Source organism: Actinoplanes sp. NPDC026619, from assembly GCF_040638295.1.
Taxonomy (GTDB): domain Bacteria; phylum Actinomycetota; class Actinomycetes; order Mycobacteriales; family Micromonosporaceae; genus Actinoplanes.
Genome location: NZ_JBEZYA010000026.1, coordinates 1 through 57,671, shown reverse-complemented (window position 1 = coordinate 57,671; position 57,671 = coordinate 1). Strand labels below are relative to the sequence as shown.

Below are 57,671 nucleotides of genomic sequence, written 5' to 3'. Positions count from 1 at the left end.
TCCTGACCTGGATCGGCATTCGGCGGAACCGGCCCGCCGGGCCGTTGCTCTGGTACCTGCTTCTTGCCGGGATGGTGGCATCCGTCCTCGGCGACGCGATCTACGACTATCTGTGGACCTACCTTCGGGTGGACGCCTTCCCGAGCCTGGCCGACCCGTTCTACCTGCTGTCCTACCCGTTGACCGCGATCAGTCTGTTCCAGCTCGTCCGCGCCCGGGCGCACGGGAAGGACCGGGCCGGCCTGCTCGACGCGGCCGTGGTCTCCACCGCACTCGGGCTGCTGTCGTGGTCGTTCCTGGTGCGGCCGATCGCGGCCCAGTACCGGACCGGCGAACTCGACCAGTTGGTGGCGCTGGCCTACCCGGTCGGGGACGTCCTGCTGATCGCCATGATCGCCCGGTTGCTCGCCGCGGCGGGCGGCCGGTCCGTGCCGTTCTGGATGCTGGTGGTGGCACAGTTGACCCGGCTGGTGTCAGACATCAGCTTCAGTGTCTCCTCCGCGCTCGGAAGCGACGGCTGGTCGCTGTTCGACAGCGGGTGGCTGTTGACCTACATCCTCACCGCCGCCGCGGCCATGCACCCGTCGATGACGGTGCTCAGCACCCCGGCGACGCCCCCGAGTACCACCCTCACCACGCCCCGGCTGGCCCTGCTGACCGCGATGTCGTTGCTCGCGCCCGCGGTGTTGACCATCGAAGGTCTCATCGAGCCGACCACCATCGACTGGGCCGCGATCACGATCGGCAGCACCGCCCTGTTCCTTCTCGTCCTGGCCCGGATGCGCGGCCTGCTCGGCCAGATGCAGCGGCAGGCCGTGCAGCTCAACTCGCTGGCACACCTGGACGGTCTCACCGGGGTGCCCAACCGGCGCTCCTGGGATGACGCGCTCGAACGGGAGATCGCCGTGTCCCGCCGCACCGGGCGCTCACTCGTGATCGGGTTGATCGATCTCGACTTCTTCAAGAAATTCAACGACACCTACGGGCACCAGGCCGGCGACCAACTGCTGACGGACGCCGCGGCGAACTGGCGCGGTCAACTGCGCGAGGGCGACGTGCTGGCCAGGTACGGCGGTGAGGAGTTCGGGATAATCATCGCCGGGCTACCCGTCGACGAGGCCCAGGCGATCGTCGAACGGCTGCGCGGGAGCACACCCGGCGGCCAGACGTTCTCCGCCGGCCTGGCCCGCTGGCTCCCCCAGGAACGCGCCGACGAACTGGTACAACGCGCCGACCGTGCGCTCTATCTGGCCAAAGCGACCGGCCGCGACCGCATTGTCGCCGACACGCCGGACCCGGTTCTCGATCCCGTCGAGGTCAAGTAGCCATGCACGACGCGGCCATCGAACAGGCGTACCTCCTCATCGAGGCCGCGCAGGGGCAACACGACGCCGAGGCGGTGGAGAGCCTCGACCGGAGCGCCGCCGCGAACGGTTGGCACGACGTACGACTGCTGCTGCATTTCGCCCGCTCCCTCGCCTGCCGGGAAATGGCGGAGGACGACTCCGGGCACGTCGATGCGATGCTCAGCGCCGCCGTTCAACTGGCAGAACCCTCGCTGCTGGCGCTGTCGGGGGCGGTGAAAGCGGCCCGCAACGCCGACCGCAGGCGTTCGAGCATGGCCGGTGAGTCCGCGGCGAAGCTGCTGGTCGACGCCGTGGTGCTGCTCGACGAGATCAATCCCGCTCAGCCGGTGGTGCACCGGGTGGCGGCGCTGATCGAGGTCGCCAACGTGGCGCACGAACTCGGGTTCTGGGAACTGGCGCTCGAGTACCTCACCCTCGCCGAGCGGGCAACCACCGACGAGGTCACCGGCCGGTGGGCCGGCACCGCGGGCCGGCAACTGCTGGTCGTCACGGTCAACCGATGCGAGCTCATGCTGGACTGGTCCTCCGCGCTCGCCACGATCGGCGAATGGGAACAGGCCGCGGCTCTCGCCCGGTCAGCCCTGGCCGACAGCAGACCGGCCGGCTCCCACTGGCCACCGAGCTGGATCGCCCAATACCACGCCCAGCTGCACCTGATGGCCATTCTCGCGGGAATCGGTCCACCCGGACCGGCGCCCACCAACGTCGCCGCGCTGGGCGCCGCCATCCAGGCGGCACAGGCCGGCGAGGTCGCCCGCGCGGCCGCGCTGGCCGATGGCCCGACCGAACACGTCGAGGTGCACCTGCCGACCTGCACCCACCTTCTCGCCCTGAGCCTCGCCGCCCGGCGGCCCGGCACGACGCCCGCCGCGCTGCGCTACGGCGACCAACTGGCCGCCCTGAGATGGAACGACCGGCTGGACCGGATGGCCGGCATGCGGGACGCCATCGCCGTCGAACGCCGCCGCCGCGACCACGAACAACTGCGCCGAGCTCTCGTGATCGACGAACTGACCGGCTTGGCCAACAGGCGCGGCTACCACGCATATCTCGCCACCCTCGACGACCCGGACGGCCACGGGCAGAGCACCGACGCCGAATACGCCGCGATGATGATCGACGTCGACCACTTCAAAGGAGTCAACGACGGCTTCGGCCACGACGTCGGCGACCTGGTGCTCGCCCGCCTGGGCCAGATCCTCGCCGCCGAGGTGCGCCAGACCGACCTCGCCGCCCGCCTCGGCGGCGACGAGTTCGTGATCATCCTCGCCGACGTGGGCCCGGGCGTCCCCGAAGCCCGCGCCCAGCAGATCCTCCAGGCCGTACGGACGTATCCATGGGACGACCTGGCCGCCGGCCTGGCGGTATCGGTCAGCATCGGCGTGCATCACGGCGACCGCCGCCACCTGCCGGTCCTGCTGTCCGACGCCGACCGCAACCTCTATCAGGCCAAGAACCACGGCCGGGGCCGCGTCGCCGTCCACCATTGACCGCAACGCGGCCTAGAACGCGAGGTGGTCGGCGTCCGCGGTGAGGGCGATCAGGCGCTCCTCGTCGACCGACGGGATCGTGTACTGCCGCTCCCGGATGGTGGCGAGCAGTTCCGGCGGCAGGGTGACGTGATGACGCCGTACGTAATAGGACAGGTCCTGCCGCCACAGCCACTCGCCGTCGGTCAGGATCGACGACCCGCTGAGGATCTCCTGCGCGGGGTCGAGCACGTCCCGCTCGATGTCCATCATGTCGATCAGCAGATAGCCGTTGTCGAGGTATTGCGTCACCAGGTCGGCATCCTCGAGCGGCGCCCCGATGTGATCGGCGATGCGCTGCGGCGGCTCCGGGTGACGAGTCTGCCCGAGTTCGACGAACATTCCGGCGGTCCGCACGGTCAGCTCCCTGTGTTCCGGGGCCAGAAGGTGACCCACTTGCCCTCGGGAAGGTTGGGCTTGTTGGCGATCTTCGGCACGTACTTGCCGTCACCGTATATCGGCACGCCGACCGCCTGCGTCGGCGCCGTCACCGGCACGCCGAGCGAGTCGGCCACCTGCTGACCGGCCGGCACCATGCCGGGCAGATCGCCGTCCACCCGGCCGGTGTGGCAGGAGACCAGCCGGACCGGCTGCCCGGGCACGTAGTTCGGGTTGTCCCGCACGGCCTGCGCGATCTGCTCCGGGTTCGTGTAGTTGTGCGGGTACTTGCCGCCGTCCTCGCCGACCACGCCGGGCCGGAAGGTGCCGTTGGGTTCGCCGTGCACGACCACGTCGTGAACGCCCGGCTCCGGCTGGACGTGATCGAAGTTGCGCATCGTGCTGCTGTCGTACCCGACGGCCGTGGAGTTCGGCCCGTGATAGACCGGGTCACCGGTGGGCAGGTAACCGTCCGGCGGCCGGGTCGGCGTCTGCGGGCGGTCGCCCGGGTTCTTCCAGTCCGACCGCTTGCCCATGTCGGCGAGGTCGTCGCCCTTGGCGCCCTTGCGCAGCCCCCGGATCGCCTCGCCGAGCTCCTTCATCGCGTGTACTGCAGGAGCCCGCCGATCGGGTCGGACACGAACGCCAGCGCGTCGAGGGCGCCGCCGGCCACGCCGAGCGCGCCGTCCACCCACGATCCGCTCTGCACGGCCTGGTAGATCTGCTGGAAGTCCTCGATCGGGGCGATCCCGGTGAACGCGCCGGGCCCCGCGGTGGAGGGCGCCGCCACCAGCGGGTTGGTCACGGCAGCCGTCCGCTGCGGGTGATCGCGTCGGCGCTGTTCGCGTCGACGGACTCATATTCGTCGACGGTCGCGCGCAGCTTTCCCGCGGTGTCCTGCAGGTCGGCGGCGCTGTCCGCGATCCCCTGGATCAGCACGTCCTGCAACACCCCGAGCAAGGGCGGAAGAAAACTGCAGATCTGCCCGTACGCGTCACCACCGGCCCGCACCGTGCCACCCGCGTCGCCCGCTTCCTTGACCCCGTCCCCGATCGTGGCGACGGTTCGCGAGTGCGCGGCCAGGTCCTGCGTGATCACCGAGAACTGGTCGGTCACGCCGGCTCCTCCCCGGTCCGGTAACCCTTGAGGACGGCCTTGCCCGCCTCCGAGTCCGCGCCGAGCGTGTCGCCGACCGCCTCCTGCACCTTCCCGGCCAGCGCCACCCGGGCGGCCGCGATCGTGGCCAGGATGTCGCGTGCGGTCTGCGCCGCCGGCTGCCGCCGGGTGTCCTCGTCGAGCCGGAGATCGGTGAGCTCGCCGGACCGCCCGACGGTCACCTCGACGAGCCGGTCCTGGCTGCGTGCCGTCGCCGTGAGGCCGGCCATCCGGCCGGCGAGCTCGCGTGCCTGCGCCGCGCGCCGCTCGAAACCGGCCTGCCAGTCGTCGATGGTGCGTTCCGCGTCGTCCCAGTTCCCGTCGAACACAGCGCCTCCCGATCGATGACGATCATCGAGCATAGGGGAGGCGCTCAAGCGGCGACGAGGGCCTTGATGCTGACGGTGGCGGCGCCGCGCGCCCACTCCTCGAACGGCAGCGGGCGGATCGACAGCGGGCAGTCGGCGGCGGCGCCGAAGGCCTGGCGCTGGAACCCGGCCCGGATGTGCGGCTCGAACAGGTCGTAGGCGGACAGGCCCTCGCCGGAGACGACGATCCGGGCCGGGCCGACCAGGTTGGCGACCGCGGCGATGCCGGCGCCGATCGCGTCGCCGGCGCGGGCGAAGACGGCGCCGACCGGGGCATCTCCCCCGCGGGCCAGCGCCACCGCGTCGTCGAAGGTCAGGGTGGGGCGGCCGGCGACCTCCCGGGCCCGCCGGACGATGGCGTCGGCGCCGGCGACGGCCTCGACGCAGCCGCGGCTCCCGCAGTGGCAGGCGGGGCCGTTCGCGTCGAAGCTGACGTGGCCGATCTCGCCGGCCACGCCGTGCGCGCCGGAGACGAGCCGGCCGCCGACGATCAGGCCGCAGCCGATGCCCGCGCCGACGGTGACGAGCGCGAAGGAGTCGGCGCCCACGCCCTCGCCGAACCACTGCTCGGCGGTGGTCAGCGCCTTGACGTCGTTCTCCACCGTGACGGTCAGGCCGGTGATTTTCTCGGCCAGTTCCCGCAAAGGCACGTCACGCCACCGCAGGAACGGCGAATATCGCACCAGGCCGGTGGAGTGGTCGACGTCGCCGGAGACGGCCAGCCCGAGCCGGCGCGCGCGGGCCCGGTAGTCGCCGGGGCCGTCGAGCAGGTCGTCGACGAGCTCGCCGATCTGGGTGAGGACGTAGTCGACGTCGGCCGCGGCCAGCCGCCGGTGCGCTGCGGCCCGGACCTCGGCGCGGAGGTCACAGACCACGCCGATGAGCTCGTCGCCGGTAACCTTCACACCGACGAAGAACTCGCGGTCGGCGCGGATGGCCAGCGGGCTGGCCGGTCGCCCGGCGCCCGGCCCGGTGCGCTCGGTGGCGGCCAGTTCCTCGAGATAGCCCATCTCGATGAGCGGGCGGGCGGCCTTGGTGACGGCGGCGGAAGAGAGATCGAGCCGGCGGGCGAGGGCGACGCGGCTGATCGGCCCCTCGGTCAGGACGGCCGTGAAGACGGCCGTCACCGCGGGAGCCACGGACTCGCCGTCGGGAAACATGGCCGAAATCTATGCTCAATAATTTCCTTCGTCAAGTATTGATTTCGCTACGAAAACGGACCTACGCTCGCCACGCTCATCGGCTGCCCTCCCCTCTTCACCACGAGGATCCAGATGCCCGACCTGCTTTACCAGCCTGACCAGCGCCTCTGGCTGCTGCGCACCCCGTCCACGGCGTACGCCGTCCGGCTCGACGAGGACGACAACGTGCGGCACGTGCACTGGGGCGCGGCGCTGACCTTGGCACAGGCGACGGAGCTGGCCGCGCGGCCAACGGCGGCGGGCAGCAGCTTCGACTCGGCGGGCGGGGCCGAGGAGCTGACCGCCGAGGGCGGCGCGCGCTTCGGGGCGCCCGGTCTCCAGGTGCGCTTCGCCGACGGCGGCCGCGGCGTCGAGTGGCGCTACGCCGGGCACGACGCCGGCGAGGGTCACCTGCGCATCCACCTCGACGACCGGCACTACCCGCTGCGCGTCACCCTGCACTACCGGGTGCACGACGACAGCGACGTGATCGAGCGCTGGACGACCGTCGAGAACCGCGGCGACCGCGAACCGATCACGGTGCAGCGGTGCGACAGCGCGGCCTGGAGCCTGCCGCGCCGCGTCGACTACCGGATGAGCCACCTGGTCGGCGGCTGGAACAGCGAGTTCCAGCTGCGCCGCGCCCAGGTGCCGACGGCCGAGACCGTCTTCACCAGCCGCCGCGGCATGACCAGCCACCACGCCAACCCGTGGCTGGCCCTCGACGACGGCACCGCCGGCGAGGAGCACGGCGAGGTGTGGAGCACCGCGCTGGCCTGGAGCGGCAGCTGGCGGATCACCCTGCAGCGCGACCCGGTCGGCCGGACGAGCTGGACCGGCGGCCACGGCCACGAGGGGCTGACCTGGTCGCTCGCGCCCGGCGAGACCCTCGAGACGCCGGTGTTCGCCGGCCTGTTCACCACCGGCGGGTTCGGGGCGGCCTCCCGGGCCTGGCACGACCACGTCCGGCGGCACGTGCTCACGCATCCCGGCGAATCGCGGCCGGTGCTCTACAACTCGTGGGAGGCGACCGGGTTCGACGTCGACGAGGCCGGCCAGACGGCCCTCGCCGCGCGGGCGGCCCGGCTCGGCGTCGAGCTGTTCGTGGTCGACGACGGCTGGTTCGGCGGCCGGGTCAACGACCACGCCGGCCTCGGCGACTGGACGCCCAACCCGGACCGCTTCCCCGACGGCCTGCGGCCACTGTCGGCGCAGGTGCACCGGCTCGGCATGCGCTTCGGCCTGTGGGTCGAGCCGGAGATGGTCAACCCGGACAGCGACCTCTACCGGACCCATCCGGACTGGGTGCTGCACATGGCCCACCGCGGGCGGACCGAGATGCGGAACCAGCTCGTGCTCAACCTGGCCCGGCCGGACACCGCCGCCTGGGCGCACGCGTGGCTCGACCGCCTCGTCGCCGAGAACGACATCGACTTCCTCAAGTGGGACGCGAACCGGGTGTTCACCGAGGCCGGCTGGCCCGGCCACAGCGACCCGGACCGGGTGTGGATCGAGCAGACCCGGGCGGTCTACCGGATCATGGACCGGCTGCGCGCCGATCACCCCGGTCTGCGCATCGAGGCCTGCGCCGGCGGCGGCGGGCGCGCCGATCTGGGCATCCTCGAGCGCACCGACCAGGTGTGGACGTCGGACAACACCGACCCGGTCGACCGGATCGGCATCCAGCACGGGTTCAGCCAGCTCTTCCCGGCGCAGGTCATGAGCGCGTGGGTGACCGACAGCCCGAACGTGGCCACCGCCCGGCGGACCCCGCTGCGGTTCCGGTTCCACGTGTCGATGGCCGGCGCGCTCGGCATCGGCGGCGACCTCGCCCGGTGGACCGAGGACGAGCTGAAGGAAGCCACCGCGCTGATCGCCACCTACAAGCGCATCCGGCCCGCGGTCCAGCACGGCACCGCCCACCGGCTGGCCGGCGACGGCACGCTGACCGCGGTGGGGTACGCCTACGAGGACCAGTTCGTGGTGCTCGCCTGGTGCCCCGCGCGACCGTTCGGCCACGGGCCTGGGCCCCTGCGACTGACCGCGCTCGATCCGGACGCGACCTATCGGGACCAGGACACCGGCCGGGTGCACTCCGGCGCCGTACTCCGGCAATCGGGTCTTGATCTTGATCTGCCCGACGGGGACCATGCCAGCGTCCTCGTCCACCTCGTCCGCATCGGAGGCTGACCCCGTGGCCATGTTCGACCTCCCGCTCGAGCAGTTGCGCGACTACCGTCCGGCGCTCCCCGAGCCGGCCGACTTCGACGCGTTCTGGCAGCGCACGCTGGCGTCGGCCCGGCAGCACGACCTGGCGGCCGAGCTGACCCCTTACGATGCGCTGCTGCCCGGGGTGCGCGTGTCCGATGTGCGGTTCAGTGGCTACGACGGGCACAGAGTCGCGGCCTGGCTTCTGTCGCCGGCGGGCGCCGACGGCCCGTTGCCGTGCGTCGTGCAGTTCATCGGCTATGGCGGCGGCCGCGGCCGGCCGCACGAGTGGCTGCTGTGGCCGGCCGCCGGCTATGCCGTGCTCGTCGTGGACTCCCGTGGCCAGGGCGACGGCGACACGCCCGACCTGCCCGGCGACAGCACGCCGCAGCACTCCGGACTGCTGACCCGGGGCGTCCTCGACCCCGAGCAGTACTACTACCGCCGGCTGTTCACCGACGCGGTGCGGGCGGTGGACCTGGCCGCCACCCTGCCGGGCGTGGACCCGGGCCGGATCGTGGTGGCAGGCGCCAGTCAGGGCGGTGGCATCGCGCAGGCGGTGGCCGGGCTGCATCACGGCGTCCGCGGTGCGCTGATCGACGTACCCTTCCTGACCCACTTCCGGCGGGCCGCCGAGATCACCGACTCCCACCCGTACCGGGAGCTCGCCGTTTTCTGCGCGACCAACCGTGACCGGGTCGAGCAGGTCTTCGACACGCTGGGTTATTTCGACGGTGTGCATTTCGCCGCCCGGGCCACCGCGCCGGCGCTGTACTCCGTCGGCCTGCAGGACGACGTCTGCCCGCCGTCCTGCGTGTACGCCGCCTTCAACCACTACGGCGGCCCGAAGCAGATGCAGGTCTGGTCGTTCAACCGGCACGACGGCGGCGGCACCTTCCAGGCGCCGGTCCAGCTGCGCTGGCTCCGCGATCTGGTGACGGCCTGATGCCGGCCGGCGAACTGTTCTACGACAGGCCCGCGGAACGCTGGTTCGAGGCGTTGCCGATCGGCAACGGCCGGCTCGGCGGCATGGTGTACGGCGGCGTCGGCACCGAGATCATCCGGCTGTCCGAGTCGACCGCGTGGTCGGGCGCGCCATCGGAGGGTGACGTGAGCCCGACCGCGCTGCGTGAGCTGCCGGCCATCCGCGAGCTGCTGTTCGCCGGTCAGCACGCGCAGGCGCAGAAGCTGGCCGCGGAGCATCTCCCCGGCCGGCCGGCATCGTTCGGCACCAACCTGCCCCTGCCCCGGCTGCGCCTCGACCTCGACGACGACACGGCCGGCAACTACCGGCGCGCTCTCGACCTCGACACCGGCATCGTCCGGGTCGAGTTCGATCAGAACGGCACTCATTTCGTACGCGAGGCGTTCGCGTCCCACCCGCACGGCGTGATCGCGCTCCGCATCACGGCGGACCGGCCGGCGGCCGTCAGTTTCGCCGCCACGCTGGATGACACCGTCCTGCCCGGAACCACCACGGCCACGGCGGACGGTCTCGCGTTCCGCGGCCGCGCCGTCGAGACCCTGCACAGCGACGGGCAGCAGGGCACCGCCCTGGAGATCCGGGTCCGGTTCGAGGTCGAGGGCGGGACGCTGCGGCGCGACGGTGACACGGTCCGGATCTCCGGTGCGGACGCGGTCACCGCGGTCGTGGCGGTCGGCACCGACTGGGCCGGCGAGGACCCGGCCGCCCGAGCCTCCGTGCCCGTTGCCGGCTACGACGAGCTGCGCGCCGCTCATGTCGCGGACCACCGGCGCCTGATGGGCCGGGTGTCGATCGATCTGGGCGATCCGGTCGCCCTTCCCACGGATGTACGCCGGGAGCGTCTCGCCCAGGGCCACCGCGACGACGATCTGATCGCCCTCTACTTCCAGTACGGCCGCTACCTCACCATCGCCGGCTCCCGCGCGGACTCGCCGCTGCCGCTGGCGTTGCAGGGTGTCTGGAACGACGGGGTCGCCAGCAGCATGGGCTGGTGCAACGACTTCCACCTGGACATCAACACCCAGCAGAACTACTGGGCCACCGAGTCGGGCAACCTCGCCGAATGCCACGCCCCGCTGGTCCGTTTCGTGCAGAACCTCGCCGAGGCCGGCCGGAGCACGGCGCGCCAGATGTACGGCGCGGACGGCTGGGTCGCGCACACGGTCACCAACGCCTGGGGCTACACCGCGCCCGGCAGCGGCATCGGCTGGGGCATGAACGTCACCGGTGGCGCCTGGATCGCCCTGCAGCTGTGGGAGCACTACGAATACGGCCTGGACGAGCGCTATCTCCGCGAGCAGGCCTACCCGGTCCTGCGGGAGGCCGCCCGGTTCATGCTGTCCTACCTGACGCCCGAGCCGTCCCACGGCTGGCTGGTCGCCGGCCCCGCCGAATCACCGGAGAATTGGTACGTCGCGCCGGACGGCACGCCGTGCTCGGTCGCGATGGGCAGCACCGCCGACCGGGTCTTCGCCGAGGCGATCTTGCGGATCTGCGCCCGGGCCGCCACCATCCTCGACGTCGACCCCGAGCTGCGTTCGCGCGCCGAGGCGGCCCGGGAGCAGCTGTCCCCGTTCCGGATCGGCCGGCACGGCCAGCTCCAGGAGTGGCTGGACGACTTCGACGAGGCCGACCCGGCTCACCGGCACACCGCCCACCTGTGCGCGCTGTTCCCGGAACGCCAGATCACCCCGCGCCGCACCCCCGACCTGGCCCGCGCCGCCGAGGTCATCATCGAACGCCGGCAGCAGGCGCCCGGCTGGGAGCAGACCGAGTGGGGCGAGGCGAACTTCGCCGCCTTCTACGCCCGCCTGCTGAACGGCGACCAGGCGCTGGCCCACGTGACCCGGCTGATCGCCGACGCCAGCGAAACCAACCTGCTGAGCTACTCGGCGGGCGGCATCGCCGGCGCCCCGCAGAACATCTACTCCTTCGACGGCAACGCCGGCGGCGCCGGCGCGATCGCCGAGATGCTGCTCCAGTCCGACGGCGACGAGATCGAGCTGCTGCCCGCCCTGCCCTCGACCTGGCAGAACGGCGAGGTCCGCGGCCTGCGCGCCCGAGGCGGCTTCACCGTCGCCCTGAGCTGGCGCGACGGCCGCCTGCACCAGGCCCAGGTCCACTCCGCCACGCCCGCCCGCACCCGCCTGCGCTACCGCGACGCCACGATCGACGTCGCCTGGAATGCGGCGGAAGAGCTCACGATCGACGGCCACCGGCTCGTCGCCTGAACAGATTCGGCGGTCAGGGTCAGCCGATCGCCTTGCAGTCCGCGGCGGTGGTGCCGCCGGCGAGCTCCTTGCCGTCGGCGGACACCACGCTCACCGAGCCGACACCGTGGCTTGAGGCCTCGTTGGCCGCGTTCTGGCAGAGGCTGGCGGCCTGATCGCCCTCGTCGGCTCCGAGCGACGTGGCCACCACCGCCTTGTCGCAGGTCGGCACGTCCACCGAGGTCACCGCGCCCATCCCGGTCAGCGACGCCTTGATCTCGGCCTGCGCGGCCCCACAGTCGGCCGCGGCCGCAGCCGTGGTGCCGGTCGCCGCGGCCGCCGGCGCGGTGGTCGGGGCACTGCTGTCGGCGGCGTCCGATCCACCACACCCACCGGCGAAGCCGAGCAGAACCGCAAGACCGGCGACGGCAACAAAAGAATTCACTCGCATGACCCGAACAATGGCACCCCGCAAGCGATCATGGCAATAGTCGGTGCGGATTTTGTTTGGTGTTTGGCTTTCCTTTAGAACAATTATATAAGATGAGCGATAAACCATTTGGCCGAGCGAAAGTATAGCTATCGAGCCACCCACTCACGCGAAACTCGCCGCCTGCACCGATCCGCCCAGGTCGCAGGGATTCCGATGGCCGGCTGCCCCGGCAGCCGGGCAGCGCAGCGGAGCCGAGCCGCACTTGGCCCGGAACATTCGCCTGGCTTCCGCCCTCCTCAGCCCACTCGCGGCCGGACCGTGGCGGCGAGACTCTCCTGATCAACCGCGCCGGTCAGGGTAGGCCACCCGGCACGGCTCAGCCCAACCGGCGCGGCTCAGCCCAACCGGCGCGGCTCAGCCCAACCGGCGCGGCTCAGCCCAACCGGCGCGGCTCAGCCCAACCGGCGCGGCTCAGCCCAACCGCGCGGCCCGGCAAACCGGTGCCGCCGGCCACCGAGCGATTCGAGAAGCCCATCTTGATGCGGCGGCTGACCCTTGCTGCAGTCCAGCCCCGTTCGTTGGCGGAAGTTGCTTCCAGGAATGGTCATACAACTGATTATCTGTCGCCGGTTCGTTTCCGGGATTGGCATGATCAATCATTGGCGGGAGCGATGCGCGGCGCGGGAGAATATGTCCATGCGGTACCAGCAGATGCAGCTATTCACCCGACCGGTGACCACTGCCATGCGTGACCGCACAAAAGCACGAAACTATTCGCCGGAGAAGGATGAGTTCCGCCGCGACCACGCCCGAAGGCGGCGTTGGGGGCTGCTTCGGCGGCACGCCCAGAAGTTGTGCCGTTCGCAGGGTTGCTCCCGTGAGTGCGCCGAGGTGGGCCTGCACGATTTCGCCGAGCTGGTCCCGCCGCTGATCTGGCCGGAGGGGGCGACCCGCACCCGGCCGCCATCACCGACAAGTCCAAGCCATGCCCCCTCAGCCAACCCGGCCGGGGCCCCGCAAAACCCGGCCCCGGCCGAGCAAGCCCCGACCCCGGCCGAGCAAGCCCCGACCCCGGCCGAGCAAGCCCCGACCCCGGCCGAGCAAGCCCCGACCCCGGCCCCGGCCCCGGCCCCGGCCCCGGCCCCGGCCCCGGTCGAGCATGGACCACCCCCAGCCGAACTTGGCCCGATTCCGGCCGAGCACGGACCGGCGGCAGGCGGCAAACAGCCGACCCGCCGGCCTGTCGAGGCTTGTCCGCCGGCTTCCGCACGTCGGCCGAAGACCGCGCGGCATGGCGAGCCCGCGCACCGAACAAAAGAAACTGCCCGACCCAGGCCGCGTAACGCACCGAACCAGCCGCACACGCCAAGCCCACAAGGCCGGACCAGCCCACCCGACCAGCAGAAACCACAGCCCACACCAGACCCGCACGCCGACCAGTACAGGCAGCGAGCGCCAAACCCGCGACGCATGACCAGCCCACACACCGGACAGCAACCGCTACCCAGACCAGACCCACACCCAGAAGCAGCACCGCGGCCAGGGCAAGCCCCACACCCAGGACCAGCGCCGCCGCGAGGACCAACCCCGCCGCCAGGACCAGCGCCGTCGTCTGGCCAAGCACCGCCGTCAGGACCAGCGCCGCCGTCGGGGCAGCATCGCGGCCAGGGCCAGCACCACACCCAAGGCCGGCATCGCGGCAAGGGCGAGCATCGCGGTATGGGCCAGCACCGCACGGCTAACCAAAACGGCACTGCACGCCGAGTCCGCGGGCCGGGTGCAGTCTGCGCGGCCAGCAGGACTGCTGCCCTGGCGCGCAGGGCTGGGAAGCGGCCAGAAACGGGGGTGCGGTGGGCGCGCACGCTTGCTGCAGGTCGGCCAGCTGCGAAATGCGCGGAGCCGACGTCGAAGCCCACCGCCCCACGCACGGTCCCCAGGAATGGGCGGAGTCAGCCCGCAGGCCGGGCCACTACTGCCCGACGACTACAACAGCTGGCGTGGTCAGGCACAGCAGGACAAACCACGCCAGCCGTTCGATCGGTCCGGGTCCGGGTGCTGCGCGGCGTTTGTCCGGCAGGTCCTGCCTGCCTCGGGCGGCAACGCCGCCGAAGGCGACGTGGCGGCCCAGGTGCCGCCGGGGCGATCGGCGCCGCCATCGGGCACGGAGTGGTGTGCTCGCCTGCGGGAACGGAGTGAAGAGCGGGTCACATCGTGTGGGAGGTGGGGACGTCGTCGGTCGTGATCTTCCGGAGCCTGTTGAACGCGGAGCCGGCAATCGCGTCGGCCCCGACGCTTGGCGATGGGCCGTTTCGCCGTCGATCGGAGGCGGGGCCGGTTCGTGGGCGGGGTGGGAAGCGGCCCCGCCGGCCACCAACGGCCGGCGGGGCTTGGTGTTACTTGCCGGTCTTGTACTTGTCGTAGGCCTGCTGGTTGAGGTCGAGGTAGCGCTTGATGCCGACGCCGTCCAGGCCCTGCACCCAGGTGTCCCAGTCGGTGTCGATGTTCTTCGTGCCGGTGATGAAGGCCAGCTCGCCCTGGCTCACGTAGCTGTCCAGGTTGGTCTTCAGCGTCGCCATCTCGGAGACGGTGGCCGGGTCGGCCCAGATCGCGGCCTCCGGGAAGACCTGCGCCTTGTCCACGTGCGGCTCGTACTGCTGGGTCGCCTGGAACAGCCGCCGCTCGAGGCCGGTCTCGGCGTAGATGTCGGCCGGCACCGCCTGGGCGTTACGCAGGGCCAGCGTCATGTTGTACTGCCCCAGCGAGTTCCACGAGATGTTCTTCGGGACGTTCGCGCTGGGCAGCGGCTTCCACGTCGGCTGCACCTTGGTGTCGAGGGCGACGTCGCCGGCCTTCGGCTTCTCCCAGCCGACGCCCTCGGGGCCGCCGTTGACGATGATCTGGCCCTCGTCGGTGTAGATGTAGTCGAGCATCTTGAGGGCGGCGATCCGCGCCTCCTTGCTGGACTTGTTGGTCAGCATGAAGGTGTAGCCGATCGAGGTCGGGTTGTTGTAGCCGGTGTAACTCTTGCCCGACGGGCCGGTCAGCGGGGGCACCGCGTCGTACTGCTTGTCCCGGCCGTCCTTGGAGCCGAGCTGGACGAAGATGCCCGGCCACAGCACCGGGGCGGAGCCGATCTGGACGGCCGCCGGGTTGTTGCCGATGGCCTGCAGCGCCTCGGCGTTCTGGGTGAACGAGCCCTGGTCGATCAGGCCGTCCTTGTAGAGCGAGCTGATGTATTTCAGGCCCTCGCGCCATTCCGGCTTGTCGACCGGGGTCACCACTTTGTCACCGTTGAGTGCGAGCAGCGACGGCACGCCGTTGTTGGCGCCGTACGGGGCATAGGCGAACGCGCTCATCAGGAAACCGATCAGCGTGCTGTCGCCGGTGTCGGTGGTCATCGGGATCTCGTCGGCCTTGCCGTTGCCGTTCGGGTCCTGCGTCTTGAACGCCTTCAGGACCGTACGCAAATCTTCGGTGGTCTTCGGGGTTTGCAGATTCAGTTTCTTCAGCCAGGCGGAATTGAGCCACAGCTTGTCGGGATAGGTGCAGTGGTAGCAGTCGGACCACTGCGGCAGGGCGTAGATGTGCCCGTCCGGCGCGGTCGACATCGCCTTGAGCACGCTGTTGGAGTCCAGCGCCTTCTGCAGGTTGGGCGCGTACTCCTTGATCAGGTCTTCCAGCGGGACCGCGACGCCCTGCTGACCGAGCTTCTGGACGTCGGTCTTGGTGAACGCGTCGACCCAGGGAATCAACAGGAACATGTCCGGGTAGTCGCCGCTGGAGATGGCGATCTGCCGCTTCTCCTTGGCCGGCCCGGCGTCGTACGTGGTCGTCTGGAACTGGAATTTGATTTTGAATTTGTCGCTGAGCAGCGTGGTGATCGCGTTGGTGTCGAGCTTGGTGTCCGGGTCGGCGGGCGCCAGCGCCGAAATGATGACCTTGTCACCGTCCATCTTGGCCTTGGGGGCGCTCTCGTCGCCGGCGGAGGAGCAGCCCGCCGCCACCATTGCCACGGCGGCCGCAACCGCGCTGATCTTGAAGGGGGAGTTGAGTTTCATGAGTGGTCCAATCCGTCAGCCCTTGACCGCGCCGACCATCACGCCTTTGGTGAAGTGACGCGCGACGAATGGGTAAATAATGAGCACAGGAAGGCTCGAAACAACGATGAGCGCATATTTGAGGACGTTGGCCAGCTGCAGCTGATGCATTTGCTGGGCCAGGTCCACGGCGCCGGTCCGGCTCTTGTCGAGAATGAGCATGTTGCGCAACACGATCTGCAACGGATACAGATCGGGATCCTTGAGATACACCAGCGCGTCGAAATAGGTGTTCCACTGGTAGATCGTGTACATCAGGGCGAGGACGGCCAGCAGCGGCTTGGACAGCGGGAGCACCACCGACCGCAGCACCCGCAGTTCGCTCGCCCCGTCGAGCATCGCCGCCTCGTAGAGCTCGTCCGGGATCGAATTGGCGAAGAAGGTGCGGGCGATGATCACCTGCCAGACGCCGATCGCATTGGGGATCAGCAGGGCCCAGCGGGTGTTCAGCATGCCGAGGTCGTGCACCACCATGTAGGTCGGGATCAGGCCGCCGGAGAACAGCATGGTGAAGACGAGCAGCGTCATCAGCACGTTGCGTCCGTAGAAGGTCTTCCGGGACAGCGGATACGCGATCGCCACCGTCAGGGTGACGCTGATCGCGGTGCCGGCAATGGCGTAGACCAGCGAGTTGTAGTACCCCTGCAGGACCTCCGAGTTGCTCAGGGCGGACCGGTACGCCTCGGTCGAGAATTCGACCGGCCAGAAGCTCACCCGGCCCGCGTTGACCGCCTCCGGACTGCTGAACGAGCTGGCCACGATGTAGATCAACGGCAGCAGCACCAGCACCAGCGCGACCACCAGCATGAGCTTGACGACGATCAGGAAAATGCGGTCGCCGAGCGGTTCCTGGACCTTGTTCATCGCCACAATCCGCTCCCGGTGACTCGCTTGGCGATGAAGTTGACGGTCAGCAGCAGGCCGAGGTTGACCACCGAGTTGAACAGGCCCACGGCGGTGGCCATGCTGAAGTCCGCGTTGATCAGGCCGGTTTTGTAGACGTACGTCGGGATGATTTCCGACTGCGCCAGGTTCAGGTTGTTCTGCAGCAGATAGGCCTTCTCGAACCCGATCGCCATCATGTTTCCGGCGGCCAGGATCAACATGACCACCGCGGTCGGCATGATTCCGGGCAGGTCGATGTGCCGGATCCGCTGCAGCCGGCTGGCTCCGTCGATCCGGGCCGATTCGTGCAGTGCGGGGTCGATTCCGGCGAGCGCGGCCAGATAGATGACGGCCGAATAACCGGCGGTCTGCCAGACGTCGGTCCATACGTAGATGTGCCGGAAGAAGCCCGGATCGCCGAGGAAGTTGATCGGGCCGACCCCGATCTGCCCGAGGCCGTCGTTGACGATGCCGATCCGGGGCGACAGCACGAGGATCGTTATCGAGACCACGACCACGGTGGAGATGAAGTAGGGCGCGTAGGTGACCATCTGCACCGTGCGTTTGAACCAGCCGTTGCGGATCTCGTTCAGCGCGAGGGCCAGGACGAGCGGCACCGGAAAGCTCGCCAGCAGTAGATAGAACGACAGGATCAGGGTGTTCTTCAGGAGCGTGCCGAAGACCGGGTTGCTGAACAGCAGTTGGAAGTTCCGCAGGCCCACCCATTGGCTGCCCCAGGGGCCCAGCACCGGGCTGTAGTCCTTGAATGCGATGACGCTGAAGCTCATCGGGATGTATTTGAAGATGACGAAGTACGCCAGCGGCACGCTGATCAGCAGGTAGAGCTGCCAGTGCAACCGCCAGGACCGCTGCGCCTGGGACCAGCGGCTGCGTCGAGGCGCTCGCGCGCCGATCTGGGGAAACATGGCCGAAACGTAGGCTCAATAATTTCCTTCTTCAAGTATTGATTTCCGTAAGCGGCTGGCCTACCTTTCGGCCATGTTCCCCGAGGCCGAGACCGCCGCGCCGGCGATGACCGCCGTGCTCACGGCGGTGCTGACCGAGGGTCCACTCAGCCGGGTCGCGCTCGCCCGGCGGCTCGGGCTGTCCCAGGCCGCCGTCACCAAGGCGGCCCGTCCCCTGATCGAGCGGGGCTACCTGCAGGAGCTGGCCGCGACCGAGCGGTCCGGCCCGGGCGCCGGCCGTCCGGCCAGCCCGCTGGTCATCCGGGCCGATCGCGAGTTCTTCGTCGGCGTGAAGATCACGGCCGACGAGCTGATCGGCGTGGTCTGCGACTTCGGCGCCAAGGTCCGGGCGTCCGTCCACCGGCCACTGCGGAAGACCGACGTCGACTACGTCCTCACCGAACTCGGCCACCTCGTCGACGACCTGGTCGACGACCGCACCCGCACCCGGCGGCTGGGCCTGGCCGTCTCCGGCGACGTCGACCGGGCCACCGGCCTGGTCCGCTATTCGCCGTTCCTGCACTGGCGTGACGTGCCGCTGCGGGAGCGGGCCGAGCAGGTCACCGGGCTGACCGTCACGGTGGAGAACGACGTGAAGGCGCTGACCACCGCCGAGCACTGGTTCGGCGCGGGCGTCGGCGCGGATTCGTTCGCCCTGGTCACGGTGGGCACCGGGATCGGCTGCGGCCTGGTCGTCAACGGCCGCATCGTGTCCGGCTCGCACGGTGTCGCCGGCGAGATCGGCCACCTCAGCGTCGACGCGAACGGCCCGGCGTGCCACTGCGGCGGGCGCGGCTGCGTGGAGGCCATCGCCGGCACCGAGGCCATCGTCGCGCGGGCCGGGCTCGGCTTCGACGACGCGGTGGCCGCGGCGCGCGCCGGCGACGAACGCGTCCGCGCGGTTTTCGCCGAGGCCGGCAACGCCATCGGCGGCGGCATCGCGGCGGTGGCCAACCTGGTCGGCCCGGCCCACATCGTCGTCTCCGGCGAGGGCCTGGCCGCCTACGACCTGTTCGAGACGCACATCCGCGCCGGGTTCGAGCGCCAGGCCTTCGGCGCCGCCGCCCAGTGCCCGCTATCCGTCCGGCCGCTGCCCTTCGAGGAATGGGCACGCGGCGCGGCGACCGTCAGCATCCAAGCATTCGTCGCTTCCTAAAACTCCGGAGGTACGACCTTGAGGTCACCCCGAACGCGTTGCGCCGCCGTCCTCGGCGTGACGATGCTCCTTCTCTCGACCGCCTACCCCGCACAGGCCGAACCGAAGCCGAGCCCGCCGTTAGGTGCGCGAGCCGCCGCGGCGCCGATATCCGAGTCGGCAAAAGCCTCGACTCCTGACCGCTGGGCGGTGAAGCCGTACATGGGCTGGAGCAGCTACAGCATGCAGGTCTACTCCGGCAGCGGTAAGTGGATCACGCCCGAACAGCTCATCAAGCAGTCCGACGCGATGCACACCAAGCTGCAGAAGTACGGCTACAACTACCTCAACGTCGACGCCGGCTGGAACGCCGGGGTCGACGCCAACGGCCGGCCGAAACCGATGGCGGACTTCCAGAAGGTCATCGACCACGTCCACAAGAACGGCCAGAAATTCGGGCTCTACATGATCCCGGGCATCTCCCCCGCGGTCTATCAGGCGAGCCTGCCGATCGCCGGCGCGCCCGGCTGCACCACCCACGACATCGTCAAGCAGCCGACGCAGCAGGCCGACTACTGGAACATCGGCTACCGGATCGACTTCGCGAACCCGTGCTCGCAGAAGTACATCGACTCGATCGCCGACCTGTTCGCCAAGTGGGGCGTCAACTTCGTCAAGTTCGACAGCGTCACGCCCGGTTCCGGGATCAGCGACCTCTCGCTCGACGCCCGCGACGACGTCGCCGCCTGGTCGACCGCCCTCAAGAAGCACCAGATCTGGTTCGAGCTGTCCTGGGCGCTCGACCCGAAATACGCCGACTACTGGCGCTCCAAGGCGAACGGCTGGCGGATCGACTGGGACGTCGAGTGCTACTGCGCCAACGACGCGCTCACCCAGTGGCAGAACATCGCCCGGCTCTTCCCCGACCTGGCGACCTGGTGGCGCAACGCCGGCAACGGCGGCTGGAACGACCTCGACTCGCTCGACGTCGGCAACGGCGCGATGGACGGCCTGACCCGCGACGAACGGCGCAGCGCGATGACGCTGTGGGCCATCTCCGCGGCGCCGCTCTACGTCGGCAACGACCTGACCAACCTTGATGCGTACGGGCTGAGCCTGCTCACCAACCCCGAGGTGATCGCGGTCGACCAGGCCGGCACCCCGGCCCGCCCGGTGTCCGCGTCGGCGCAGCAGCCGATCTGGTACGCGCTCAACGCCGACGGCAGCTACACGGTCGCGCTGTTCAACCTCGGCCGCACCGACAAGGACATCACGGTGAACTGGCCGGACCTCGGCCTGACCGGCGCCGCAACCGTGCGCGATCTGTGGGCTCGCCAGGACCTCGGTCGCTTCCCCACCACCTTCACCGCCTCCGGCGTGCCGATTCATGGTGTACGGCTACTGAAGGTCACGCCGCAGGCAGGTGCCGGCGTCGCCGTCAACGACGACGCGCTACGGGTCGCCTACCAGGGAGATTGGGGCCGGGACGGGGTTGCGGCCACCACCCAGCCGCTGACCCTGAACGTCACCGACACCGGCGCCACCACGCCGCCGTCGACGACCGGCCCGGTCCGATCCATCACTCACGACGACAACGACCCGGGCATCGCGTACGCCGGGACGTGGTCGCAGAGCACCGGCCGTGGCCTCGGCGACTTCAACGACAACGTGCACTACACCGAGCGCAACGGCGACTCGTTCCAGTACGCCTTCACCGGCACCGGCGTCTCGTACGTCACCGAGATGGACACCTCGCAGGGCGACGTCGACATCTACCTCGACGGCCAGCTCGTGAAGACCGTCAGCACCGGACGCCCGGAGGGCCAGCCGCGCCTCGTTCAGCAGGTCGTCTTCACGGCGAACGACCTGCCCGACGGCAGCCACACGCTGATGGCGGTCAAGAAATCAGGCTCCTACATGCTCGTCGACCGGATCGACGTCCTGCAGCCGAGCCTGCTCGACCCGCCGGTGGCGTCGTTCGACCGCAAGGCGCCGGCCGACGTGCAGGTCAAACTCCTGCGCGACGGCAGCGAGTTCCTCGGCGTCTCCGCACTCAAGAAGGGCACCGACTACACCGTGTCGGGGTCGACCGTGACCCTGCGCTCGGCCTACCTCGCCACCCTTCCGATCGGCGCGAACCAACTGGACTTCGCGTTCCGCGGCGACTACCTCGACGACATCCACACCACCAAGATCAACGGCGACAAGGTTTCGTACGCCTTCAGCGGCACCGCCGTCGACTGGATCACCGCCACCGCGCCCGACCAGGGGCTCGTCGACATCTACCTCGACGGCAAGCTCGCGAAGCGGGTCGACACCCGAAGCGCCGCCCGCCTGACCCAGCAGAAGGTGTTCAGCGTCGCCGGGCTCAAGAACGGTCCGCACACGTTCGCGGCGGTGAAGGTGTCGGGCGACGTGATGCGCACCGACGTCATCCGCTACACCATCCGCTGACTTCCGGGCGGGCCGAGGAGTGGGGAGCTCCTCGGCCCGCCCGCAACGCGCCACCGGGAGCATCGCGTGGAACACACCCAGGGACTGCTGTCCTCGTCGCTTGCCGATCTGACGCCCGGCGACGAGGGCGCCGTCATCACCTCCATCGAGACGTACGCGCTGGCCGTGCCGCTGGCCAAGACCCTGGCCGACGCGACCACCCGGCTGACCGCCTGGACCGTTCCGGTAGTGGAGATCCGCACCGCCGACGGCCGGGTCGGCACCGGGATCTCCGGCGTGCACAACGGCGCCGAGCTGCTGACCCAGGTGATCGACCGCTACTACGCGCCGGCCCTGCTCGGCGCGTCCGCCGAGGACATCGCCGGCACGTGGAAGCGCCTCTACTGGTTGCCGACTCATTGGATCGGCCGCGCGGGCGTCGTACACATGGCTCTGTCGATGGTTGATATCGCTCTGTGGGACCTCGCCGCCCAGCGTGCCGGCATTCCGCTGTGGCGCCTGCTCGGCGGCACGGCCGGCGACATCGAGACCTACAACACCGACGGCGGGTGGCTCAACCTCAGCAAGACCGATGTCGTACGCGATCTCGGCGCCCTGGCCGACCAGGGCTGGCGGCGGCTGAAGGTCAAGATCGGCAAGCCGGACTGGCGGGAGGACGCGGACCGGGTCCGGGCCGTCCGGCACGCGATCGGCCCCGACCTCACGCTGATGTGCGACGCGAATCAGCGCTGGGACTTCAGCACCGCGAACCGGATGCTGCCGGTGCTGGCCGAGGCGGGCATGGACTGGTTCGAGGAGCCGGTGCACGCCGACGACGTCATCGCGCACCAGCGGCTGCAGGCGGCGGCCGCGTTCGACATCGCGGCCGGCGAGAGTCTGTACACGTATCACGCGTTCGCGAACTTCATCGCCGCCGACGCGTTGCGCGTCATCCAGGTCGACGTGACCCGCGTGGGCGGCGTGACCGAGTGGCTGCAGATCGCCCGGCACGCCGCGGCGAACGGCCTGCGCGTCGTCCCGCACGCCGGCGACATGATGCAGGTGCACCAGCATCTGGCCGGCACGTTCCTCAGCGAGACCGAGCCACTGCTGGAGTTCATCCCCTGGACCCAGGACGCGTTCGTGCACCGCAGCGTCATCCGCGACGGCTACGCGAAACGACCCCAGGAACCCGGCGCGTCCACCGCCATCGCCCCCGCGGCCCGCGAGCAGTGGCAGCTCAAGGACGTCGGCCGCGTCAGCTCCGGCGCCGGGCGCCGGTGTGGCCCATGTTGATCGAGGCGTAGTCGCGCTCGACGAGAAGTCGCAAAAGTACCCTCCGGCCCGCTGTGACGCCCCGCACAAATTCGCTGGCGCCGGCGTCGTCACTGATGCAAGGTCAGCAGCGTGGTGACAGTGAGAAGGTTCCGCGCCGCGGACGCCGGGGTGCTGTGGGCGTTGAACGCACTGCCGAACATCGGCGAGACAGCGGACCCAACCGTGCCGATCCCCTTGCCGCCGGCCACCGAAGCGCCGGCCAACTTCCCCGACCTCGCCGACATCGAAGAAAGCTTCCTGGCGCAACACGGCGAGTTCCTGGTCGCAGAACTGAACGGCCACCTGATCGGCATGGGCGGCTACCGCCCGAACGCGCACGCCGTCGCCGAGGTCCTGCGAGTCCGGGTGCATCCGGCAACACGACGCCGCGGAATCGGCCGAGCCCTGATGACCGAACTGGAACAGCGAGCAGCACGCAACGGCCTGACTTCGATGCACCTGGACACCGCAACCAACCAGCCGGACGCCATGGCCTTCTACCAGAGCCTGGGCTACCGCGAAACCACCCGCGAACACCAGCCGTCCTGGACATGGACCCTGGTCTACTACGCCAAATCGCTCCGCGACGTAGGATTGTCGGTCGTATCCAGCAGACGTGCCTGCGTGGGTGGGGAATCAGACCTGGCCGAGATCGACCTCGACGGAGAAGGGCGCGGCTAGTTTCACGGCGCCGGTGAAGACTTCGCTGTCGCGGTAGCGGCCCGTCGCCGGATCAAGAACGTAGGTGTAAACGAGAGGCGCACCAGTGGCGGCCTGCTCAACACGCCAATAGAACTGAATACCAGCCCTCGCGTACTGATCGGCCTTGACGATCCGGTCGGTCGTCTCCGACCCGGGTGAAACCACCTCGACCACCAGAAGCACGTGCTCCGGCCTTGTCGGATTGACGTCGATGGTTTCCGCTCGGTACACGGTCACGTCCGGGCGACGGTTGTTCAGCGGCACGTCCTGGAGCCGGACATCGAAGTCCGTATCAGCGTTCCAGTCCGGCCCGGCAGCCGCATCCAAGGAGTTCGCCAGAAGGCGGGCCAGGCGGTTATGCCGCTTGGACGCGCTCGGACTGACGAGAACCATCCCATCCACGATCTCGATGCCCGCACACTGCTCTTCGGTCCATGCCGCGTACTGCTCGGCCGTGACCTGCTGATGCATCCAGGCCGGCGCGACCATCTCGACAGTCATACACACCTCCTGGAAAATGACCGGCTGCCGGACTCAAGATACCGGGGCGCCGCCATCTCCACGCGTCTGCCCCGATTGTCGCAAATTGCCCCCGGGGCCGCCATCACACGGACGCCGGGGGCTGAGTGCCGTCGCACGCCCTGTCCGTCGGCAAGATCGAAGGTTCGCCCACCATGCCGGTACGAGGGCTGGGCGGATACCCTGGCTTGTCGTCTCAGCCCGCACGGAGGAACGCGTCATGCCGGACAGCGCCGCAGCGTCGTTCGGGCTTGACGACTTCGGCCTCGACGACCGGTTGCGGCTGTTCAGTTACGTCAATGCGGAGAACGGCGTCGCCTACCTCTGGCTGCTGCGCGCCTTCGACGCCGCGCGCTCCAGCTACCACGTCGTGCTGCATGCCTCGGAGGTCCAGGCCGCGCTGGCCGGCCTGGCGCAGGCCCACCCCGGCTGTCCCGACCCGGCCACACTCGAACTCCCCCGGCTGCTCGACGCCCTGGTCGGCTGGGGTGTGCTGGACCGCAGCCAGGACGGCGCCCGCGCGGCCACTCTCGCCGAATATCGCAACCGGCACTCGGTCTACCAGTTCACCGAGGCCGGTTACCGCGCCCACCGCGCCGTGGAGAGCGTCCTCGCCGCGGGCCTCGACGACAGCACCCTGTCCCGGCTGGTCTTCGCCGATCTGCTCGCCGACCTGAAGGCGTTGCGGGACGCCAACGAGGCCGGCGACCCGGAAGAGGTGTACCGCAAGCTGAACCGGCTGGACCGGGCGCTGGCCGACGTGGCCGAGCGGGCGGCGCGGTTCTATCACATGCTCGGCGATCTGAGTCGCACCCACGACGTACGCCCGGAGGCCTTCCTCGCCCACAAGGATGCGCTGCTGGCGCACCTGCGGGACTTCCACGACGAGTTGCAGCGATACACGCCCCGGCTGCGCGAGGCCGTGCACGAGGTGGAGGCCACCGGCCTGGAGCGGATGATCGAGGCAGCCGCGGAGGCGGACGAGCGGTTGTTCGCCACTCCCGCGGAGCGCCTGGCGGACTGGCAGCGGCGGTGGGCGGGCCTGCGGTCGTGGCTGGCGCCGGCCGGAGACGCGCCGAGCGAGGCCGAGCGGCTGGCCGGGGCGACGATGGCGGCGATCGGCAGTGTGCTCGCGCTGCTGCGCCGGGTGACCGAGGCCCGGCGGGGCGGGGTGAGCCGGGAGTCGCAGCTGCGGCATCTGGCGGCCTGGTTCACCGGGGCCGGTTCCGACGACGCGGCCCACGCGATCTTCGAGGTGGTGTTCGGGTTGGGCGCTTCCCGGCACGTCGGGGTGGCGTACGCGGATCCGGAGTCGATCGCGAGCCGGCTCTCCTGGTGGGAGGCGCCGGCCGTGGAGTTGTCCCGCACGCTGGTGCAGCACGGCCGGATGCCGGGGCAGGGCAACGGCCGCCCGGCCCGGATCGAGCGATCCGAGGCGTCCCGGCGGGTGCTGCGCGAACGGCAGCTCGCCGAGGAACGCCGGCAGGCGGAGGCGGCTGCCGGGCTGGTCGACGCGACGGTGCTGGACGAGGCGCAGAGCGGGGCGTTGCGGCGGCTGCTGGACATCGCGCTGGCCGCGCGGGTGGCCGGCCGGGCCGAGGTGCCGCTGGCCGCGGCGGCCTTCGGGGTGCGCCTGACGCTCACGCCCCGTCCGGGCCGGTTCACCACCGTGGTCACCGACTCCGGCCGGTTGCACCTCGACGGCTTCGAGGTGTCGGTCACCCCGGCCGGCCATACCGGCGTGCGGCGGCCGGCGGAAGCGGTGGCATGAGATTCGCCACCGACGTGTCCGACCTGGAGCTCGCCGACTACCAGCGGGCGGTGCGCCTGCTCCTGCGCCATCCGCTGATCACCGCGACCTGGCCGGACGAGAAGGCGCTGCCGCGGGTCCGCCGGTTCTCGGCCGACCTGCGGCGGGACCTGTCCGAGGCGTTCGGGTACCGGTTGGAGCTGCACGGCAGCACGGCCCGGCTGGTGCGGACCGCGGACCGGCTGGAGAGCGACCGGCCGGCGCTGTCGCGGACCGGCCGGCCGTTCGACCGGCAGCGGTACGCGTACCTGTCGCTCTGCCTCGCGACACTGGGCCGGGCCGGTATTCAGATCACATTGAGCGAGCTGGCCGAGGCGGTCGCCGGGGACGCGAACCGGATTCCCGGTCTCGGATTCGACCCGGACGCGGGCGCCGACCGCCGGGCTTTCGTCGACGCGGTCGCGTGGCTGGAGGAACGCGGTGTGCTGCGGCTGGCCGACGGGTCCAGTGCCGCGTGGGTCAGCGATCCGGGCGCCGGCGAGGCACTTTACGACATCGCCCGGGACGCGGTGCTGGCCCTGTTCCGCCCGCCTCGCGTGCTGCAGCACATCGACTCGGTGACGGCGCTGCTGGAACGCTCACTGAGCAGCAGCGGCAACGCGGAGCGGCGGTCCGCCGCGCAGGCCGCCCGCCGCGCGGTCCTGGAGCGACCGATCGTCTACTACGACGAGGTGTCCGGCGAGGTCGGCAACCACCTGCGCGGCCAGGCGCTGCCCGCCGATCTGTTCCGGCTGACCGGGCTGCGCCTGGAGCGGCGGGCCGAGGGTGTGCTGCTGGTCGACACCGCGGGCTGGTCGGCGGAGCGGTTCCCCGGCACCGGTTCGGTGGCGCAGGCGGCGGTGCTGCTGGCGGTGGCGATCGCCGAGCGGGTGTCCGACCCGGACGGCCGCCGGGCCCGGCGCATGCCGACGCCGGATCGAGGCGAGCTGATGGCCAAGCTGATCGGCCAGGTCGACGCCGGGCTGCCGGCGAGCATCCCGGCCGCCCTCGATGTTGCTGAGGCCGAGCCGCGGGCGCCGGCCGAGGAGGAACAAGAACACCGGCTGCCGTTGCTCACCGACAGCTTCCTGCGCGAGGCGACCGCGGACATCCTGCACACGTACGGGTCGGCGTTCGGCGCCGCCTGGCACGCCGACCCGGACCATTTGCGTGCCGAGGCGGTGGCATTGCTCGTACGCTTCGGCGCGGTCCTCAAGGTCCCCGGCGGGGTGCTGGCACGCCCGTTGATCGGCCGCTACCGCGGCACCGTCGCCCAGGTCCGGCAACGCACGCTCTTCTGACGACAGGAACAGTGTTGGCCCGTTTCGCACCGACCCGTGCCGGGGTCATCAATCTGTGGGACTACCGGGACGAGGAGTTCCTCTTCGTCGACGGCTGGCTGGTCCTGCGCGGCCCGAACGGTTCCGGCAAGACCAAGGCCCTCGAGGTGCTGTTTCCCTTCGTGCTGGACGGCCGGATCGAGCCGCGCCGGCTGAACCCGTTCGCCGGCGAGGACCGGACGATGAAGTCGAACCTGCTGTACCGCGGGCAGGAGTCGTCGCACGCGTACGTGTGGATGGAGTTCGGCGACGGCGAGCGCTACGTGACGATCGGCATCGGGCTGCGGGCGCACCGGCACAACGACCGGGTGACCCGCTGGCACTTCGTCGCCGAGGGCCGGGTCGGCGTGGATCTGTCGCTGCTGGACGCCGACGACCGGCCGGTGTCGCGCCGCGACCTGATCGACCGGCTCGGCGTGGAGGCGGTCCGCGATTCCGCCGAGGAGTACCGGCACCTGGTCGACGCCCGCCTGTTCGGGCTGGGGCCGGCCCGCTACGAGCAATTGCTCGACCTGGTGCTGACGTTGCGAAAGCCGCAACTGGCCAAGGATCTGAACCCGGTGGAGCTGTCCCGCACGTTGCAGCGCGGGCTGCGGCCGGTCGAGGATGATCTGCTGGTCGAGGCGGCCCGCTCGTTCGACGACATGGAGGCGGTGGCCCGCACCCTCGAAGGGCTCGTCGCCGCCGACGCCGCGACCGCGAGCTTTCTCGCCGTCTACGCCACCTACCTGCGCACCCACGCCCGGGCCGCCGCCGACGCGGTGACCGAGCGCCGCGAAAGCGTGGTCGAGCGGCGCGCAACCCTCGATTCCGCCCGCACCGAGGCGGCCCGGGCGCACGACCAGGCCGCCGAGGCGGAGCGGCGGAAGGACGCGGTCGACGGCGAGCCCGGCCGGTTACGCGCCCACCTCGAGCGGCTGAAGAGTTCGGCCGCCTACCGGTCGCACGAACAGCTCGCCGACCTGGAACGGCACGTGCACGACCTGGCCGGCGCGACGCACCGGGCGGACGAGGCGGTCGCTGCCGAGCGGACCACCGCGGGAAAGCGGCAGGCGGAGTCGACACGGGCGGCCGCCGCGGCGCACGACGCGCAGGCGAAAGTGGGCCGGCTCGTCACCGACCTGACCGCGGCGGCGGAGACCGGTGGTGTCGAGTGGCGGGCCGGCGACGCGGACGCCGACGGACTGGCCACCCGGTTGTCGGCGCGCTCGCAGGCCCGCCGCACCGACGTCCGCACGGTGCGCGGGCTCGCCGACCGGCTTGCCGAGGCGGAACGGGAGCACACCCGGGCCGCCGAGGCCGACCGTGCTGCCCGGGCCGCCGTCGACGACGCGATCACCGAGGAGGAGAACGCCGCCGCGGCGGTGGCGACGGCCCAGGAACAGACCACCGCGGGGGTATGGGTCTGGGGCACCGAGCACACGGACCTGCTCACCGAGCTGGCCCTGCCCGATCTTCCGGAGCAACTCGCTGCCGCCGTCACCGGCCGTCCCGGCGAGCCGTGGCTGCGCGACGTCTACCTCGACCGGGTGGCGGCCCCGGTCGACGCCGTCCGGGCCGGGCTGGCCGAGCTCGGCAGTCGCGCGGAGCGGCTCACCGGCGAGTGGGACGTGGTGGTCGCCGAGCGGGAGACGATCGCCGCCGAGCACGATGACGCCCCGCCGCCGTCGCCGACCCGGCCGGCGCCACGGTCCGGCCGGGCGGGAGCGCCGCTGTGGCGTCTCGTCCGGTTCGCCGACGACGTCCCTCCGGAGCAGGCCGCCGGGATCGAGGCCGCCCTGCACGCGGCCGGTCTGCTCGACGCCTGGCTGCACCCGTCCGCGGCCGAGACCGACCGCGCCCTGGACGGCGGCGAGCAGGACGCCTACCTGCGGGCCACTCCCCCGGCCGGCGGCGCCACGCTCGCCGCCGTGCTGGTGCCGGAGGAGCAGGACCTGGTGCCGGCCACGCAGATCACCGCGGTGCTGAGCGGCATCGCGCTCGGCGACGTGACGGGTCCGTCCGGCGTGGCCGGAACCGGCGACGTGGCGCCGAGCGCGGGCGCTCAGCCGGCCGCCGGCACCGAAACGCCGAGCGCGGGCGCTGGGCAGGTGGCCGGCGCCGGCCGCTGGGCGCAAGGCGCCAGCGTCGGGCAGTTCGCGAAGCAGCAGTGCGAATACATCGGGGCGACTGCCCGGGCGGCCCGCCGGACCGCCCGCATCGCCGACTGCGACCGACGGATCGCCGCCCTGGACGCGGAGATCGCGCAGGTCGAAACGGCGCGCGAGGCACGCCGGGCGGTGCTGGCCGAGGTGGAGCGCGCGGGCGCGGCGTTGCCGCCGCGCACCGCGATCGCCGAGGCCGAGCGGGCTCTGGACCGGGCGGCAACCCTTCTGCGGGTACGGCGGGAAGCCGCACACGACGCGGCGGGCCGGCTCGACGCGGCCATGGCGGAGCAGGCGTCCGCCGGTGCGGGGCTGCGCCGGGCCGTCGCCGAGCGGAACCTCCCGGTCGAGCGGCTGGACGCGACCGCGACCGCCCTCGACCGGTTCGACCGGATCGGCATCGAGCTGCGGCACGGCCACGAGACGGCGGAGCGGACCGGATCGTCGGCTGCGGAGGCCGCCGACCGGCACACCGAGGCGGAGGGGAAGCTCCTCGCGGCCACCGAGGCGGCCCGCGACGCGCAGCAACGGCACACCGAGAAAGACGAGGAATTGCGTACGCTGTCGGCCGCGATCGGCGCCGAGGCCGCGCAGATCCTGACCGAAGTGGCGCAGACCGAGCTGGCCGTGACCGATGCCGAGTCGGCTCTGGCCGAAGCCCGGGAGCAGCACAGCGAGGCGTTGCAGAACCAGGCCGGCGCGCGGGCCCGGGTGCAGCTCGGCGACCAGGCCGTGACCGAGGCGGTGGCTGAGGCCAGGCGGGAGGCGGTGCGGCTCCGCCCGTACGCGCAAGCCGATCTTCTTGGTCTGATGCGTTGCCCGCCGCACCTGCGGTGGCCCGCCGCCGAAGCCGCGCAGGACGACGTGGACCCGGGCATCGCCGCCCTGCACGAGGCCATCCTGGCGGCGACGCGGGAACTGAGCCCGACCGAGACGTCGCTGAAGCAGTCGGCGACCCGGCTGACCAGCGCGTTGACCGAGTTGCAGGCGCAGTTGCCGGCGGCCGGTTTGGATCATCGGCCGGAGTGGGACACCGACGAGGGCGTCATCGTGGTGCGGGTCGCCGACGAACAGGGCCTGACCCCGGTCGCACAGTTCGCCGAACGGATCGCCGCCGAACGCCGCGACCAGGAACAACTGCTCACCGAGGCGGAGCAGCGGGTCTTCGAGGACGCCCTGCTCGGTCAGCTGGCCGGCCAGATCCATCGCCGTACGATCGAGGCCCGCGACCTGGTCGCCTCGATGGACGCCCAGATGCGGGCCCGCCGGATGTCGTCCGGACTGACCGTCGGCGTCGGCTGGCGTCTCTCCGATGACCTCGACCCGGAGCAGCGTGAGGTGTGCAAGCTGCTGGAGCGTGACCCGGCCCGGCTGGGTCCGGGGCAGTTGACCACGCTGCGCCGGCATTTCGCCGCCCGGATCAAGTCGGCCCGCGCACAGTCACCGGAGAAGCCCTACCGGGAGTTGCTGGCCGAGGTGCTCGACTACCGGCAGTGGCGAGTGTTCGCCTTCACCCTGCACCGGCCGGGCGGGGTGACCGAGCCGCTGACCCGGGCCCGGCACAGCCAGCTCTCCGGTGGTGAGCAGTCGGTGTCGCTGCACCTGCCGCTGTTCGCGGCGGCGAACGCGCTGTTCGGCTCGGCGCGGCCGGACGCGCCCCGGCTGCTCGGCCTCGACGAGGCGTTCGCCGGGGTGGACGACAACGGCCGCGGTGAGCTGATGTCGCTGGCGAAACAGTTCGACCTCGACCTGTTCATGACCGGTTACGACCTGTGGGCCACCCATCCGGCGGTGACCGGCTGCGCCCACTACGACCTGTCGCATTCCGCGGTGGAGCATGCGGTATCGACGGTCCTGCTCGTGTGGGACGGGACGGCGAACGTGGCGGACTTCGACGGGACGCTGGCCCGGGCGCTCGGTTCGCCGGAGACCCGCCGATGCCTGACCTGAGCGCACATCCCGGCTGGCAGCGGCTGCTGGTCGCGGCCCGTCGCAGCCTGGAACGCACCGGCGGCAGCCTGACCGGCTCGGTGTCGCTCGCAGCCCCGGACGATGCCGAACGGCTCGTCGTGATCGGGGTGACCGGAGTGCACCGTCTCGCCGGGACCGGCCGGGTCACGGTGCGACTGGCCGAGCTCGACGAGCACCTGCGGGCCGCGTACGGGACCGGCCTGGCCGACACGGTCGGGCCTTACCGGGACCGTCCCGCCGAGCGCAACCGCGACGCCGTCGGCCGCGACGCCGTCCTCGCTCTTGCCGCCGACAGCCGGCACACGGGCCGGCCATGGTTCGAGGAGTGGCTGGAGACCCTTCGCCGGGACGGCTCCCTGACCCGCATCGTCCGAGCCGGTCTGCCGTGGCCCGACGTGATCACGGTCCTGGACGCGCTGCCCGCCCCCGACGAGCCGATGCCGGTCTTCGCCGAACGGGTCCTCGGTGACACGAAGGCGCTGACCGACGGGCCGGTGCGTGGCCTCGTGCTGCGGGCGCTGGCCGGCTGGCACGACCTGCCCGTGCCGGTGCGGGCCGAGCAGGAACGGGCGCTGTGGGAGCTGGCCGGCGTCGTTCCGGACGACCTGGCCAGCCAGGTGCTGGTGCTGAACCTGCCGGCGACGGGCGGGCTGGTCGCCGAGTGGCTGAGCTCGGCCGCCGCGGCGCACGTGCCGTTCCGGGTCACCCTGCACCAGCTACGCCTGGCGACTCTCACCGTGATGGCGCCGGAGATCTTCGTCTGCGAGAACCCGGCGGTCCTGCGGGCCGCGGCCGGCGGCCCGACGGCGCCCCTGGTGTGCACCGAGGGGGTGCCGTCCGCCGCCGTGCACGCCCTGCTCGCAACGGCGCCATCCGGCACGGTCATCCGCTGGCGCAACGACTTCGACTGGACCGGGATCCGGCTGACCGGCGGCGCATTGCGGCGATATCCGGCCGCGGCGCCATGGCGGATGAGCGCCCGCGACTACGCGGCTGCGCCGGGCGGGGTGCCGCTCTCCGGCCCGGCCGCGGCAACGGCGTGGGATCCGGCGCTCGCGGAGTCGATGAGCGCGCGCGGCCACGCGGTCATGGAAGAGCGGTTGCTCGACCTGTTGCTGGCCGACCTCGGCGCTGCCTCGCGCCAGGCCCATGGTCCGCACGGCCCGGCGGTGTCAGTTCGGGCGGCCGATGCCGGCGGCGGCCAGGAACTCGGCTCGGGAACGGGCGTCGTCGCGCAGGGCGCCCAGCATGGTTGAGGTGGTGGTTCGGGCGCCTACGGCCTGCACGCCGCGCAGGGTCATGCACAGGTGCTCGGCGTCGATCACCACGCCGACGCCGTTGGGCTGCAGTTCGCGGGTCAGCCAGTCGGCGATCTGCTTGGTGAGCCGCTCCTGCACCTGGGTGCCGTGCGCGAACATCTCGACCACCCGGGCCAGCTTGGACAGGCCCAGGATCCGGGCGTTGGGCAGGTATCCGACGTGTGCCACGCCGACGAAGGGCAGCAGGTGGTGCTCGCACATCGAGCGGATCGGGATGCCGCGGGCGATGACGAGCTCGTCGTAGCCCTCGTCGTTGTCGAAGGTGGTCAGGGTGAACTCGCGCGGAGTCAGCAGTTCCGCGTAGGCCCGAGCCATCCGGGCCGGGGTCTCGTGCAGGCCCTCGTTGCTCAGGTCCACGCCGAGCGCGGCGAGGAAGCCGGCGGCCGCGTCGGTCGCCGCGTCGAGGTCCCGGGTCGGCCGGGTGTGCGTCACGTGCTTTGCGGTGATGGTCATGCGTCTCTCCGTGTCGTCAGTTGTCGGTCAGCGGCCGGACCACACCGGCGTGCGCTTCTCGGCGAAGGCCCGGGGCCCTTCCCGGGCATCCGCGCTGTGCCGGCGGCGTTCCTCGGCTGGGTAGGTGGTCTCGAACGCCTCGGGCAGGGGCAGGTCGACCGAGCGCAGGGCCGCTTCTTTGATCGCCCGCACCGCCAGCGGCGCGGCCGCGGCCAGGTCGCGCACCCAGGCGTCCACCGCGGCGTCCAGGTCTCCGGCCGGCACCACCTCGTTGACCAGCCCGTACGCCAGGGCGGTCGCCGCGTCGAATCGGCGGCCGGTCAGCAGGTAGCCCATGGCCACCTTCTGCGGGAGCTGGCGGATCAGCCGGAACACGCCGCCCGCCCCGGGGACCAGGCCCAGCCGCACCTCCGGCAGGGCGAACACCGACCGGTGCGAGGCGACCGCGACGTCGCAGGCCAGGACCAGCTCGCAGCCGCCGCCGAGGGCGTATCCGTCGACCCGGGCCAGCACCGGCTTGGTGAGGCCGAATCGCTCGGTGAGCCGGGGCCAGCCGGGCCGGCCGCGGCTGCCGAAGGTTCCGTCCGGCGCTCCCCCGGCGTCCAGCCGGGCCCGTTCCTTGAGGTCCTGGCCGGTCGAGAAGGCGCGGTCGCCGGCGCCGGTCAGCACGGCGACCCGGATGTCGTCGTCGGCTTCGACGTCGTCCCAGATCTCGGCGAGTTCCTCATGCATCCGCAGGTCCATGGCGTTGAGCACGGCCGGGCGGTCCAGGGTCACCCGGGCGACGTGGTCCTTCTTGGCGTAGCGGACCCGGCTCATCGCGCCGCCCCGGCGAACCGGCCGACCTTGCCGGCCACGTCCGCGGCGTGGATGCGCACCGCCTGCTCCACGGCGAACTCGGCCAGGTAGGCGCGCAGGTCGTCGGCCGACTCCTCGGCCCGGTTCAGCATGCGCCGGTTCGCGGCGGCCGCTTCGGTGCCCAGCCGCGCGGCGGCGCGCTCGGCCGCCTCGTCCAGCTCTCCGGGCGCCATCACCTCGTCGACGATCAGGCGTGCGTCGGGCTCGTCCGCCCGGATCCGACGGCCGCCGAGGATGATCTGCCGGGACAACCGGGAACCGGCGATCCGCGGCAGGCGGAAGTTCGCAGCGCCGGGGACGATCCCCTCGTTCGCGGCCGGCAGGCTCAGGTAGGCGTCCGAGCCGGCCAGCACGTGGTCGAGCACGAGCAGCAGCTGCATGCCGCCGCCGATCGCGAAGGTGTCCACGACGCCCACCCAGGGCTTGTCCACCAGCGGCGACCGCCACTGATCGGGGGCCTCGTGCCGGATGCCCCGGACGAGCTTGTGCAGGTAGCCGAGCTCCCGCCGGAGCAGGAACCCCACCAGCGAGATCTCCCCCGCGCGGATGGCCTTGAGGTTGATGCCGGCGCTGAACACCCGCCGGCCGAGGTACCGGTGGTGGCTCATCTCGCCGCCCCGGATCAGGCCTACCCGCACCTCCGGGTCGAGCAGGGCCAGGTCGACGGCGGTCTCCATGTCGTCGACCTGGGTCTCGTCCTCGGCGTTCAGGCAGTCCTGCCGGCACAGGGTCAGCCGGGCCACGCCGTCGCGCCGTTCCAGGCGTACCGCCTCGGTCTGCAGCACCCCGGTCTGCCGGAAGGCCGGCAGCAGCCGCAAGGCCCGCTCGGTGGGCCGGAGCATGGCCTGCATCAGGTGCCGCCCGGCCGGTCCGCACCGCAGCACCGCGCGCAGGAAGATGCCCTGGTCGATCTCCCGGCCCTCCTTGCCGGCCTGTGGCCGGGACCGCTCCGCCGCCAGCTGGCCCGGGTCCGGGACGAGGCCGGGGAAGGCGTCGGCCGCGGCGCCGACGAGCGCGTCCAGACGCAGGTGCCGGGTGCGGTCCGCGGTGAGCTCGTCGTAGACCGCCCCGGCGTGGGCGTCGAGGAACGCGACCCGGACACGGCGTACGGCGTCGTGCGCGCCCGCCGCGCTCAGCCGCTGCCCGGCGGTGCGTTCGCCGGGTGGCGGCAGGCCGGCCAGCAGCCGCTCGGCGGTGGCGGCCGCGGCCGTCACCGCCGTTGCCGCCTCGTGCCGGGGCCGGTCCGGGCCGGTGCTCACCGCGCGGCCCGGCGCAGGGCGCGGTCGCACGCCGCGAGGTGCGAGCCGAGCGCCTCCTCGAAGCTGGTGCGGTCCGCGTCGAGCAGCAGCTGCCGGCGGATCGCCAGCTCCGGGCCGCTGACCGCCGCGGTGCGCTCGCGCAGGTCGGCGAGCGCCGTCTCGGGCTCCTCGGTCACGACGTCGAGCAGTCCGAGCGCCCGTGCCTCGGCCGCCCCGATCGGGATGCTGAGCAGCGCGGCGCGGCGCAGCACGCCGGCCCCGCCCTGCCGGGACAGGCGGTACAGCGCCATGCCGGGCCAGATGGCCTCGTCGTCGGTGGCCGGCACGAGCCGGGTGTCCGGCTCCGCGACGCGGACGTCGGTGGCGAGCAGGACGTCGAGCGCCGTGCCGCCGCAGTCGCCGGCCGCCATCGCGATGGTGGCCAGGGGCAGCCGCTCGAGGCGGCGGACCGCGCGTTCCCACTTGGTGACCAGACCGACGGTGAGGCCGGGCGCCCAGCCTGGGGCCGGCGCGCCGGACACGTGCACGACGAGCATGCCGGTGGGCGGACCGTCCTCGGCCCGGTCGCAGGCGCGCAGCACCGCCTCGACGTCCGCGACCGTGACCGGCCGACCGCCGTCGATCCGCAGCATCGAGGTCCCGTCCGCGGTCACCATTGGACCAGCGCCGTCTCGATGGTGGAGCCGGGGCCCATGGTCATCAGCACGCCGTACTCCCCCGGCTTGGCAACCGCCTCGTTGACCAGCCGCTCATAGGAGAACAAGAACGATCCGCTGGAGACGTTGCCGTGGTCGCGCAGCACGCCGACGGTGTGCCGCACGTCGTGCCGGCTCAGACCCAGATTGACCACCACCGCGTCGATCACCTTCTTACCGCCGGAATGGACGAGCCAGTGGCCGATGTCGCTGCGCCGCAGACCGGTGCCGCTCAGCAGGCGGTCGACCACCGACTCGGCGTGCGCTCCCACGACGTACGGAATCTGGGGGTCTAAAAAGAAGCTGAACCGGCCCTGGTCGTTGTCCCAGTCGTAGCGCATGGCGTCGATCGCGTCGCTGATCAGCAGGCTGGCGAACTTGAGGATGCGCGGTCCGGCGGACCCGCCCGGGCCGTCGTTGCGCAGCGCCAGGGCAGCGGAGCCGTCGCCGAACAGGCTGTTGACGACCGCGGTGCGCATCGAGCCGTCGATGGCATAGGCGGCCGAGCACGCCTCCGCGCACAGCACCACGGCCAGCTCGCCGGGATGTGCGGCGGACCAGCCGGCGACGACGTTGAGGGCGTTGAGCCCGGCGTTGCAGCCCATGCCGACCACGTCGGAGCGGCTGCAGCCGGGGTCGATCCCGAGTTCCTTGATCAGCAGGGCGCTGAGCCCGGGGGTGAGGAAACCGGTGGAGGTGACACAGCACAGGTGACGCAGGTCGGACAAAGCCGCGCCGGCCTGCTTGAGGCAGGCCTGCAGGGCCTGGCTGCCCATCTCCACGGCGAGGCGTTTGTGCTTGGCCAGCAATTGGCCCTGCGGCTCGGAGCGGCGCACGCCGGTGTCGTCCGGCGGCGGCAGGCTCAGGTTTCGCCGGTCGATGGCGCTGTTCAGGAAGATGGACCGGATCTTCGGGTCCTCGATGTCCATCAGGCCCAGAAGCTCGGCCTGGGTGACCGAGGGCCCGGTCACGGCGGTGCCCACCCCGATGATGGTGGACATCGTGGCCGGTATGGCCGGCGCCCGCCGATCCACCGGGCGCTCAGCGATGAGCGTCATCGGTACATCCACCCCCACATACGGCGCTTGCTCGCGATGAGCTTCTTGACGGTCTTGGCGTTCATGCCGGTCACCTCTCGGATCTCTCAGCCCGCGGAACGGCCGCGGGGGTGGTCGGAAAATAGGTCGTCTTCTGCGCGCGCCACTGCTCGTCGCTGAGGCCCTCGCGCCAGTAGCCCGAGACCGACAGCAGGTCGCGGTCGATGCCGCGCTCGCGCAGCAGGTGGCGGCGCAGCCGGTGCATGGCGCCGCCCTCACCGTGTACGAAGGCCTGTACCGTCCCGGCGTCGAAGGCGAGATCCTGCACCGCCTGTACGAGGTTGTCGCCACGACTGCGGTGGATCCACCGCAGCTCGACATCCGCCTCGGTGCGCAGCGGTAGCTCGTCCGCGGCGTCGGCGACCTCGATCAGCACCTTGGCTCGCATGCCCGGACTCATCGACTCCAGCGCCCTGGCGATTGCCGGGAGCGCCACCTCGTCACCGGCCAGCAGATGCCAGCCGGCGTCGGCGTCGGGCCGGTACAGGCCCCGTACGTCCTGGATCAGCACCGGATCGCCGGGCTGAAGGGTGGCCAGCCACGACTCGGCCAGACCGCCGCGGCCGTGGTCCACCAGGTCGACCGCGATCTCCCCGGCCACCAGGTCGAGGTACCGCACCGTGTAGGTGCGCCGCCGCGGCCACCGCGCATTACGGTCGGGAAAGATCAGCCGGACGTACGCGTCGGTGAACCGGCTCGGCCGGAACTGGGCGAGCCCGGACCCGCCGGCCACCACCCGGGTGATCCGCGGCGCCACCCGGACCAGCCGCAGCACCGTCAGCGCGACGACCGGGCCGGCCGGGCGCGGGCGCACGGTCACGGCTCCGGCCGGTCCATCCGGGCGGCCAGGTAGCGGGCGAGGTCGGCAACGGTGGGGTGGTCCCACAGCACGTCCGAGTCGATCTCGAAACCGACGTGCTCCTCGACCTCGGTGAGCACGGCGACCGCCCGCAGCGAGTCCAGCCCGTAGGCGGACATCGGCTCGGCCGGATCGATCCGGCCGCCGGGGATCTCCAGCCGGGCGGCCAGTTCCTGACACAGCCACTCCTGCAAATCGGCCTCGATGGCGGCCGTGCGGGACGGGGACATGACGCTCTCCTTCGGATCGTGGACGGTCAGGCCCGGGTCTCGGGTTCGAGCGCGGGGTGGTGGTAGAGCGCTTTGAGAGAGCCCTCGCGGTAGAGGGTGCGCATCGCCGACCGGCGCACCTTGCCGCTGGTGGTGCGCTGCACCGAGCCCGGGCTGAGCAGGACGACCGCGGCCACCTGCACGCCGAACTCGCGGCCGACCGTGTGCCGGATCGCCGCCGCCAGGGCCGGCAGCCGGTCCCGGGCGACCCGGTCCACCTCGTACGTGACGACCACGCCCTCGGCGTCGCCGGCGACCGGATCGGCCAGCCCGGAGAACACCGCGCCGATCCGGCCCAGCTCCGGGTGCCGCTCGCGCAGCTCCTGCTCGACGTCCTGCGGGTAGATGTTGCGCCCGTGCACGATCAGCGTGTCCTTGAGCCGTCCGTGCACGAAAATCTCGCCGTCGTGGCGGAACCCGAGGTCGCCGGTGCGCAGGAAGCCTTCCTCGCCGGCGGCCGTGGCGGCCCCGAAAGCGCCGTCGTCGCGGCGCCAGTAGCCCCGGCCGATGCTCCGGCCGCGCAGCCAGATCTCGCCCAGCCGGCCGTCGGGCCGCTCCTGCGCGGTGGCCGGGTCCACGATCCGCACCTCGCACGCGGTGGTGGGCGGGCCGCAGCTGACGATCTCGCGCACCGGGCCGTCCTGGCCGGGCACGAACCGGCCCTCGGCGAGCAGGCCGAGGTCAACCCGTTCCACGCGGGGCGGCCGGTCCGCGCACCCGCTGATGTAACCGGTTGCCTCCGCCATGCCGTAGATCGGCGCGAACGATTCGGCGCGGAACCCGGCGGGTCCGAACTTCTTCGCGAACGCGGTCAGGATCGTGGGGTTGACCGGCTCGGACGCGTTGCCGGCCAGGTTCCAGCGGGTCAGGTTCAGCGTCGCGACCTCGGCGTCGCTGACCTTGCTGACGCAGAGCTCGTAGGCGAAGTTCGGGGCGAAGGTGACGTTGATGTCGTGCACGTCGATGACCCGGAGCCAGCGCAACGGGCGCCGGACGAACGTCATCGGCTCCATCAGCAGGCAGTAGGTGCCGCGCAGGATGGTGGCCAGCAGCAGGCCCTGCATGGCGAGGTCGTGGTACATCGGGATCCAGCCGCACAGGCGCTGATCCGGGCCCCATCCACCGACCTCGGTCGTCGCCGAGTGCAGGTTGTGCAGGATGTTGTCGTGGGTGATCACCACGCCCTTGGGGTCACCGGTCGACCCGGAGGTGTACTGCAGCAGCGCGACCGACGAGCGGTCCAGCGGCACCGGGCGCCAGGCGGCCGGGTCGGCGAGCTCCGGGTCGTCGCCGGCCAGGACGGGCGCGTCCACGCCGGACGCCGCCGCCCACTCGTGGACGGCCGGCAGCTGTGCGGTCGAGGTGAAAACCGCGGCGACCTCGGCGTTCGCCGTGATGGTGGCGACCCGCTGGCGGTGGTGCCGATGCTGCCCGGGAAGCGGGGCGGGCACGGCGATCATGCCGGCGTAGAGGCAACCCACGAAGGCGGCGACGAACTCCAGCTGGTTGGGATAGAGCAGCAGCACCCGCGAGCCGGCCGGCAGGTGCTCCTGCATCCACGCCGCGTTGTGCCGCGCGTGCCGGTCCAGATCCGCGTAGGTCCAGCGGACGACGCCCTGCTCGATGTCGTCGGGATCGGCGAGAAAGCCGAGCGCGTCGTTGTCCGGCCGGTCGGCGACCTGCTGCCGCAGCAGCGTGACGAGGTCCGGTGCATCGCCCAGGTGATAGCTCACGGGCGTCCCTCCGAATGTCGAAGACAATTCCTGGAAACCAATAAGGAATGATTTCTCCGGCGCCGTTCTGCGTCGGCGCCTCGCGATATCGAGGGCAACCATAACCGAGGCGACCGTTGTGCACGACGGCTGTTCGACTGGCGCGGCACCGCAGTTGAACAGGCCCTGATACGCCTCGCGCGCGGGCCGTTTTACAGCATGGCGGAAGTGATGAAACATCGTCGGAGCCGCACGGTGGACGCGAATGAGTGAGGAAAACGCGGATGACTCAGCAAACCCACGGACCGGGACCGCTCCCGGCATTCTTCGACGAGCGGCCCGGCGATGTCGTCCCGATCGTGACGCCGGTCGGCGACAAGATGTGGCTCGTGCGCGGCTACGCGCTGGGCCGGCTGGTGCTGGCGGACGCCCGGTTCAGCCGGGCCGAGGCGGTGCGGCCGGGCGCTCCCCGGCTCAACGACGCCCAGCCGGTGCCCGACTCCATGATGAGCATGGACGGCTCGGAGCACGCCCGGTTGCGGCGCATCGTCGCCGGCACGTTCACCACCGGCCGGGTCGCCGCCATGGCGCCGTTCATCGAACGGGTGGCCGACCGGCGCCTGGATGCGGTGGCCGCGGCCGGACCGGGCGCGGACCTGATGGAGACGCTCGCCGTGCCGCTGCCGCTCGAGGTGATCTGCTCGCTGCTGGGCGTCCCCCCGACTGACGGCGATCTCTTCCGTACCTGGGTGGAGGTGTTGTTCGACATCTCGGCGAGCTCGCCTCGGCAGAAGGCGCGGCACCGGCTCGAACTGACCAGATACATGGCGAAGCTGATCGAGCGCAAGCGCTCGGAGCCGGGCGAAGACCTGATCACCGCCCTGATCGAGCGGCACGGCCGGGCCGAGCTGTCGATGCCCGAGCTGGTCACCATGGGCCTGAGCCTGCTGATGGCCGGTTACGAGACCACCGTCGGGCAGATCGGCCTGTCCGTTCTGCTGCTGCTCGGTGAGCCGGCGCTGCGCGACGACCTGCGGGCCGGCCCGGCAGCGGCGGTGGAGGAGCTGCTGCGGCGTACGCCGTCCACCCCGTTGAGTTTTCCCCGGGTGGCGCGGGAGGCGGTGGTGCTCGGCGACGTCACGGTGCAGCCCGGCGAGGGCGTGCTGGTCTCCTTGCTGGACGCCAACCAGGACCCGGCCGTGACGCAGGGCCGGCCCGGCGCCCACCTCACCTTCGGCCACGGACCGCACCGCTGCCCGGGCGCGCCGCTGGCCCGGCTGCAGGTGCAGATCGCGGTGGAGCGCCTGCTGAGCCGCTTCCCGCAGCTGCGGCTCGCCGCCGGTGAGCAACCGGTGATCTGGAAGGAGGGTCTCGCCACCCGGGGTCTTTCCCGACTCGCGGTGGAATGGCAGAACCGTCCAACCGCGCAATAGCGTCAGTTGCACAGCACCATTCCGGGATGCCGTTTCGGCGTTTGACAGGCGTCCGGACTTTCCTGCAATAGTGGGGGCCGACTAATTATGGCCCACCGGGAGGATTTGATTATGGGCATCAGTGATGAGCCGGTTTTTCTTCGTTCCAATGCGATCATCGAGCCACTGGTAGACAAATTCTATGCGTGGATGCACATCGTCGCGCCCGTGCAGGCGTCGCTGAACCTGGCGAGCCTTCAGGTGCCGATGCTCGAGTCGTACCTGCAGAACCCGCAGGTGCACATGGCCGCCGTCGCCAACCCGGCCCTGCGGGGCGGGTATTTCGTCAACGTCGACGAGACGCGCAGCATGGAGGTCGCGAACCTCCTCGACGGCATCAAGCGGGACCGGGCGGACATGCTCGGGCTCGCCGCCGCGATCGCCGAGGCCGAGGAGCTGATCCGGCAGAGCGCCACGGGCTTCGACCTGACACCGCTCTACCCCAAGCTGCCGGAAGCCCTCAACGGCCTGGTGGAGCTGGCCTACGACACCAGCAACCAGCCGTCCATGCACTTCATCGAGCCACTGCTCTACACCAGCCGCTTCTACGACAAGAGCCGGCAGTCGGTGCAACTGTCGCTGGACGACGGCGTCGAGCGACCCTTCATCCTCAGCACCCCGCGATTGTCCGGCCCGCACGCCCTGGACCTGGCGATCCCGTTCGACCACCCGGGCCTCGACGAGCTGTTCCAGGCGCGGATCAAGCCCACCACGGTGGGCCGGCTGCGCGAGGCGCTCGGGCTCGACGACGCGCAGACCGCCCAGTTGGGGCAGCTGCTCACCGACCGGCCCAGCGCCGCGCCGGACCGGAACGTCACCTCCGGCGGCCGGATCCGCTACTACGGCCACGCGTGCCTGGTGCTGCAGACGCCCGAGGCCACCGTGGTGACCGACCCGTTCATCAGCACCGACAACCGTCACGGCGACCGGTACACGATGGACGACCTGCCGGACTACATCGACCTGGTGCTGATCACCCACGGCCACCAGGACCACATCGTGCTCGAGACGCTGGTGCAGCTGCGCTCGCGGATCGGCGCGGTCGTGGTGCCGAGGTCGTCGCGGGGCAACCTGTGCGACCCGTCGATCGGCCTCTACCTCAAGGCGCTCGGCTTCACGGTGGTCGAGGTGGACGACTTCGACGAGGTGCCGATCCCGGGCGGCAAGGTCATCGCCACGCCGTTCCTCGGTGAGCACTCCGACCTCGACATCCGGGCCAAGTCGACGTACGTCGTGCGGATGGCCGGCGCCTCGGTCTTCATCGGCGCGGACTCGTCCGGCATCGACCCGGTGCTGTACCGCTACATCCGCTCGCATCTCGGCAACGTCGACATGGCGTTCCTCGGCATGGAGTGCGACGGGGCCCCGCTCACCTGGCTCTACCAGGGGCTGCTGACCCGCCCGGTGACCAAGAAGATGAGCGACTCGCGCAAGCTCTCCGGATCCAACGCGGCTCAGGCCGGCGCGATCATGGAGGAGCTCGGCGCGGACGAGGCGTACATCTACGCCATGGGCGAGGAGAGCTGGCAGGGCCACGTCATGGCCACCACCTACAACGAGGACACGTACCAGATCCAGCAGATCAACGAGTTCCTCGCCTGGTGCCAGGCCCGCGGCATCCACAGCGAGCACCTCTTCAACAAGCGCGAGTGGACCTGGTAGGTCCCAGCAGGCAAAGAAACCGGCCGGTGGCGTTCATCGCCACCGGCCGGTTCTTTCGTACGGGGTCAGGCCGAGTCGACGCTGCGCTGCTCGAGGTCGTTGGCGAGCTGCATCCACTCCTCGGCGCAGGCCCGGGCGACGTTCGCGATGATGTACGCGCAGTGCGGCGGCACGTTGCCGGCCACGTACATCCGCTCGTCGGACCGGACCGCCCGGGAGGATATCCAGCGGAGCACGGTGCGGCCCGTGTCGGTGAACCGCAGCGACGGGTCACTGCGCAGGCCCTGCAGCAGCGCCTCGACCTCCGGCCCGTCCGGCAGCCCGTCGGCGCCGGAATCCCGCGTCCGCGCGTCGCCCCCGCGGCGACGCACCTCGGGCACCGGGTCCTCGCCGGCCTCGACCCGGCGGCGAACGTCCCGCACGGTCGACGGTGAGACGCCGACGGCGCGGGCGATCTCCCGCAGCGACGCGTCCGGCCGCTCCCGGATCAAGGCCGAGGCCTTCAACCGCCCCGCGGCGATGTCCACCGGGCGCACCCGGCCGTCTCGCCCGGTGCGGGCCTGCACCTCCTCGGTCTGCGCGTCCGCACCGAGCCGCTGGCGGATGTTGCCGACGGTGCGGGCACCGATGCCGGCCGCCGAGGCGATCGCGCGGTCGGACCAGGTGGGATGCGAGGCGATGATGCGCTCCGCGGCCCGCGACCGGTCGGCGAGCGACAGCGGCAGCCCGTGAGCGATGTTGGTCTGCACCGCCAGGACGAAGGCTTCCTGCTCGGTGCCGTCGAACAGCTGGACCTCGATGGTCTCGTCGCCGCGCAGACGGGCGGCGGCGAGCCGGTGCGTCCCGTCGATGACCCGCATCGTCGGCCGGTGCACGATGATCGGCGGCAGGCCTTCTTCGATCTTGGCCAGCATCTTGGTGTGCTCGACGTTCTCCCCGGCGGCTCGTGGCGAGTCCGCCAGCCGGAGCGATGCGACGGGCACTCGCCGGACTTCCATCCGGTCAGCACCCCATTTCTGAGGTAACGCGGACTCTACGGTCCACGTCGAGATTTGTGACGCCAACGTAGCCGTGGAGGCATAGCGCTGCTGTTCCAAGTTAGCTCCCCGAAGCCCTTGGTCCGCGGTCTACGCATATTTACATGCGTAGGGCAGGCATTGAACGGAGCGGCATCAGCCGCCCGACCACAACGCATGGTAGCGGCTGGAAACAAATATCCACAGTGGATGCTTCACGTTTCGGAGAGCGGTTACGCATTACTGCTGAGTAGAACATTTTTCACATGTTATTCACAGGAAGACGACCGACGGTCCTCGCTATTTATGTCCGGTTCCACGCCTCCGGGAATGGGCGATCGATGCGGCTATTTCCGATTTAACCAGCCGAGCGGGGGCGGGCCAATGACCGATATGCCGACCATGTGATGCCAAATCACAGTATCCGGCGGAGGTCTCACCGTCGACCTGTGACCACGTGCAGGACCCTAGTTCACCTGAAGAGAATCGGCCGAACGACCTAAACCGATGCCCTTTTTTCGGGTCGGCTGTCCACCATGCGGGAAAAGCCGTGCCGCCGTGCCGGCGCACCGGGACGGCGGCACGGGCCGCTGATGGCGAAATACGGTGTTAATGAAATGCTTCTACTTACTGACGCCTATCCGATAGCCGAGTGCTCCGAACACGGCTCTCGGCCTCGACATCGATGAAATCAGCGAGCCGGGCCACTCCCTCGGCAATCTCCGCCTCGGTCAGATAGCTCGTCGACAATCGGATGGCGCGTTCCCCGCCGGGGCCGGGATAGAAATACGACATCGGCGTCCACAGCACACCGAACTGCTCGGCGGACCGGATCAGGGCGGCGTTGTCCGCGACGAACGGCACCCGCACGCTGAGGAAGAAGCCGCCGCTGGGCCGGTTCCAGGTCACGCCGAGCTCGTCGCGGCGGGCCGCCGGCAGCCGCCGGTCCAGGTGGTCCAGCACCAGGCACATCGATGCGCCGTAGTGGGCCGCGGGGCCGGCGTTGAGTGCGGTGACCCCGCCACCGGCGGACAGCAGCGCACCGGCGACCACGGCCTGACTCAGCGACGACGTATTGACCGTCACCATGCTCTTTATCTTGGTGAGCTCGTCGGCGAGAAGCCCGACGCGGCCGGTGGCGTCGGCCACCTCCTGGTCCGCGACCGCGAACCCGACCCGGGCGCCCGGGAAGACGGTCTTCGCGAACGACCCCAGATGCACGACCACCCGCCCGGTGTCCAGCGCCTTGAGCGTGGGCAGCTGCGCACCCGGGCTCACCAGCCGGTACGGACTGTCCTCGAGCACGGTCAGGCCGGTGCGGGCGGCGACCGCCAGCAGCTCCCGCCGGGCGGCCAGGGTCATGGTGGTGCCGGCCGGGTTGGAGTGGTCGGGAATGACGTAGAGGGCCCGCGGCCGCCGCCCGCGCGCGAGCTGGATCCGGACGGCTTCCTCGACGTCGGCGGGCGCGAGACCGTCCGCCCGCTCGATGACCGGCACCACTTCCACGTCGAGAAGCCGCGCCGCGCCGCAGACACCGACGTAACAGGGACTCGACACCAGCAGCACGTCGTCCGGGCCGGACGTCAGCGCCCGGACCACGAGCAGCATCGCCTCCTGGGCGCCGACCGTGACCACGATGGACTCGGCCGGCACTTCGATGCCCTCGTCGATCCGGAGGGCCTCAGCGATCAGTTCGCGGATCTGCCCGGCGGTCGGGCCGTACTGATAGATGGCGCTGCGGATCTGTCCCGCGCTCCGGCCCTCGTCCTCGAGGTGCTTGAGATAGCGCCTCAGATGGTCGAAGACCTGCTCGGTGGAGAAGAACTCGTCGTAGGGGCGGCCGGGCGCGAACGAGATGGCCTCCGGGTAGCGGCCGGCGACCTCATTGAGGAAGTTCATCGTGTCCAGCAGCGGCTCGGACAGGCTGCCGTGCAGGTCCGCCCGGTTCAGCACGGCGCGCCGCCGGGTGTCGCGGCGGAAAGATCCCCAGCCATGTCACTCCCCCAAGCCGTTCGACTGCGCACGGACGGCGGTTGGACACCACCCGGCCGGACCGCTCCGGCGCGCGTCAGCGTGGCAGCGGCCCACGGCCGTGGCAATCACACCGGGCCGGGTTGCACATATGCGCAGCCTGTCCATGGCGCGACGTTGACGCCGGGCCGCGCCCTGATGCGATAGTGGCAGCCGATCAGGCGGTCTCTGGTCGCAAGGCCGGATCGCGTTGCCGGACATAGGGATCGCTATGCCATTCCTGCAATCCAACGGAATTCAACTGTCCTATCAGTCCGCCGGACAGGGCGAAAATGTTCTGCTCATCATGGGCTCGTCGGCCGCCGGGCACGTGTGGACCCTGCACCAGACGCCGGCGCTGAACGCCGCGGGTTACCGGACCATCGTCTTCAACAACCGTGGCGTCCCACCGAGCGACGTGCCGCCCGGACGGTACTCACTGGCCGACATGGTGGCCGACACCAAAGGGCTGATCGAGGCGCTCGATCTCGCGCCGTGCCGGATCGTCGGCACCTCGCTCGGCGCGCTCATCGCTCAGGAGCTGGCGATCGGCTGGCCGCACCTGGTCCGGTGCGCGGTGCTGATGGCCACCAGGGCCCGGGCGGACACGTACAGGCGCGCCCAGACCATCGCCGACCAGGTGCTCGCGGAGAGCGGGCTGGTCCTGCCGGCGAAGTGGTCCGCGGTGGACACGGTGCAGCGGATGCTCTCCCCCGCGACCCTGAACGACGACGCGGCGGTGGCCTCCTGGCTCGAGGTCTTCGAGATGGCCGGCGACACCCGGGCCGGTGACGCCCGCGCCGGCGACGGCGGCCAGGCGTGGGTGGACACCGACGGCGATCGCCGAGTGGCGCTGCGCGGCGTCACCGTGCCCTGCCGGGTCATCGCCTTCGCCGACGACACCGTCACACCGCCCCATCTGGCCGCGGAGGTCGCCGACGCCATCGAAGACTGCGACCTCGTCGAATTGCCGCGAGCCGGCCACCTCGGCTATCTGGAACGCCCGGCCGAGGTCAATTCCGCCATCGTCGAATTCCTCGACAAAAACTGAGAACAAGGAGTCCGCACCATGGCCGACTCGCGTAATCCACCGGACAAACGAAAGGTCCGGCCCGGCACCGTCCGGCGGATCGTGCCCTACGCACGCCGGCACCGCTGGCCGCTGCTGATCCTGGTGCTGCTGACGTCGCTGCACGCCGGCCTCGCCGCGATGACCCCGATCATCCTGAAGTTCATCATCGACGACGGCATCGTGGTCAACGAACGGCACGTCGTCGTGCAGCTATCCCTGCTGATCGCCCTGCTCGCCGTGGTCGACGCGGGGGCGATCTACCTACAGACGTGGTTCTCCGGCCGGATCGGCCAGGGGCTCCTCTACGACCTGCGCACCACCGTCTTCGCGCACATCCAGCGGCAGCCGATGGCGTTCTTCAGCCGGGCGCAGACCGGCTCGCTGGTCAGCCGGCTGAACACCGACGTCGTCGGCGCGCAGCAGGCGGTGACCACGCTGCTGTCCCAGACCGCCTCGGTGCTGCTGACGCTGGTCCTCGTCCTCAGCACGATGTTCTACCTCTCCTGGCAGCTCAGCCTGGCCGCGCTGGCGATGGTGCCGTTCTTCCTGATGCCCAGCAAGGTGATCGGCCGCAAACTGCAGCGCCTCACCCGCAGCCGGATGCAGGCCGACGCCGAGATGGGCTCGATGATGAACGAGCGCTTCAACGTCTCCGGCGCCATGCTGGCCAAGCTCTACGGGCGGCCGGAGCGGGAGGCGGACAACTTCGCCGGCAAGGCCGGCTCGGTCCGCGACATCACCACCAACGTCATGGTGTACGGCCAGTTGTTCTTCATCATCACCACGGTCCTGACCGCCTTCACCAGCGCCGTGGTGTACGGCCTCGGCGGCAGCCTGGTCATCGACGGCGCCCTGCCGATCGGCACCCTGGTGGCGATGGCCGCGCTGCTGATGCGTGTCTACGGGCCGATCAACCAATTGTCCAACATGCAGATCAACGTGATGACCGCCCTGGTCAGCTTCGACCGCCTCTTCGAGGTGCTCGACCTGCGGCCGCTGATCGCCGAGCGCGCCGACGCCCGGACGCTGCCCGCCGGCGCCCCGGACATCGAGTTCGAGGGGGTCTCGTTCCGTTACCCGAACGCGGAGGACGTGTCGCTCGCCTCGCTGGAGTCGATCTCGCGGCAGGCGCCCGAGCGGCGCAACGACACACTGGTGCTGCGGGACGTGAGCTTCCGGGCGCCGGCCGGCCGGCTGACCGCGCTGGTGGGGCTCTCCGGCGCCGGCAAGACCACGATCACCCACCTGGTCCCGCGCCTCTACGACGCCGGGTCGGGCACCGTCCGGATCGGTGGCGAGGACGTCCGCGACCTGACCCTCGCCGCGGTCAACGAGACCGTCGGCGTGGTCACCCAGGACGCCCACATGTTCCACGACACGATCAGAGCCAATCTGCTGTACGCCCGTCCCGGCGCCGACGAGCGGGAACTCGTCCAGGCGTGCACGGCGGCGCGGATCCAGGAGGTCATCGAGGCCCTGCCCGACGGGCTGGACACCGTGGTCGGCGACGGCGGGCACCGGCTGTCCGGCGGCGAGAAGCAGCGCATCGCGCTCGCCCGCCTGCTGCTCAAATCGCCGCCCGTGGTGGTGCTCGACGAGGCCACGGCCCACCTCGACTCGGAGTCGGAGGCGGCCATCCAGCGGGCGCTGCGCACCGCGCTCGCCGGTCGCACGTCGCTGGTCATCGCGCACCGGTTGTCGACGATCCGCGAGGCGCACCAGATCCTGGTCCTCGACAGCGGCCAGATCGTCGAGCGCGGCACCCATGACGAGCTGCTGGCCGCGGGCGGGCTCTACGCCGAGCTGTACCGGATCCAGTTCGCCTCGCAGGCGGACGACGACAACGAACCCGCCCTGGTCACCGACGCGTCCTGAGCTCACCCGGACACGACGAACCGCTGCTCCCCGGCCGGGGAGCAGCGGTTCGTTTCTTTAACTGACGGCCCCGCGGGGGCGCAGCGCCGGACGGGCCGGGGCCTGGGCGTCGACCCGGCCGGCCAGATCGGCGACCGTGGGTGTGTCGAAGAGCTGGCGGATGTCGAGCTCGGCGCCGAGCGTGGCCCGGATCCGAGAGATCAGCCGGACCGCGAGCAGTGAATGCCCGCCGAGGTCGAAGAAGTTGTCGTCCACCCCGACCGTCTCCAGGCCCAGCACGTGCGCGAACGCCGCGCACAGCAACTCCTCCTGCACCGAGGACGGGCCACGACCCGCAGCGACGCCCGCCGCCAGATCGGGTGCGGGCAACGCGGCTCGGTCGAGTTTGCCGTTACCGGTCAGCGGCAACTCGGCCAGAGTCACGAACGCCGACGGCACCATGTACTCCGGCAGACGCCGCGCCACGAACTCGCGCAGATCCACGTCCTCGTCGGCGACGACGTAGGCCACCAGCCGTTCATCGCGCACGATCACCGCGGCCTGCTCCACCTCCGGATGGGCCAGCAGCACCGCCTCGACCTCACCCGGCTCCACCCGGAACCCACGAATCTTCACCTGCTGATCCGCGCGACCAAGGAACACCAGATTCCCGTCCTCGGCCCAGGCCACCCGGTCACCGGTGCGATACATCCGGCCACCGTGCGGGCAGGCAACGAACCGCTCCGCAGTCAGCCCCGGACGACCCACATACCCGCGGGCCACACCCGCACCCGCGACGTACAACTCGCCCGGCACCCCCACCGGAACCGGCTGCAACCCGTCGTCAAGGACATACAGCCGCGTGTTCGCCAACGGCGCGCCGATCGGCACACTGTCCCCCGTCAGCTCCACCGTGGTCACACCGACCGTGGTCTCGGTCGGCCCGTAGTGGTTGAACACCCGCCGGCCCTCAACCAGCAGACTGCGCACCCACTCCGCCGGGGCCTTCTCGCCACCGAGCACCAACGAACGCACCGGCAAGGACACACCGAGAGCCATCAGGTGCGACGGCACCGCCTTCACATGGTCGATCCGGTGCTCGGTCAGATAGTTGATCAGTCCGGCCGGGTCCATCACGGTGTCCTGATCCAGCACGTGCAACTCGCCGCCGGTGGTCAGGCTGGTGAACACGACCGTGTTGCCCAGGTCGGTAACCTGCGGCTGCAGGACCGCATAGCGCCCACCGTTCCAGTCCAGGCGTTGCGACACCGAGCTCACGTAATTGGCCAGCGAGCCGTGCGTGACCGCCACACCCTTCGGCGTCCCGGTCGAACCCGACGTATAGATCACATACGCCAGACCCGCCGGATCGATGCTCACGTCCGGCGAGGTTTCGGGGCAGGCCAGGATCTGCGGGTCGTCGATCACCACCGTGCGGACCCGGCCCACCGGGAGGTCGTCGATGATCTCGTCGGTGCCCAGCACCAGCGTGACCCGGCTGTCGGACAACAAGAACGCAATCCGATCCGCCGGCAGCGACACATCGATCGGCAGGTACGCCGCACCGGCCTTCCACACACCCAGAATCGCCGTGATCATCTGCGCGCCCCGCGGCAACGCCAACCCCACCACCGACTCCGCGCCCACGCCTTGGCGACGCAACCACCAAGCGATCCGGTTCGCCTCAGCAGCCAGCGAGCCGTAAGTCAGCTCCACACCATCGGATACCACCGCCACCGCATCCGCCGGCTGCCGCTCGAACGACGCCAGTACGGACAACGACGGCAACGGCGCCGCCGTGTCGTTCCAGCCGTGCAGCACCCGGTCGCGCTCGTCGTCCGCCAGCAGGTCCGCCGCGCCCAGCCGATGGTCGGGCGACGCGGACAGCACGTCCAGCGCGCGGGCGAACCACCCGGCGAACCGTTCCGCCGCCGGCGCGTCGAACAGGTCATCCGCCACCGTCAGCGCCCCGCGCAGCCCGGCCGGCCGGCCGTCGGCGTCGAAGACCTCGCCCACCAGCACGTCGACGTCGAACTTCGCGGACGGCTTGCCCGCGAACAGCACCCGGGACCGTACGTCCGGCAGGTCCAGCATCGCCTCGGCGCTGCCGTCGGCGGTGGAGGTCACCGGGTTGAGCATGGTGAGCACGATCTGGAACAGCGGATGGCGGGCCCGCGACCGGGGCGGCGCCAGCTCCTCCACCAGACGTTCGAACGGCACGTCCTGGTGGGCCAGCGCATCCAGCCCGGCCTCACGCACCCGGCCCAGCAGCTCCTGGAAATCCGGGTCGCCGGTCAGGTCGGTGCGGATCACCAGCGTGTTGACGAAACAGCCGACCAGGTCGTCCAGCGCCTCGTCGGTACGCCCGGCGATGGCCGACCCGATCACGATGTCGTCGCCCGCCCCGAGCCGGGACAGCAGCATCGCCAGGGCCGCCTGCAGCACCATGAACGGGGTCACGCCGACGTCCTGCGCGAGCCGCGCCAGCCTCCGGTGCACGGTGGCCGGGACCCGCAGCGGGACGCTGTGCCCGCGGTGGCTGGCGACCGCCGGGCGGGGCCGGTCGAACGGCAGGGCCAGCTCGTGCGGCGCGCCGGCCAGCTTCCGCCGCCAGTGCCCGACCTGGGTGGCGAGCAGGCTGGCCGGGTCGTCCGGGTCGCCGAGCAGCTCCCGCTGCCACAGGGCGTAGTCCGCGTACTGCACCGGCAACGGCGGCCAGCAGGGCGCCTCGCCCTGGATCCGGGCACGGTACGCGGTGGACAGGTCCCGGCTCAGCGGGCCCATCGACCAGCCGTCCCCGGCGATGTGGTGCACGACCAGCACCAGGACGTGGTCGTCCGGGCCGAGCTGCCACAGCCACGCCTTGAGCGGCAGTTCCACCGAGAGGTCGATGGCGTGCCGGCTGGCCCGGACGATCGCCTGCTCCACCTCGTCGGCGGCCGCCTCGGAAACGGCCGGGGCCGCGCCCATCGGGCCCTGGGTGAGGTCGTCGAGGTCGAGGAAGGTGAGCCGGACCGGCTCCGGGCGGTCGACCGGCACGACGGTGAGCTCCCACGGCAGGTCGTCCGGGTCGAGGATCCGCTGGTACGGCTCGCCGTCCACGGTCGGGAAGACGGTGCGCAGCGACTCGTGCCGGCCGATCACGTCGCGCAGCGCGGCGTTCAGCGCGGGCGCCTCGAGCCGGCCGCTCAGCCGGACCACGATCGGCGCGTTGTAGGTGGGGCTCGGACCTTCCAGCTGGCCGATGAACCAGAGCCGGCGTTGCGCGAAGGACAGCGGGATCAGATCGGGGCGGGCGCCGGCACGCAGCGGGGTGCGGATGCGCCCCGCGCCCGGGCCGGTGAGCCAGCCGGCCAGGGCGGCCACGGTCGGATGATCGAAGATCTGCCGGATGTCGAGCTCGGCGCCGAGCGTGGCCCGGATCCGAGAGATCAGCCGAACCGCGAGCAGCGAGTGCCCGCCGAGGTCGAAGAAGTTGTCCTCCACCCCGACCGTCTCCAAGCCCAGCACATGCGCGAACGCCGCGCACAACAACTCCTCCTGCACCGACGACGGGCCACGGCTCGCCGCCACCCCCGCCGCCAGTTCAGGTGCGGGCAACGCGGCTCGGTCGAGTTTGCCGTTACCGGTCAGCGGCAGCTCAGCCAGCTCCACGAACGCCGACGGCACCAGGTAATCGGGCAGACGCCGCGCAGCGAAACCCCGCAGATCAACATCCACACCGCCGATTACGTACGCCACCAGCCGCTCGTCACGAACCACGACGGCCGCCTGTTCCACCTCGGGATGGGTCAGCAGCACCGCCTCGACCTCACCCGGCTCCACCCGGAACCCTCGGATCTTCACCTGCTGATCCGCCCGGCCGAGGAACATCAGGTTGCCGTCCTCGGTCCACTTCACGCGGTCACCCGTGCGGTACATCCGGCCGCCATGGGGACAGGCGACGAACCGCTCCGCGGTCAGCGCCGGACGGCCCACATAACCGCGAGCCACACCCTCACCCGCGACGTAAAGCTCCCCTGCCACCCCGACCGGGACCGGCCGCAGCGCATCATCCAGGGCGAACACCCGGGTGTTGGCCAGCGGCGCACCGATCGGCACGCTGTCCCCGGTCAGCTCCACCGTGGTCACACCGACCGTGGTCTCGGTCGGCCCGTAGTGGTTGAACACCCGCCGGCCCTCGGCCAGCAAGCCGCGCACCCACTCGGCCGGGGCCTTCTCGCCGCCCAGCACGAGTGACCGGACCGGCAGCGGGACACCCAGCGCCATCAGGTGCGACGGGACCGCTTTGACGTGCTCGATCCGGTGCTCGGTCAGATAATCGACCAGGCCGGCCGGGTCCATCACCGTGTCCTGATCCAGCACGTGCAACTCGCCGCCGGTGGTCAGGCTGGTGAACACGACCGTGTTGCCCAGGTCGGTGACCTGGGGCTGCAGGACCGCATACCGGCCGCCGTGCCAGCCGAGCCGTTGCGACACCGAGGCCACGTAGTTGGCCAGCGAGCCGTGCGTGACCGCCACACCCTTCGGCGTCCCGGTCGACCCGGACGTGTAGATCACGTAAGCCAGGTTTGCCGGGTCGGCGTCCACCTCCGGCGAGGTATCGGGGCTGGCCAGGATCTGCGGGTCGTCGATCACCGCCGTGCGGACCCGCCCAACCGGCAGGTCGTCGACCACGTCCTCGGTGCCCAGCACCAACGTGACCCGGCTGTCCGAGAGCAGGAACGCGATCCGGTCGGCCGGCAGCGCCGGATCGATCGGCAGGTAAGCCGCACCGGCCTTCCACACACCCAGGATCGCGGTGATCATCTGCGCGCCCCGCGGCAGCGCCAGCCCCACCACCGACTCGGCGCCGACGCCCTGGCTACGCAACCATTGAGCCATCCGGTTCGCCGCGGCGTCCAGCGAGCGGTAGGTCAGTTGCACACCGCCGGCGACCACTGCCACCGCATCCGCCGGCTGCCGCTCGAACGACGCCAGTACGGACAATGATGGCAACGGCGCCGCCGTGTTGTTCCAGGCGTGCACCACCCGATCGAGCTCGGCCTCGCCGGCCAGTGGCAGGTCGCGCAGGCGGCGGTCCGGCTCGGCGGCCATCGTCTCGAGCACCCGGGTGAACCAGCCCGCGACCCGGTCCGCGGGCGGCGCGTCCGGCAGGTCGCGGTTCACGCCGACGTCGACCTGGAGGCCGGAGCCGTCGCCGCGGTGATAGACGTTGATCACCTGGTCCTCGACCGGGCCGATCGACACCGTACGCGTAATGGTGACGCAGTCGCCGAATTGCGGGGCGTCGAACGACATGGCATTGATCTTCAGCCGGAACAGTGGCGCGCCGTCACCCCATTTCAGGTCGCGCATGACATCTTCGTACCGGTACCGCTGGTGCCGCAGTCCGGATCGGATCGTCCGCACGGTCTGCCGCACGAAATCGGAGGTCGTCGCGCGCGGGTCCATCCGTACGCGCAGCAGCATCATGTTTGCCGTCATTCCGACCACCGGCAATTCCCGCAGGCCGGTGCGGCCGGTGACGGTGACGGCAAGGGCGATATCGTCCGCCCCGGTGAGCCGGAACTCGTACACGGCGGCGGCCGCGATCGCCCATTCGGCGACGCTGGCCCGGGACTGTCCGGCGGCGGCCTGCACGACGGCCGAGCGCTGCGGATCGAGCACGGCGGTGTGCCGGTCCGGCGACGATGCGCGGGCGCGCGGCCGCCCGCGGTCCGGGGTCTGCGGGAAGCCGGCGAGGCTGTCGCGCCAGAAGTCGCGGTCCCGGCCGTAGGCGGGTGACTCGCGGTAGGCGTGGTCGGCGTCGGTCAGCACCGACAGCGGTTCCAGCGTCGGGCCGGCCTGGTGCCGGTTGCCGCGCAGCGCGGTGTAACGGCGGGCCACCGCGGCGCTGAACAGGGAACTGCTGTAGCCGTCCACGGCAAAGTGGTGGACTCGCTGGTACCAGAAGAACCGCTGCGGGCCGAGCAGGAAGACCGCCTGCACCGACATCGGGCCGGCCGTGAGATCCATCGGCCGGCCCGAGTCCTGGCGCATCCACTGCTCCGCGGCGGCCGCCGGATCCGTCTCGCCGCTGACGTCGATCACCAGGACCGGCGCGGCGTTCGGCCCGTCGGCGAACTGCCACGGCACGCCGTCGACCATCCGCACCCGCAAGCGGTAGGCCTCGGCCTGCCCGACGGCCCACCGGAGCGACTCGACCAGCAGATCGACATCCAGGTCGCCGCGAATCTCGTAATACGCGTTGATGTTGTAGGCGAGGCTTTCCGGCGCCAGTTGCTGGGCTTGCCAGACACCGTACTGGCCGGCCGTGAGCGCCCGAAGATTGCCATCAGTTGCGACCATTGTGGTTTCCCCAGTCGTACGCAATCCGGCTGATTTTGATCGGCATTAAGCGATTGCCGCAGATTCGCGCACACGTTATCTCACAACGGTGGCGGCCACCACGACGAGCCGATCGCGCACGTGTGCAACTGATGCGCGGGAACAGTTGAACAGTGCGCGATCACCCACCTTCCCGGTTGCCGGAATATCCCGCATCATCGACCGTAAATAAGACTGGCGGAAATGGGAGAAAAATGGGAACCACCGTGGACAGCGGCGCCGCCTGGACGCCCACCGAGATAACCAGCGCGATGGCCGGCACGGGTGATCTCGCCGGCTGGCTGACCGGCCTGGGCGGCGACCGGCTAACCGAGATGCTGACCGATTCCCGCGCCCTGGTGTTCCGGGATTTCGGCGTCGCCCCCGCGTCGATCGAGCCGGTCCTCGACCAGCTCGTGCCGGGCCGCCTGCCGTACGTGCACGGCAACTCGCCGCGCACCCGGGTGCAGGGCAACCTCTACACCTCGACCGAATACCCACCGCAGTTCACCATCTCGATGCACAACGAGCTGAACTACGCGCGCCACTGGCCGGCCCGGCTGGCGTTCTACTGTGAGACGGCCGCCGAGCGCGGTGGCGCGACCCCGCTGCTCGACGGCGAGTTGTGGCTCGCCTCGCTCGACGACGAGGTGCGCGACGCTTTTGCCGGGGGCGTCCGATACGTACAAAATCTGCATGAGGGAATGGGTTTTGGGAAGAGCTGGCAGGAGACGTTCGAGACCGACGACCGGGCCGAGGTGGAGCGATACCTCGCCGGCGCGGGCGCGGAATGGGAGTGGGGTTCCGACGGCATCCGGGTGAGCCAGCACCGCCCGGCCACCATGAAACACCCGGTGACCGGCGCCGAGGTCTGGTTCAACCAGGCCGACCAGTGGCACCCGGCCGGGCTGGGCGACCAGACCGCCACCGAGCTGTACGACATCCTCGAGCCGGACGAGTTCCCGCAGTACGTGACGTTCGCCGACGGGACGCCGATCCCGGACGAGTTCGTCGCGCAGATCCAGGAACGCGGGCTGACCCACGCCGTCGACGTCGACTGGCGGGCGGGCGACGTCGTGCTTATCGACAACGTCGCGGTGGCGCACGGCCGGCGTCCGTTCGAGGGCAGCCGCCGCGTCCTGGTGGCGATGTCGGACTGAGAGCCGCCCGACCCGAGCGGCAGTGGCCCGAGGCCACTGCCGCTCTTCCGTGTTCGCTACTCCCGGCCCGCGAGCCAGCCGCTGACCGCGGCCCAGGCCTGGTCCAGCATCTCCGGCCGCACCATGTCGGAGTGCTTGCACGGCAGGGTGACGCTGGCGATGTCGCCGCGCACGTACGGCTCCCAGAGGTGCCCGCCGACACCGGTGTTCCCGGTGTCACCGGTTTTCCCGCTGTCACCGGCCACCAGCACGAGTGCGTCCCCGTCGTACACGCCGGGTTGGTGCCTCGCCCGCAGCGCCTGACTGTTGCGGTAGACCTCGGCGAAGCGCAGCAGTTCCTCATCCGAGGCGCCGCCGAGGGTCTGGCCGATCTCCTCGCGCATCCGCGCCGCCACCGCGCGCAGGTCGTCGTCGCTGCCATGCTCCGCGCGGCGGGCCGGCTCCCGGTCCTCGACCAGGCTGTCCGGGTAGGTGTCCATGATGACCAGCGCACCGACCTCCTCCCCCGCGGCCCGCAACTGCACGGCGACCTCGTGCGCCGGGATGCCGCCGAACGACCAGCCGACCAGGTGGTACGGCCCCGTCGGCTGCAGCCGGCGGATCTCCTCGACGTAGACGCGGGCCATCTCGCCGATCGAGCCGAACAGCGGACCGGTTCCGTCCAGGCCGCGGGCCTGCAGCCCGTAGAGCGGGATCTCCGGCGGCACGGAACGCGCCAGCGGCATGTAACACCAGCTCAGCCCGCCGGCGGGGTGGATCGCGAAGAACGGCGGCCGGTCGCCGCCGGTCCGGATCGGCAGCAGCATGCCGAGGGCGTTGTGGACCGACGACAGGCTCAGCTGCTGGATCAGCGCGGCGGGGGTGGACGCGGTGAACAGGTCGCGCACCGTCACCGACACCCCGCGCTCCTCGAGCCGGGCGACCAGCGCCACGGCCAGCAGGGAGTGGCCGCCGAGAGTGAAGAAGTCCTCGTCGACCTGGACGCCCGCGACGCCGAGGACGTCGGCGAAGGCCTCGCAGACGAGCTGCTCCAGGGCGCTGGCGGCGGCCTTGCGCACGGTTGCCCGCGGCGCCTGAGCGGGTGCGGGCAACGCGGATCGATCGAGTTTGCCGTTACCGGTCAGCGGCAGCTCGGCCAGCGCAACGAACGCCGACGGCACCATGTAATCGGGCAGCCGCCGCGCCACGAACTCACGCAGATCCGCGTCCTCGACGCCGACGACATAGGCCACCAGCCGGTCGTCACGCAAAACGACCGCCGCGTACTCCACCTCGGGATGGGTCAGCAGCACCGCCTCGACCTCACCCGGCTCGACCCGGAACCCGCGGATCTTCACCTGCTGATCCGCCCGGCCGAGGAACACCAGATTGCCCTCCTCGGCCCAGGCCACGAGGTCGCCGGTGCGATACATCCGGCCACCGTG

The 57,671-nt window shown here is 70.8% G+C and carries 41 protein-coding genes (1 of these 41 running past the window's edge); 18 read left to right on the top strand and 23 right to left on the bottom strand.

What is annotated here, in order from left to right; genetic code table 11:
• Together AB0E90_RS40375 and AB0E90_RS40370 are read left to right on the top strand one after the other, a co-directional pair.
• On the top strand, positions 1-1,325 hold the 3' portion of the coding sequence (locus AB0E90_RS40375) for a GGDEF domain-containing protein (RefSeq protein WP_360417585.1). The gene continues 127 nt to the left of window position 1, outside the view; only the last 1,325 of its 1,452 coding nucleotides appear in the window; its start codon lies beyond the left edge, outside the window; the stop codon is at positions 1,323-1,325.
• Between the two features lie 2 nt (positions 1,326-1,327).
• Positions 1,328-2,857, top strand: coding sequence for a GGDEF domain-containing protein (locus AB0E90_RS40370; RefSeq protein WP_360417584.1), 1,530 nt, complete (start codon positions 1,328-1,330; stop codon positions 2,855-2,857).
• 12 nt (positions 2,858-2,869) lie between these two features.
• Here the strand turns inward: AB0E90_RS40370 and AB0E90_RS40365 are convergent, their stop codons facing one another.
• From AB0E90_RS40365 to AB0E90_RS40340, 6 genes are read right to left on the bottom strand one after another with little or no spacing between them, the layout of a single operon-like run.
• Positions 2,870-3,253: a hypothetical protein gene (locus AB0E90_RS40365; RefSeq protein WP_360417582.1), complete on the bottom strand. Its 384-nt coding sequence runs from the start codon at positions 3,251-3,253 to the stop codon at positions 2,870-2,872.
• Between the two features lie 2 nt (positions 3,254-3,255).
• The gene (locus tag AB0E90_RS40360; RefSeq protein ID WP_360417581.1) at positions 3,256-3,876 is read right to left on the bottom strand and encodes a hypothetical protein; all 621 of its coding nucleotides are present in this window, start codon (positions 3,874-3,876) and stop codon (positions 3,256-3,258) included.
• Positions 3,873-4,079, bottom strand: coding sequence for a hypothetical protein (locus AB0E90_RS40355; protein ID WP_360417580.1), 207 nt, complete (start codon positions 4,077-4,079; stop codon positions 3,873-3,875). Before AB0E90_RS40355 ends, AB0E90_RS40360 begins: the two co-directional genes overlap by 4 nt.
• Entirely contained in the window at positions 4,076-4,390 is a 315-nt protein-coding gene (locus tag AB0E90_RS40350) for a type VII secretion target (RefSeq protein WP_360417579.1), read from the bottom strand. The genes AB0E90_RS40355 and AB0E90_RS40350 overlap by 4 nt, the downstream gene beginning before the upstream one ends.
• On the bottom strand, positions 4,387-4,758 hold the full coding sequence (locus AB0E90_RS40345; protein WP_360417578.1) for a YbaB/EbfC family nucleoid-associated protein: 372 nt from the start codon (positions 4,756-4,758) through the stop codon (positions 4,387-4,389). The genes AB0E90_RS40350 and AB0E90_RS40345 overlap by 4 nt, the downstream gene beginning before the upstream one ends.
• Before the next feature lie 44 nt (positions 4,759-4,802).
• Positions 4,803-5,957, bottom strand: coding sequence for an ROK family protein (locus tag AB0E90_RS40340; protein WP_360417577.1), 1,155 nt, complete (start codon positions 5,955-5,957; stop codon positions 4,803-4,805).
• Positions 5,958-6,071: 114 nt separating this feature from the next.
• Here AB0E90_RS40340 and AB0E90_RS40335 point away from each other — a divergent pair, with 114 nt between their 5' ends.
• The 3 genes from AB0E90_RS40335 to AB0E90_RS40325 are packed head-to-tail and all read left to right on the top strand — an operon-like array spanning position 6,072 to position 11,402.
• Positions 6,072-8,168 (top strand): alpha-galactosidase, encoded by a 2,097-nt coding sequence (locus AB0E90_RS40335; RefSeq protein ID WP_360417576.1) that lies wholly within the window; start codon positions 6,072-6,074, stop codon positions 8,166-8,168.
• Positions 8,169-8,172: 4 nt separating this feature from the next.
• Positions 8,173-9,132 (top strand): acetylxylan esterase, encoded by a 960-nt coding sequence (locus AB0E90_RS40330; RefSeq protein WP_360417575.1) that lies wholly within the window; start codon positions 8,173-8,175, stop codon positions 9,130-9,132.
• Positions 9,132-11,402 carry a glycoside hydrolase N-terminal domain-containing protein gene (locus tag AB0E90_RS40325; protein WP_360417574.1) on the top strand — a complete coding sequence of 757 codons (2,271 nt, stop codon included), beginning with the start codon at positions 9,132-9,134 and terminating at the stop codon, positions 11,400-11,402. The genes AB0E90_RS40330 and AB0E90_RS40325 overlap by 1 nt, the downstream gene beginning before the upstream one ends.
• 19 nt (positions 11,403-11,421) lie before the next feature.
• Here the strand turns inward: AB0E90_RS40325 and AB0E90_RS40320 are convergent, their stop codons facing one another.
• From AB0E90_RS40320 to AB0E90_RS40305, 4 genes are all read right to left on the bottom strand, one after another.
• Positions 11,422-11,832, bottom strand: coding sequence for a hypothetical protein (locus AB0E90_RS40320; protein ID WP_360417573.1), 411 nt, complete (start codon positions 11,830-11,832; stop codon positions 11,422-11,424).
• A 2,375-nt stretch (positions 11,833-14,207) separates the two neighbouring features.
• Positions 14,208-15,872: an extracellular solute-binding protein gene (locus AB0E90_RS40315; protein ID WP_360417572.1), complete on the bottom strand. Its 1,665-nt coding sequence runs from the start codon at positions 15,870-15,872 to the stop codon at positions 14,208-14,210.
• A 15-nt stretch (positions 15,873-15,887) separates the two neighbouring features.
• Positions 15,888-16,775, bottom strand: a complete 888-nt coding sequence (locus tag AB0E90_RS40310) for a carbohydrate ABC transporter permease (protein ID WP_360417571.1) — start codon at positions 16,773-16,775, stop codon at positions 15,888-15,890.
• Positions 16,772-17,722, bottom strand: coding sequence for an ABC transporter permease subunit (locus AB0E90_RS40305; protein ID WP_360417570.1), 951 nt, complete (start codon positions 17,720-17,722; stop codon positions 16,772-16,774). Before AB0E90_RS40305 ends, AB0E90_RS40310 begins: the two co-directional genes overlap by 4 nt.
• A gap of 73 nt (positions 17,723-17,795) precedes the next feature.
• Here AB0E90_RS40305 and AB0E90_RS40300 point away from each other — a divergent pair, with 73 nt between their 5' ends.
• The 4 genes from AB0E90_RS40300 (at position 17,796) to AB0E90_RS40285 (ending at position 23,327) form a co-directional block, all read left to right on the top strand.
• Positions 17,796-18,917, top strand: coding sequence for an ROK family transcriptional regulator (locus AB0E90_RS40300; RefSeq protein ID WP_360417569.1), 1,122 nt, complete (start codon positions 17,796-17,798; stop codon positions 18,915-18,917).
• Positions 18,918-18,980: 63 nt separating this feature from the next.
• Positions 18,981-21,350 carry a X2-like carbohydrate binding domain-containing protein gene (locus AB0E90_RS40295; protein WP_360417656.1) on the top strand — a complete coding sequence of 790 codons (2,370 nt, stop codon included), beginning with the start codon at positions 18,981-18,983 and terminating at the stop codon, positions 21,348-21,350.
• Positions 21,351-21,416: 66 nt separating this feature from the next.
• The gene (locus AB0E90_RS40290) at positions 21,417-22,625 is read left to right on the top strand and encodes a mandelate racemase/muconate lactonizing enzyme family protein (RefSeq protein ID WP_360417568.1); all 1,209 of its coding nucleotides are present in this window, start codon (positions 21,417-21,419) and stop codon (positions 22,623-22,625) included.
• Positions 22,626-22,775: 150 nt separating this feature from the next.
• The gene (locus AB0E90_RS40285) at positions 22,776-23,327 is read left to right on the top strand and encodes a GNAT family N-acetyltransferase (RefSeq protein ID WP_360417567.1); all 552 of its coding nucleotides are present in this window, start codon (positions 22,776-22,778) and stop codon (positions 23,325-23,327) included.
• On the opposite strand, the gene AB0E90_RS40280 is transcribed toward AB0E90_RS40285, so the two are convergent.
• Positions 23,283-23,849, bottom strand: coding sequence for a Uma2 family endonuclease (locus tag AB0E90_RS40280; RefSeq protein WP_360417566.1), 567 nt, complete (start codon positions 23,847-23,849; stop codon positions 23,283-23,285). The genes AB0E90_RS40285 and AB0E90_RS40280 overlap by 45 nt on opposite strands.
• Before the next feature lie 238 nt (positions 23,850-24,087).
• Here AB0E90_RS40280 and AB0E90_RS40275 point away from each other — a divergent pair, with 238 nt between their 5' ends.
• The 4 genes from AB0E90_RS40275 to AB0E90_RS40260 are packed head-to-tail and all read left to right on the top strand — an operon-like array spanning position 24,088 to position 32,367.
• Positions 24,088-25,638, top strand: a complete 1,551-nt coding sequence (locus tag AB0E90_RS40275; RefSeq protein WP_360417565.1) for a TIGR02677 family protein — start codon at positions 24,088-24,090, stop codon at positions 25,636-25,638.
• Complete coding sequence (locus tag AB0E90_RS40270) at positions 25,635-26,957, top strand: TIGR02678 family protein (RefSeq protein WP_360417564.1); 1,323 nt, start codon at positions 25,635-25,637, stop codon at positions 26,955-26,957. The genes AB0E90_RS40275 and AB0E90_RS40270 overlap by 4 nt, the downstream gene beginning before the upstream one ends.
• A gap of 14 nt (positions 26,958-26,971) precedes the next feature.
• Positions 26,972-31,090: a TIGR02680 family protein gene (locus AB0E90_RS40265; protein ID WP_360417563.1), complete on the top strand. Its 4,119-nt coding sequence runs from the start codon at positions 26,972-26,974 to the stop codon at positions 31,088-31,090.
• Positions 31,078-32,367, top strand: coding sequence for a TIGR02679 family protein (locus tag AB0E90_RS40260; RefSeq protein WP_360417562.1), 1,290 nt, complete (start codon positions 31,078-31,080; stop codon positions 32,365-32,367). The genes AB0E90_RS40265 and AB0E90_RS40260 overlap by 13 nt, the downstream gene beginning before the upstream one ends.
• Here AB0E90_RS40260 and folE read toward each other — a convergent pair.
• The 8 genes from folE to AB0E90_RS40220 all read right to left on the bottom strand — a co-directional run bounded on the left by folE (position 32,284) and on the right by AB0E90_RS40220 (position 39,653).
• Positions 32,284-32,883: a GTP cyclohydrolase I FolE gene (gene folE, locus AB0E90_RS40255; protein WP_360417561.1), complete on the bottom strand. Its 600-nt coding sequence runs from the start codon at positions 32,881-32,883 to the stop codon at positions 32,284-32,286. The two genes, AB0E90_RS40260 and folE, sit on opposite strands and share 84 nt — an antisense overlap.
• Positions 32,884-32,910: 27 nt before the next feature.
• Complete coding sequence (dpgD, locus tag AB0E90_RS40250) at positions 32,911-33,702, bottom strand: enoyl-CoA-hydratase DpgD (RefSeq protein WP_360417560.1); 792 nt, start codon at positions 33,700-33,702, stop codon at positions 32,911-32,913.
• Entirely contained in the window at positions 33,699-35,030 is a 1,332-nt protein-coding gene (gene dpgC / locus AB0E90_RS40245; protein ID WP_360417559.1) for a (3,5-dihydroxyphenyl)acetyl-CoA 1,2-dioxygenase DpgC, read from the bottom strand. Before dpgC ends, dpgD begins: the two co-directional genes overlap by 4 nt.
• A complete protein-coding gene (gene dpgB / locus AB0E90_RS40240; RefSeq protein ID WP_360417558.1) occupies positions 34,997-35,656 on the bottom strand; it encodes an enoyl-CoA-hydratase DpgB in 660 nt (219 codons plus the stop codon). Before dpgB ends, dpgC begins: the two co-directional genes overlap by 34 nt.
• Positions 35,650-36,753 (bottom strand): 3,5-dihydroxyphenylacetyl-CoA synthase DpgA, encoded by a 1,104-nt coding sequence (gene dpgA, locus AB0E90_RS40235; RefSeq protein ID WP_360417557.1) that lies wholly within the window; start codon positions 36,751-36,753, stop codon positions 35,650-35,652. Before dpgA ends, dpgB begins: the two co-directional genes overlap by 7 nt.
• Positions 36,754-36,823: 70 nt before the next feature.
• On the bottom strand, positions 36,824-37,612 hold the full coding sequence (locus tag AB0E90_RS40230) for a siderophore-interacting protein (RefSeq protein WP_360417556.1): 789 nt from the start codon (positions 37,610-37,612) through the stop codon (positions 36,824-36,826).
• Positions 37,609-37,881 (bottom strand): acyl carrier protein, encoded by a 273-nt coding sequence (locus tag AB0E90_RS40225; protein WP_360417555.1) that lies wholly within the window; start codon positions 37,879-37,881, stop codon positions 37,609-37,611. Before AB0E90_RS40225 ends, AB0E90_RS40230 begins: the two co-directional genes overlap by 4 nt.
• A 26-nt stretch (positions 37,882-37,907) precedes the next feature.
• Entirely contained in the window at positions 37,908-39,653 is a 1,746-nt protein-coding gene (locus AB0E90_RS40220) for a fatty acyl-AMP ligase (protein WP_360417554.1), read from the bottom strand.
• A 263-nt stretch (positions 39,654-39,916) separates the two neighbouring features.
• Between AB0E90_RS40220 and AB0E90_RS40215 the strand changes: the two genes are divergently transcribed.
• Both AB0E90_RS40215 and AB0E90_RS40210 read left to right on the top strand, forming a co-directional pair.
• Positions 39,917-41,065: a cytochrome P450 gene (locus tag AB0E90_RS40215; protein ID WP_360417553.1), complete on the top strand. Its 1,149-nt coding sequence runs from the start codon at positions 39,917-39,919 to the stop codon at positions 41,063-41,065.
• A gap of 87 nt (positions 41,066-41,152) precedes the next feature.
• Complete coding sequence (locus tag AB0E90_RS40210; RefSeq protein ID WP_360417552.1) at positions 41,153-42,766, top strand: MBL fold metallo-hydrolase; 1,614 nt, start codon at positions 41,153-41,155, stop codon at positions 42,764-42,766.
• A gap of 65 nt (positions 42,767-42,831) precedes the next feature.
• On the opposite strand, the gene AB0E90_RS40205 is transcribed toward AB0E90_RS40210, so the two are convergent.
• Together AB0E90_RS40205 and AB0E90_RS40200 are read right to left on the bottom strand one after the other, a co-directional pair.
• Positions 42,832-43,764: a helix-turn-helix domain-containing protein gene (locus AB0E90_RS40205; protein ID WP_360417551.1), complete on the bottom strand. Its 933-nt coding sequence runs from the start codon at positions 43,762-43,764 to the stop codon at positions 42,832-42,834.
• Positions 43,765-44,409: 645 nt separating this feature from the next.
• The gene (locus AB0E90_RS40200) at positions 44,410-45,735 is read right to left on the bottom strand and encodes a PLP-dependent aminotransferase family protein (RefSeq protein ID WP_360417550.1); all 1,326 of its coding nucleotides are present in this window, start codon (positions 45,733-45,735) and stop codon (positions 44,410-44,412) included.
• A 289-nt stretch (positions 45,736-46,024) separates the two neighbouring features.
• Between AB0E90_RS40200 and AB0E90_RS40195 the strand changes: the two genes are divergently transcribed.
• Positions 46,025-46,843 carry an alpha/beta fold hydrolase gene (locus tag AB0E90_RS40195; RefSeq protein WP_360417549.1) on the top strand — a complete coding sequence of 273 codons (819 nt, stop codon included), beginning with the start codon at positions 46,025-46,027 and terminating at the stop codon, positions 46,841-46,843.
• A gap of 18 nt (positions 46,844-46,861) precedes the next feature.
• Positions 46,862-48,739: an ABC transporter ATP-binding protein gene (locus AB0E90_RS40190; protein WP_360417548.1), complete on the top strand. Its 1,878-nt coding sequence runs from the start codon at positions 46,862-46,864 to the stop codon at positions 48,737-48,739.
• A gap of 57 nt (positions 48,740-48,796) precedes the next feature.
• On the opposite strand, the gene AB0E90_RS40185 is transcribed toward AB0E90_RS40190, so the two are convergent.
• Complete coding sequence (locus AB0E90_RS40185) at positions 48,797-55,069, bottom strand: amino acid adenylation domain-containing protein (RefSeq protein ID WP_360417547.1); 6,273 nt, start codon at positions 55,067-55,069, stop codon at positions 48,797-48,799.
• 233 nt (positions 55,070-55,302) lie between these two features.
• On the opposite strand from AB0E90_RS40185, the gene AB0E90_RS40180 reads away from it, so the two are divergent.
• Positions 55,303-56,247 carry a TauD/TfdA family dioxygenase gene (locus AB0E90_RS40180; RefSeq protein WP_360417546.1) on the top strand — a complete coding sequence of 315 codons (945 nt, stop codon included), beginning with the start codon at positions 55,303-55,305 and terminating at the stop codon, positions 56,245-56,247.
• Positions 56,248-56,303: 56 nt separating this feature from the next.
• Here AB0E90_RS40180 and AB0E90_RS40175 read toward each other — a convergent pair.
• On the bottom strand, positions 56,304-57,671 hold a 1,368-nt coding region (locus AB0E90_RS40175), incomplete at its 5' end, for a thioesterase domain-containing protein (RefSeq protein WP_360417545.1).

Excerpts from the sequence above, each read along its gene's own strand:
- AB0E90_RS40370 (WP_360417584.1), top strand. The coding sequence starts at position 1,328 with ATGCACGACGCGGCCATCGAACAGGCGTACCTCCTCATCGAGGCCGCG.
- AB0E90_RS40360 (WP_360417581.1), bottom strand. The coding sequence starts at position 3,876 with ATGAAGGAGCTCGGCGAGGCGATCCGGGGGCTGCGCAAGGGCGCCAAG.
- AB0E90_RS40340 (WP_360417577.1), bottom strand. The coding sequence starts at position 5,957 with ATGTTTCCCGACGGCGAGTCCGTGGCTCCCGCGGTGACGGCCGTCTTC.
- AB0E90_RS40335 (WP_360417576.1), top strand. The coding sequence starts at position 6,072 with ATGCCCGACCTGCTTTACCAGCCTGACCAGCGCCTCTGGCTGCTGCGC.
- AB0E90_RS40325 (WP_360417574.1), top strand. The coding sequence starts at position 9,132 with ATGCCGGCCGGCGAACTGTTCTACGACAGGCCCGCGGAACGCTGGTTC.
- AB0E90_RS40320 (WP_360417573.1), bottom strand. The coding sequence starts at position 11,832 with ATGCGAGTGAATTCTTTTGTTGCCGTCGCCGGTCTTGCGGTTCTGCTC.
- AB0E90_RS40315 (WP_360417572.1), bottom strand. The coding sequence starts at position 15,872 with ATGAAACTCAACTCCCCCTTCAAGATCAGCGCGGTTGCGGCCGCCGTG.
- AB0E90_RS40310 (WP_360417571.1), bottom strand. The coding sequence starts at position 16,775 with ATGAACAAGGTCCAGGAACCGCTCGGCGACCGCATTTTCCTGATCGTC.
- AB0E90_RS40305 (WP_360417570.1), bottom strand. The coding sequence starts at position 17,722 with ATGTTTCCCCAGATCGGCGCGCGAGCGCCTCGACGCAGCCGCTGGTCC.
- AB0E90_RS40300 (WP_360417569.1), top strand. The coding sequence starts at position 17,796 with ATGTTCCCCGAGGCCGAGACCGCCGCGCCGGCGATGACCGCCGTGCTC.
- AB0E90_RS40295 (WP_360417656.1), top strand. The coding sequence starts at position 18,981 with ATGCTCCTTCTCTCGACCGCCTACCCCGCACAGGCCGAACCGAAGCCG.
- AB0E90_RS40280 (WP_360417566.1), bottom strand. The coding sequence starts at position 23,849 with ATGACTGTCGAGATGGTCGCGCCGGCCTGGATGCATCAGCAGGTCACG.
- AB0E90_RS40275 (WP_360417565.1), top strand. The coding sequence starts at position 24,088 with ATGCCGGACAGCGCCGCAGCGTCGTTCGGGCTTGACGACTTCGGCCTC.
- AB0E90_RS40270 (WP_360417564.1), top strand. The coding sequence starts at position 25,635 with ATGAGATTCGCCACCGACGTGTCCGACCTGGAGCTCGCCGACTACCAG.
- AB0E90_RS40260 (WP_360417562.1), top strand. The coding sequence starts at position 31,078 with ATGCCTGACCTGAGCGCACATCCCGGCTGGCAGCGGCTGCTGGTCGCG.
- folE (WP_360417561.1), bottom strand. The coding sequence starts at position 32,883 with ATGACCATCACCGCAAAGCACGTGACGCACACCCGGCCGACCCGGGAC.
- dpgD (WP_360417560.1), bottom strand. The coding sequence starts at position 33,702 with ATGAGCCGGGTCCGCTACGCCAAGAAGGACCACGTCGCCCGGGTGACC.
- dpgB (WP_360417558.1), bottom strand. The coding sequence starts at position 35,656 with ATGGTGACCGCGGACGGGACCTCGATGCTGCGGATCGACGGCGGTCGG.
- dpgA (WP_360417557.1), bottom strand. The coding sequence starts at position 36,753 with ATGACGCTCATCGCTGAGCGCCCGGTGGATCGGCGGGCGCCGGCCATA.
- AB0E90_RS40225 (WP_360417555.1), bottom strand. The coding sequence starts at position 37,881 with ATGTCCCCGTCCCGCACGGCCGCCATCGAGGCCGATTTGCAGGAGTGG.
- AB0E90_RS40215 (WP_360417553.1), top strand. The coding sequence starts at position 39,917 with ATGACTCAGCAAACCCACGGACCGGGACCGCTCCCGGCATTCTTCGAC.
- AB0E90_RS40210 (WP_360417552.1), top strand. The coding sequence starts at position 41,153 with ATGGCCCACCGGGAGGATTTGATTATGGGCATCAGTGATGAGCCGGTT.
- AB0E90_RS40205 (WP_360417551.1), bottom strand. The coding sequence starts at position 43,764 with ATGGAAGTCCGGCGAGTGCCCGTCGCATCGCTCCGGCTGGCGGACTCG.
- AB0E90_RS40195 (WP_360417549.1), top strand. The coding sequence starts at position 46,025 with ATGCCATTCCTGCAATCCAACGGAATTCAACTGTCCTATCAGTCCGCC.
- AB0E90_RS40190 (WP_360417548.1), top strand. The coding sequence starts at position 46,862 with ATGGCCGACTCGCGTAATCCACCGGACAAACGAAAGGTCCGGCCCGGC.
- AB0E90_RS40185 (WP_360417547.1), bottom strand. The coding sequence starts at position 55,069 with ATGGTCGCAACTGATGGCAATCTTCGGGCGCTCACGGCCGGCCAGTAC.
- AB0E90_RS40180 (WP_360417546.1), top strand. The coding sequence starts at position 55,303 with ATGGGAACCACCGTGGACAGCGGCGCCGCCTGGACGCCCACCGAGATA.